At 70.8% G+C, this 57228-nt stretch carries 49 protein-coding genes, 1 tRNA gene, 3 pseudogenes and 1 riboswitch (1 of these 54 only partly in view); of the genes and pseudogenes, 25 read left to right on the top strand and 28 right to left on the bottom strand.

The features are described 5' to 3' along the window. From tmk to CR470_RS03515, 4 genes are all read left to right on the top strand, one after another. Positions 1–1817 (top strand): dTMP kinase (gene tmk / locus CR470_RS03500; protein WP_107489440.1); only part of this gene is annotated, 1817 nt, incomplete at its 5' end. Between the two features lie 152 nt (positions 1818–1969). Continuing rightward, positions 1970–3175, top strand: coding sequence for a DNA polymerase III subunit delta' (locus tag CR470_RS03505; protein ID WP_097866106.1), 1206 nt, complete (start codon positions 1970–1972; stop codon positions 3173–3175). A 79-nt stretch (positions 3176–3254) separates the two neighbouring features. Then, on the top strand, positions 3255–4784 hold the full coding sequence (locus CR470_RS03510) for an alpha/beta hydrolase (protein WP_097866107.1): 1530 nt from the start codon (positions 3255–3257) through the stop codon (positions 4782–4784). Between the two features lie 124 nt (positions 4785–4908). After that, positions 4909–4985: transfer RNA gene (locus CR470_RS03515), tRNA-Thr, on the top strand. A gap of 41 nt (positions 4986–5026) precedes the next feature. On the opposite strand, the gene CR470_RS41245 is transcribed toward CR470_RS03515, so the two are convergent. The 4 genes from CR470_RS41245 to CR470_RS03535 form a co-directional block, all read right to left on the bottom strand. Further along, on the bottom strand, positions 5027–5413 hold the full coding sequence (locus CR470_RS41245; RefSeq protein ID WP_097866108.1) for a GNAT family N-acetyltransferase: 387 nt from the start codon (positions 5411–5413) through the stop codon (positions 5027–5029). Beyond that, positions 5340–7022 carry a sensor histidine kinase gene (locus CR470_RS03525; protein WP_097866109.1) on the bottom strand — a complete coding sequence of 561 codons (1683 nt, stop codon included), beginning with the start codon at positions 7020–7022 and terminating at the stop codon, positions 5340–5342. Before CR470_RS03525 ends, CR470_RS41245 begins: the two co-directional genes overlap by 74 nt. 120 nt (positions 7023–7142) lie before the next feature. Then, positions 7143–7949 carry an ABC transporter permease gene (locus CR470_RS03530; RefSeq protein ID WP_097866110.1) on the bottom strand — a complete coding sequence of 269 codons (807 nt, stop codon included), beginning with the start codon at positions 7947–7949 and terminating at the stop codon, positions 7143–7145. Beyond that, the gene (locus CR470_RS03535) at positions 7946–8911 is read right to left on the bottom strand and encodes an ATP-binding cassette domain-containing protein (RefSeq protein WP_097866111.1); all 966 of its coding nucleotides are present in this window, start codon (positions 8909–8911) and stop codon (positions 7946–7948) included. Before CR470_RS03535 ends, CR470_RS03530 begins: the two co-directional genes overlap by 4 nt. Before the next feature lie 287 nt (positions 8912–9198). On the opposite strand from CR470_RS03535, the gene CR470_RS03540 reads away from it, so the two are divergent. Further along, positions 9199–9843, top strand: coding sequence for a response regulator (locus CR470_RS03540; protein ID WP_097866112.1), 645 nt, complete (start codon positions 9199–9201; stop codon positions 9841–9843). A 269-nt stretch (positions 9844–10112) separates the two neighbouring features. Here the strand turns inward: CR470_RS03540 and CR470_RS03545 are convergent, their stop codons facing one another. Together CR470_RS03545 and CR470_RS03550 are read right to left on the bottom strand one after the other, a co-directional pair. After that, entirely contained in the window at positions 10113–12320 is a 2208-nt protein-coding gene (locus tag CR470_RS03545; RefSeq protein ID WP_097866154.1) for a trypsin-like serine protease, read from the bottom strand. A gap of 135 nt (positions 12321–12455) precedes the next feature. Continuing rightward, entirely contained in the window at positions 12456–12965 is a 510-nt protein-coding gene (locus CR470_RS03550; RefSeq protein ID WP_257138394.1) for a hypothetical protein, read from the bottom strand. A 210-nt stretch (positions 12966–13175) separates the two neighbouring features. Here CR470_RS03550 and CR470_RS03555 point away from each other — a divergent pair, with 210 nt between their 5' ends. Both CR470_RS03555 and CR470_RS03560 read left to right on the top strand, forming a co-directional pair. Continuing rightward, positions 13176–16967, top strand: coding sequence for an ALF repeat-containing protein (locus tag CR470_RS03555; protein WP_257138395.1), 3792 nt, complete (start codon positions 13176–13178; stop codon positions 16965–16967). 28 nt (positions 16968–16995) lie between these two features. Then, on the top strand, positions 16996–17253 hold the full coding sequence (locus tag CR470_RS03560; RefSeq protein WP_097866113.1) for a hypothetical protein: 258 nt from the start codon (positions 16996–16998) through the stop codon (positions 17251–17253). An 80-nt stretch (positions 17254–17333) separates the two neighbouring features. Here the strand turns inward: CR470_RS03560 and CR470_RS03565 are convergent, their stop codons facing one another. Beyond that, complete coding sequence (locus CR470_RS03565; RefSeq protein ID WP_097866157.1) at positions 17334–17984, bottom strand: response regulator; 651 nt, start codon at positions 17982–17984, stop codon at positions 17334–17336. 234 nt (positions 17985–18218) lie between these two features. Here CR470_RS03565 and CR470_RS03570 point away from each other — a divergent pair, with 234 nt between their 5' ends. Next, on the top strand, positions 18219–20381 hold the full coding sequence (locus CR470_RS03570) for a serine/threonine-protein kinase (protein ID WP_097866114.1): 2163 nt from the start codon (positions 18219–18221) through the stop codon (positions 20379–20381). A gap of 10 nt (positions 20382–20391) precedes the next feature. Here the strand turns inward: CR470_RS03570 and CR470_RS03575 are convergent, their stop codons facing one another. The 3 genes from CR470_RS03575 to CR470_RS03585 are packed head-to-tail and all read right to left on the bottom strand — an operon-like array spanning position 20392 to position 22757. Beyond that, the gene (locus tag CR470_RS03575) at positions 20392–20796 is read right to left on the bottom strand and encodes a GntR family transcriptional regulator (RefSeq protein WP_097866115.1); all 405 of its coding nucleotides are present in this window, start codon (positions 20794–20796) and stop codon (positions 20392–20394) included. A gap of 45 nt (positions 20797–20841) precedes the next feature. Further along, a complete protein-coding gene (locus tag CR470_RS03580) occupies positions 20842–21816 on the bottom strand; it encodes an ABC transporter permease (protein WP_097866116.1) in 975 nt (324 codons plus the stop codon). Further along, the gene (locus CR470_RS03585) at positions 21813–22757 is read right to left on the bottom strand and encodes an ABC transporter ATP-binding protein (protein ID WP_097866117.1); all 945 of its coding nucleotides are present in this window, start codon (positions 22755–22757) and stop codon (positions 21813–21815) included. The genes CR470_RS03580 and CR470_RS03585 overlap by 4 nt, the downstream gene beginning before the upstream one ends. A gap of 167 nt (positions 22758–22924) precedes the next feature. On the opposite strand from CR470_RS03585, the gene otsB reads away from it, so the two are divergent. Continuing rightward, positions 22925–23776 carry a trehalose-phosphatase gene (gene otsB, locus CR470_RS03590; RefSeq protein WP_097866118.1) on the top strand — a complete coding sequence of 284 codons (852 nt, stop codon included), beginning with the start codon at positions 22925–22927 and terminating at the stop codon, positions 23774–23776. Positions 23777–23821: 45 nt separating this feature from the next. Here otsB and CR470_RS03595 read toward each other — a convergent pair whose 3' ends face one another. Continuing rightward, positions 23822–25231 (bottom strand): alpha,alpha-trehalose-phosphate synthase (UDP-forming), encoded by a 1410-nt coding sequence (locus CR470_RS03595; RefSeq protein WP_097866119.1) that lies wholly within the window; start codon positions 25229–25231, stop codon positions 23822–23824. A 69-nt stretch (positions 25232–25300) separates the two neighbouring features. After that, positions 25301–26251, bottom strand: a complete 951-nt coding sequence (locus CR470_RS03600; RefSeq protein ID WP_097866120.1) for a glucosyl-3-phosphoglycerate synthase — start codon at positions 26249–26251, stop codon at positions 25301–25303. 155 nt (positions 26252–26406) lie between these two features. After that, positions 26407–26534: riboswitch (SAM riboswitch) on the top strand. 19 nt (positions 26535–26553) lie between these two features. Here CR470_RS03600 and thrC point away from each other — a divergent pair. From thrC to CR470_RS03630, 5 genes are all read left to right on the top strand, one after another. Continuing rightward, positions 26554–27858: a threonine synthase gene (thrC, locus tag CR470_RS03605; protein WP_097866121.1), complete on the top strand. Its 1305-nt coding sequence runs from the start codon at positions 26554–26556 to the stop codon at positions 27856–27858. Between the two features lie 28 nt (positions 27859–27886). Then, entirely contained in the window at positions 27887–28165 is a 279-nt protein-coding gene (locus CR470_RS03610) for a MoaD/ThiS family protein (protein WP_003967347.1), read from the top strand. Between the two features lie 444 nt (positions 28166–28609). Then, positions 28610–28816, top strand: coding sequence for a cold-shock protein (locus CR470_RS03615; RefSeq protein ID WP_003967346.1), 207 nt, complete (start codon positions 28610–28612; stop codon positions 28814–28816). A gap of 400 nt (positions 28817–29216) precedes the next feature. Next, the gene (gene groL, locus CR470_RS03620) at positions 29217–30839 is read left to right on the top strand and encodes a chaperonin GroEL (RefSeq protein ID WP_097866122.1); all 1623 of its coding nucleotides are present in this window, start codon (positions 29217–29219) and stop codon (positions 30837–30839) included. Positions 30840–31125: 286 nt separating this feature from the next. After that, the gene (locus tag CR470_RS03630; protein WP_097866123.1) at positions 31126–33060 is read left to right on the top strand and encodes an ABC transporter ATP-binding protein; all 1935 of its coding nucleotides are present in this window, start codon (positions 31126–31128) and stop codon (positions 33058–33060) included. Between the two features lie 16 nt (positions 33061–33076). On the opposite strand, the gene CR470_RS03635 is transcribed toward CR470_RS03630, so the two are convergent. Together CR470_RS03635 and CR470_RS03640 are read right to left on the bottom strand one after the other, a co-directional pair. Next, complete coding sequence (locus tag CR470_RS03635) at positions 33077–33664, bottom strand: Uma2 family endonuclease (protein ID WP_097866124.1); 588 nt, start codon at positions 33662–33664, stop codon at positions 33077–33079. A 55-nt stretch (positions 33665–33719) separates the two neighbouring features. Then, positions 33720–34538: a hypothetical protein gene (locus CR470_RS03640; protein WP_179892121.1), complete on the bottom strand. Its 819-nt coding sequence runs from the start codon at positions 34536–34538 to the stop codon at positions 33720–33722. A 358-nt stretch (positions 34539–34896) separates the two neighbouring features. Here CR470_RS03640 and CR470_RS03645 point away from each other — a divergent pair, with 358 nt between their 5' ends. Both CR470_RS03645 and CR470_RS03650 read left to right on the top strand, forming a co-directional pair. After that, complete coding sequence (locus tag CR470_RS03645; RefSeq protein WP_097866126.1) at positions 34897–35709, top strand: hypothetical protein; 813 nt, start codon at positions 34897–34899, stop codon at positions 35707–35709. A gap of 100 nt (positions 35710–35809) precedes the next feature. Then, entirely contained in the window at positions 35810–36310 is a 501-nt protein-coding gene (locus CR470_RS03650) for a SigE family RNA polymerase sigma factor (RefSeq protein ID WP_097866127.1), read from the top strand. A 234-nt stretch (positions 36311–36544) separates the two neighbouring features. On the opposite strand, the gene CR470_RS39345 is transcribed toward CR470_RS03650, so the two are convergent. Continuing rightward, on the bottom strand, positions 36545–36769 hold the full coding sequence (locus CR470_RS39345; RefSeq protein WP_179892118.1) for a hypothetical protein: 225 nt from the start codon (positions 36767–36769) through the stop codon (positions 36545–36547). A 233-nt stretch (positions 36770–37002) separates the two neighbouring features. On the opposite strand from CR470_RS39345, the gene CR470_RS03660 reads away from it, so the two are divergent. After that, positions 37003–38277 (top strand): mannosyltransferase family protein, encoded by a 1275-nt coding sequence (locus tag CR470_RS03660; protein WP_179892119.1) that lies wholly within the window; start codon positions 37003–37005, stop codon positions 38275–38277. Between the two features lie 13 nt (positions 38278–38290). Beyond that, positions 38291–38434: pseudogene (locus CR470_RS03665) on the top strand (winged helix-turn-helix transcriptional regulator); the annotation flags it as partial. 49 nt (positions 38435–38483) lie between these two features. Here the strand turns inward: CR470_RS03665 and CR470_RS03670 are convergent. Continuing rightward, positions 38484–38903 (bottom strand): cupin domain-containing protein, encoded by a 420-nt coding sequence (locus CR470_RS03670; protein WP_257138396.1) that lies wholly within the window; start codon positions 38901–38903, stop codon positions 38484–38486. Positions 38904–38959: 56 nt separating this feature from the next. Here CR470_RS03670 and CR470_RS03675 point away from each other — a divergent pair. After that, a pseudogene (locus CR470_RS03675) lies at positions 38960–39205 on the top strand (helix-turn-helix domain-containing protein); the annotation flags it as partial. Positions 39206–39473: 268 nt separating this feature from the next. On the opposite strand, the gene CR470_RS03680 reads toward CR470_RS03675, so the two are convergent. After that, positions 39474–40148: a TetR/AcrR family transcriptional regulator gene (locus CR470_RS03680; protein ID WP_097866130.1), complete on the bottom strand. Its 675-nt coding sequence runs from the start codon at positions 40146–40148 to the stop codon at positions 39474–39476. 124 nt (positions 40149–40272) lie between these two features. Between CR470_RS03680 and CR470_RS03685 the strand changes: the two genes are divergently transcribed. Then, positions 40273–41220 carry an NAD(P)-dependent alcohol dehydrogenase gene (locus CR470_RS03685; protein ID WP_097866159.1) on the top strand — a complete coding sequence of 316 codons (948 nt, stop codon included), beginning with the start codon at positions 40273–40275 and terminating at the stop codon, positions 41218–41220. A gap of 81 nt (positions 41221–41301) precedes the next feature. Here the strand turns inward: CR470_RS03685 and CR470_RS03690 are convergent, their stop codons facing one another. Next, positions 41302–41985 (bottom strand): DUF4232 domain-containing protein, encoded by a 684-nt coding sequence (locus CR470_RS03690; RefSeq protein WP_097866131.1) that lies wholly within the window; start codon positions 41983–41985, stop codon positions 41302–41304. Between the two features lie 267 nt (positions 41986–42252). On the opposite strand from CR470_RS03690, the gene CR470_RS03695 reads away from it, so the two are divergent. After that, positions 42253–44094, top strand: coding sequence for a serine/threonine-protein kinase (locus CR470_RS03695; protein ID WP_097866132.1), 1842 nt, complete (start codon positions 42253–42255; stop codon positions 44092–44094). Positions 44095–44316: 222 nt separating this feature from the next. On the opposite strand, the gene CR470_RS03700 is transcribed toward CR470_RS03695, so the two are convergent. From CR470_RS03700 to CR470_RS03720, 6 genes are all read right to left on the bottom strand, one after another. Beyond that, positions 44317–44907, bottom strand: coding sequence for a DUF417 domain-containing protein (locus tag CR470_RS03700; protein WP_097866133.1), 591 nt, complete (start codon positions 44905–44907; stop codon positions 44317–44319). Between the two features lie 176 nt (positions 44908–45083). Next, the gene (locus CR470_RS40280; protein WP_257138397.1) at positions 45084–45209 is read right to left on the bottom strand and encodes a hypothetical protein; all 126 of its coding nucleotides are present in this window, start codon (positions 45207–45209) and stop codon (positions 45084–45086) included. A 771-nt stretch (positions 45210–45980) separates the two neighbouring features. Then, positions 45981–47405 carry a GH1 family beta-glucosidase gene (locus CR470_RS03705; protein WP_097866134.1) on the bottom strand — a complete coding sequence of 475 codons (1425 nt, stop codon included), beginning with the start codon at positions 47403–47405 and terminating at the stop codon, positions 45981–45983. A 143-nt stretch (positions 47406–47548) separates the two neighbouring features. Further along, a complete protein-coding gene (locus tag CR470_RS03710) occupies positions 47549–48469 on the bottom strand; it encodes a carbohydrate ABC transporter permease (protein ID WP_097866135.1) in 921 nt (306 codons plus the stop codon). Further along, positions 48466–49443 (bottom strand): carbohydrate ABC transporter permease, encoded by a 978-nt coding sequence (locus CR470_RS03715; protein WP_097866136.1) that lies wholly within the window; start codon positions 49441–49443, stop codon positions 48466–48468. Before CR470_RS03715 ends, CR470_RS03710 begins: the two co-directional genes overlap by 4 nt. 153 nt (positions 49444–49596) lie before the next feature. Then, positions 49597–50901: an ABC transporter substrate-binding protein gene (locus CR470_RS03720; RefSeq protein WP_097866137.1), complete on the bottom strand. Its 1305-nt coding sequence runs from the start codon at positions 50899–50901 to the stop codon at positions 49597–49599. Between the two features lie 233 nt (positions 50902–51134). Here CR470_RS03720 and CR470_RS03725 point away from each other — a divergent pair, with 233 nt between their 5' ends. Next, on the top strand, positions 51135–53942 hold the full coding sequence (locus tag CR470_RS03725; protein WP_097866138.1) for a glycosyl hydrolase: 2808 nt from the start codon (positions 51135–51137) through the stop codon (positions 53940–53942). A 214-nt stretch (positions 53943–54156) separates the two neighbouring features. On the opposite strand, the gene CR470_RS03730 is transcribed toward CR470_RS03725, so the two are convergent. After that, the gene (locus CR470_RS03730; RefSeq protein ID WP_097866139.1) at positions 54157–55200 is read right to left on the bottom strand and encodes a LacI family DNA-binding transcriptional regulator; all 1044 of its coding nucleotides are present in this window, start codon (positions 55198–55200) and stop codon (positions 54157–54159) included. 270 nt (positions 55201–55470) lie between these two features. On the opposite strand from CR470_RS03730, the gene CR470_RS03735 reads away from it, so the two are divergent. Further along, entirely contained in the window at positions 55471–55713 is a 243-nt protein-coding gene (locus CR470_RS03735) for a hypothetical protein (protein WP_097866160.1), read from the top strand. Then, positions 55703–55936, top strand: coding sequence for a hypothetical protein (locus CR470_RS03740; protein WP_097866140.1), 234 nt, complete (start codon positions 55703–55705; stop codon positions 55934–55936). The genes CR470_RS03735 and CR470_RS03740 overlap by 11 nt, the downstream gene beginning before the upstream one ends. A 183-nt stretch (positions 55937–56119) precedes the next feature. Here CR470_RS03740 and CR470_RS03745 read toward each other — a convergent pair whose 3' ends face one another. Both CR470_RS03745 and CR470_RS03750 read right to left on the bottom strand, forming a co-directional pair. After that, positions 56120–56473 carry a PRC-barrel domain-containing protein gene (locus CR470_RS03745; RefSeq protein WP_097866141.1) on the bottom strand — a complete coding sequence of 118 codons (354 nt, stop codon included), beginning with the start codon at positions 56471–56473 and terminating at the stop codon, positions 56120–56122. A 235-nt stretch (positions 56474–56708) separates the two neighbouring features. Next, complete coding sequence (locus CR470_RS03750; protein WP_097866142.1) at positions 56709–56879, bottom strand: DUF5670 family protein; 171 nt, start codon at positions 56877–56879, stop codon at positions 56709–56711. A 99-nt stretch (positions 56880–56978) separates the two neighbouring features. Between CR470_RS03750 and CR470_RS03755 the strand changes: the two are divergent. Continuing rightward, positions 56979–57185: pseudogene (locus CR470_RS03755) on the top strand (Uma2 family endonuclease); the annotation flags it as partial. 39 nt (positions 57186–57224) lie between these two features. Here CR470_RS03755 and CR470_RS03760 read toward each other — a convergent pair. Continuing rightward, a protein-coding gene (locus CR470_RS03760) for an NADPH-dependent F420 reductase (protein ID WP_097866143.1) crosses the window boundary here: on the bottom strand, positions 57225–57228 show its 3' end. It continues 617 nt past the right edge of the window; the window shows 4 of its 621 coding nt (coding positions 618–621); the start codon falls outside the window, past its right edge — the gene reads right to left on this strand; its stop codon occupies positions 57225–57227.

Below are 57228 nucleotides of genomic sequence, written 5' to 3' on the forward strand. Positions count from 1 at the left end.
TGTATAAGAGACAGCCGCTGCGCCGGGACCTGCGCGAGGCGCTGCGCGGCGGCGACCCGGCCGTCGCGCCCGCCGCCACCGGCTTCTTCCTCGTCCTGGAGGGCGGCGACGGAGCGGGCAAGTCCACTCAGGTCGAGGCGCTCGCCGACTGGATCCGGTCCAAGGGCCACGAGGTCGTCGTGACCCGCGAGCCCGGGGCCACCCCCGTCGGCAAGCGGCTGCGGTCGATCCTGCTCGACGTGTCCTCCGCCGGTCTGTCCAACCGGGCCGAGGCCCTGCTGTACGCCGCCGACCGCGCCGAGCACGTCGACTCCGTCGTCCGCCCGGCGCTGGAGCGGGGCGCGATCGTCATCTCCGACCGCTACATCGACTCGTCCGTGGCCTACCAGGGCGCGGGCCGGGATCTGGCCCCGACCGAGATCGCCCGGATCTCGCGGTGGGCGACGAGCGGCCTCGTACCGCATCTGACGGTGCTGCTGGACGTCGACCCGGCGACAGCCCGGGAGCGGTTCACCGAGGCACCGGACCGGCTGGAGTCGGAACCGGTCGAGTTCCACGAGCGGGTGCGGTCCGGGTTCCTGACCCTGGCCGCCGCCGACCCGACGCGTTATCTGGTGGTGGACGCCGGCCAGGAGCCGGAGTCGATCACCACGGTCGTACGCCACCGGCTCGACCAGCTCCTGCCGCTCTCCGAGGCCGAGATCGAGGCCATCGAGGAGGCCCGCCGCCGGGCCATCGAGGAGGCCCGGCGCAAGGCGGAGGAAGAGGCCGCGCGCAAGGCCGAGGAGGAGCGCCTGGAGAAGGAGCGCCAGGAGCAGCTCGCCCGGCTGCGCGCCGAGGAGGAGGAGCGCAAGCAGCGCGAGCTGGAGGAGGCCCGCCGCCGCGAGGCCGAGCGCCAGGCGGAGGAGGCCCGGCAGCGAGCCGAGGAGGCCCGCCGCCGCGCCGAGGAGGACCGGCTCCGGCTGGAGGCCGAGGAGCGGGTCCGCGAGGCCGAGCAGGAACGTCTGCGCAAGCAGGCCGAGGAGGAGGCCCGGCTCCGCAAGGAGGCCGAGGCGCAGCGCCTGGAGAAGCAGCGCAAGGCCGAAGAGGCCCTGATGCGCGCCGAGGAGGCCCGCCGTCGGGCCGAGGCCGAGGCTGCCGCCCGTACGGAGGCGGCGCGGGCCGAGGCCGATCGGGCGGAGGCCCGGCGTGCGGAGGAGGCGCGGGCGTCCCGTGCCTCGCGTCCGGAGACCTCCTCGCCGTCGTCCTCGCGGTCGGAGGGCCCGACCGTTCCGGAGAACGAGCTCACGGTGCCCACGCCGATCGTGAACCCGAACGAGATCACGCAGCCGGTCCCGGCGGTCCGGCCGGGGGACGACCGTCCTTCCGGATCCGGTACGGGTACGGGCACGGGTGCACGTTCAGGATCCGCTCTCGGGGACGACGAGACGGCGATGCTGCCGCGCTTCTCGGACCAGCGGCCGGCGGACCAGCGGCCGGCGGACCGGCGGCAGGCCCGGGACGCGGACGAGACGGCCGTGCTGCCGCCGGTCTCCGCCGATCAGCCCTCCGACCGGGTGCCCCAGGGCTTCTTCCGGGACGAGAGCCCGGCGTCCTCGCCCGCGGAGAGCGAGAACGAGCGCACCCGGGAACTGCCGCAGGTCGAGGACCCGAACGCCGGAGAGACGCCCGACCGGCAGCAGGGCCGCCGCACGCGCCCCCGCCCCGACTGGGCGGAGGAGACCCCGCTGGACGATCTGCCGACCCTGGCGGACGAGCTGCTCGGGGGCCACGAGGACGACGGCCCCGCGGGCCGGGGACGTCGCCCGCGCGGCTGACGCCCCGCCCCACCGCCGATGGTGAAGTCCCGGCCCGTCCGTCCCTCCGGGGGCGGGCGGGCCGGACTGTCAGTGGCGTCCCCCACAATGGAGAGCGACGACGCACCGCGGTTCCGCGACACCGCACGACACCACCGGAAGGGCGGTGACCCATGACCGTATGGGACGACCTGGTCGGACAGATCCGCGTGCAGGAACAGCTCGCCGCCGCCGCCAAGGACGCCGATGCGCTGGTCACCGCGGTGTCCGACGGAAAGCCGCTGGACCAGGGCTCGAAGATGACGCACGCCTGGCTGTTCACCGGACCGCCCGGCTCCGGCCGGTCCACGGCGGCACGGGCCTTCGCCGCGGCGCTCCAGTGCACGAGCCCGGACCGGGCGCTCGGCGGCGTACCCGGCTGCGGGTTCTGCGACGGCTGCCACACCAGCCTGATCGGCACACACGCCGACGTCCAGGTCATCCGCACGGACCTGCTTTCCATCGGCGTGAAGGAGACCCGCGACCTGGTCCGGCGCGCCCAGCTCTCCCCGGCGGTCGGCCGGTGGCAGGTCATCGTGATGGAGGACGCCGACCGCCTCACCGAGGGCGCGGGCAACGTCCTGCTGAAGGCCGTCGAGGAGCCCGCGCCGCGCACGGTCTGGATGCTGTGCGCCCCCTCGCTCGAAGACGTCCTGCCCACGATCCGCTCCCGCTGCCGGCACCTCACCCTGAGCACCCCCCCGGTGGAGGCGGTGGCCGACGTCCTGATCCGCCGTGACGGCGTCGACCCCGAGCGGGCGCACTCCGCGGCCCGCGCCACCCAGGGGCACATCGGCCGGGCGCGCCGCCTCGCGACGGACGAGCGGGCGCGGGCTCGGCGGGCGGCGGTGCTGAAGGTCCCGCTGCGGGTCGCCGACGTCGGCGGCTGCCTGAAGGCGGCCCAGGAGCTGATCGACACGGCCACCGACGACGCCAAGCAGATGGCGGAGGAGGTCGACGTCAAGGAGACCGAGGACCTCAAGGCGGCGCTCGGCGGAGTGGCCGGGGGCCGGATGCCACGCGGGACGGCGGGCGCGATGAAGGAGCTGGAGGACAAGCAGAAGCGCCGCAAGACGCGTACGCAGCGCGACAGCCTCGATCTGGCGCTGACCGAGCTCACCGGGTTCTACCGCGATGTGCTGGCGCTCCAGCTCGGCTCCCGGATCGCCATCGCCAACGTCGACGTGCAGGACTCCCTCGACCGGATCGCGGAGTCCTCGACGCCCGCGCAGACCCTGCGCAGGATCGAGTCGGTGATTGCCTGCAGGGAGGCGATGGACCGCAATGTGGCGCCGCTGCTCGCGGTGGAGGCGATGACGATGGCGCTGCGGGCGGGCTGAGGGGTCCCGACGCGGGTCCCTGTTCACCCGAATGAGCAGGGAATCGGACGACTCGTCACCCGGCGGATACGCTCCCTGAATGGATACCAGGCGGCTGCTCCGCACCTTCGCCATCGGGATCGGCACTGCCGGCCTCCTCATCTCCGGCTGCAGTGGCAGCGGCTCCTCGCCGAGCGCCTCGGCCACCGGCACGGCGGCTCGCGAGGGGCTGTCGTCGTACTACGCGCAGAAGCTGAGCTGGCGCGACTGCGGGGTGGAGGGGTTCGAGTGCACGACGATGAAGGCGCCGAAGGACTACGACCAGCCGGATGACGGCGACATCGAACTCGCGGTCTCCCGCAAGAAGGCCACCGGGCCGGGCAAGCGGATCGGTTCCCTCCTGGTGAATCCGGGCGGCCCCGGCGGCTCCGCGATCGGCTATCTCCAGGGGTACGCGGCACTCGGCTATCCGGCCCAGGTGAGGGCCCGCTACGACATGGTGGCGATCGACCCGCGCGGCGTGGCCCGCAGCGAACCCGTCGAGTGCCTCACGGGACCGGAGATGGACGCCTACACCCAGGTCGACCAGACGCCCGACGACCAGGCGGAGGTCCGGAAACTGAGCGCGTCCTTCGAAAAGTTCGCGGCGGGCTGCGAGAAGCGGTCCGGCGAGATCCTCCCGTACGTCTCCACCGTCGACACGGCCCGCGACATGGACGTCCTGCGGGCCCTGCTCGGCGACGAGAAGCTGAGTTACGTCGGTGCGTCGTACGGGACCTTCCTGGGCGCCACCTACGCGGACCTCTTCCCGGAGCGGGCCGGCCGCCTCGTCCTGGACGGTGCGATGGACCCCTCCTTGAAGGCCATCGACATGAACCGCGACCAGACGGCGGGCTTCGAGGGGGCCTTCCAGTCCTTCGCCGCCGACTGCGTCGAGCAGCCGGACTGCCCGCTCGGCACCACGTCCACCGCCGACGCGGCGACCGCGCTGAAGCAGCTCTTCAAGGACCTGGACGCGAAGCCGGTCCCGACCGGCGACGACCGTGAGCTGGGCGAGTCCCTGGCCACCACCGGGGTGATCGCCGCCATGTACGACGAGGCTGCCTGGCCGCAGCTCCGCGAGGCGCTGACGGGCGCGCAGCGGAGCGACGGCTCCGGCCTCCTGTCCCTGGCCGACAGCTACTACGAGCGCGAGCCGAACGGGAAGTACGCGAACCTGATGTTCGCCAACGCCGCCGTGAACTGCCTCGACCTGCCGCCCGCCTTCGACGGCCCCGACGCGGTCGAGAAGGCGGTCCCGGACTTCGAGAAGGCCTCCCCGGTCTTCGGTCGAGGCTTCGCCTGGGCCTCCCTGAACTGCGCCCACTGGCCGACCGAGGCCACGGGCACCCCGCACCGCACCGAGGCGAAGGGCGCCGACCCGATCGTGGTCGTCGGCACCACCCGCGACCCGGCCACCCCGTACCAGTGGTCCCGGTCCCTCGCCGAGCAGCTCTCCTCCGGCACCCTGCTCACCTACGAGGGCGACGGCCACACCGCGTACGGCCGGGGCAGCGACTGCGTCGACACGGCGATCAACACGTACCTCCTGGAGGGCACCCCGCCCACCGACGGCAAGAAGTGCACCTGACCCCCTGCCCCTCTGACCTGCCCTGACCAGCGCAAACGCCTCCGGGGGCGCCGTGTACGGAGCACCCCCGGAAACTGTGTAGACTTGGCCCCGCTGCTGATCGCACCATGGTGTGACAGGGCGCGCCGCCTTAGCTCAGTTGGCCAGAGCAACGCACTCGTAATGCGTAGGTCTCGGGTTCGAATCCCGAAGGCGGCTCCATGGTGAACCCCAGGTCAGGACTTTGACCTGGGGTTTCCTCTTTAGGCTGCCCTTGGAATTCCGCCGGATCGGCACTCGCGGTCTGTGCATCGCATGTAGGGTCCAGCGGATAAGGGACCGTCACTCCAAGATCGTGGAATCCGATGCGTCGGTAGAAGGTCATGGCGCGGGTGATTGTCCTCGTGTACTCCGAGGGTGAGCCGGCCGCATTCGGTGTGCCGTCGTGCGAAGTCGGTTGCTGCCTCCACCAGTGCCCGTGCCGGGCCGTCCTGCCCGCGGTGAGCCGGAGTGACGTAGACCGGATGAAGGTGTGCGGTGTCGGGAACATGCTCAGGGGGCGCGGCCCCGGCGGCGTCAAGGGCGTCTTGCGGGCACGGTGTCCTTCGCTGACAGTGTGTTGCCGGACCAGCAGAGCCGGTAGAGGTCAACGTCGCCCAACAGGTCGCGGCCGGAACGGTAGTACTCGCAACGGGCGCCGGGCGGCCGGGATGTGGAACGTGCGTGGTCGGGTGGATAGGGGTAGGCGCGGGCCGGCAGCAGAGGCGCGAGCTCGGCGCGCGGCCGGCCCACGGACAGCTCGTCGAAGTGGGAGGGCGGGAGCACGCTCGTCGTGAGTTGCCAGGCCAGGTAGACGGCGGATGGCACGAAGAAGAGGGCTGCGACAACGGGTGCGACGACGGCGACGGCGGAGCGGCGACAAGCCTCGCCTCGTACGGAGGCGAGCCGTTTGGCGGACTCCGGTGGAACCGGACCCGGGGCTGTGTTCGGGCCCGGGTTGAGGGCGGCATCGGACGGCGACGCGGGTTCTTGGGTCCGGTCCGGCCTTCCGGGCACCGTCATCGGTCCCGGCATCCCGGTGCGGGCGGTTGCCTGGTGCGGGAGAACGGCGGAGACATGAAACCTGCCTTCGTCGGGCTCGGTCCGCAAGGAGCCGCCGAGGACGGCCACACGCTCGTGAAGTCCTATGAGCCCCCGGCCGACGCCACTTGCTGGGCCGACGCTCGCGTGCGCCGAGCCGCCGGCCGACGGGACTGCGTTCATGACGCTCACGCGGGTACGGTCGGACTCGTGGGTGATCCGCACGCTGATGGGACAGTCCGGCGCGTGTTTCATCGCGTTGGTGAGGGCCTCCTGAACAACCCGGTACATCCCACGCTTGATCAGGGGCGGCAGGGGAGGCGACGCCCCGCGCCGCTCCCAGCGCACCGGTACTCCAGAGGCGACCGCCCGCGAGAGGAGGTTCTCGACGGTGTCGTTGACCGGCAGGCCAGCACCTGTGTTCCTGCCAGGCGGGTCTTGCAGGACTGCGACGGTGTCCCTCATCTGTTCCACCGCGTCCGCGATCGTCCCGCGGAGGTCGACGAGGTCGGCGCGGTCGCGGTCGGTGAGGTCGGGCGAGAGTTCCAGTGCCCCGGCGCGTAGGGCGACCAGGCTCAGGGCGTGGCCGAGGGAGTCGTGCATGTCGGCCGCGATCTCGGCGCGTTCGGTCAGGCGCGCCCGTTCTGCGACCAGGTGCTGCCGCTCTTCCAGGCTGTGGGCCAGCTGCCAGCCCCCTCGCACGAGTTGACGCCGGCCTCGCCAGTGCCGTCCCGTTAGCCAGGGAAACAGCAGAGCTGCGGGCAGGACGGACATCGCGTAGAACCACCACACAGGTTGCGCACGCAGCACGGCGCAGGTCGCGAGATTGACGGCAGCGCACCCGGCGAGCACAAGGAGCGGGCGCCGTGCCGCGGCTACCCGGGAGCCGAGCAGACAGCTCAGCGCGGCCAGCGACAGGACATGGGCGTTGCCTGGTGTCGCGGGGTCGGCCAGGCCCACTACACACAGTCCGTTGACGAGCACGACGGCGGCTGCCGGGCGGTGGCGGGACCAGGGTACGGCCACGGCCAGGACGGCCAGAGGGAGGAACAGGTCCATAGCCCAGGAAGCTGTGGTCGCGTCATGGAACCCGTATCCGGTGGTGGCCGCGAGCGCGGCCCACAGAGCCGCGTCGGCAGCGCGCGCGGACCTGGCTGAGGCTGTACGAGCGTGCAGCATGGTGTGTTGGCCGCCCTTCCGCTGATTTCCCCCACCCGTCGGGGTCGATTCTGTGGGACGCGCCCGTACACCCGGCCAGGGGGATGTGCTCGGTACATCGCAGGGAGGTTCCGCCGTAGTTCAGGCGTCCCGCCGTCGCAGCACGAGGAGACCGGCCACCTGAGCGGCGCCGGCCCACACCAGCAGGATCAGCAGACTCACGGCGTCCGGGAACGGAGCCTTCCCGTCGCCCAGCATGAAATATCCACCCACGGTCTGCGGCATGTACTCGTTGATGGCCAGCAGCACCGGACCCCCCAGTCCGACCAGCATGCTGGGCAGCGCGGAAAGCACGAAGAAGATCACGGCCACGGCGCCGGCTGCCGTCCGCAGAGCGAACGACACTCCCACCGTCAGTACGCAGATCAGGGCGGAGTACACGCCCATGGCTACGGCTTGGTACGCCACCTTCGGCAGCTCGAATTCGGCGTGTCCCTGAAAGGGGCCCCAGGCCAGGGCGATGCCCAGCACAGCCCACACCGTCGCGGCGACGAGGCCCACCAGGGCGCTCAGCAGCGACTTGGCCAGCTGCACCCGGGCCCTGACCGGCACCCACAGCAGCGAGGTGCGCACGCTGCTTGTGGAGTACTCGCTCGTCACCATCGTCATGGCCAGAATTACCAGGGCGAACTGGGTAAGGATGACCGAGGACACTGAGGCGTTGCCCACCGGCTGGACCGGCTTGTCGTTGATCCGGGCGATCGACCCGTAGTAGAACGTGAAGACCGAGGTCACGACGAGGCCGGCCAGCAGGCAGACGTACGGCGTGCGAAGGGTCCACAGTTTCGTCCACTCCGAGGTGAAGGCACCGACGAAGCCACCGCCGGTGGGGCCGGAGGCCACCCGGCCACCGCGGTCGTCGCTCACGCCGGTCGATACTGCGCTCATGCTCCCGCTCCCTGCGTCTGCCCGGTGGGAGAACCGTTGAGCGTCGACGCGCCCGTTTCGTACTCCACGCTCTGCGCGGTGAGTTCCATGTAGACCTGTTCCAGCGAGGCGGCGACGGTCCGCAGTTCGTGCAGCCGCAGCCCCAGCCCGTGGGCCAGGTCGCCCACCTTCTCGGCACTGCGGCCCTTCACGACGAGCTCGTCGGCGGCGGGCGACTCCACACTCACGTCGCCGTCCTTCAGAAGATGGCTGATCAGTGTGGGCAGGTCTGCCACGTCGGGGGTGCGCACCCGTACTGACGACAGCGAGCTGCTGGCCAGCAACTCGGCCATCGGCGTGTCGGCCAAGAGCTTGCCCCGTCCGATGATGACCAGTTGGTCGGCGGTCAACTGCATTTCGCTCATCAGATGACTGGAGAGGAAGACCGTCCGGCCCTCGGCTGCCAGGGAGCGCACGAGCTCGCGCACCCAGCGGACACCGTCGGGGTCGAGGCCGTTGACGGGCTCGTCGAAGATGAGTACCTGCGGGTCACCGAGCAGCGCGCCCGCCACGCCCAGCCGCTGGTACATGCCGAGGGAGAACGCCCCGGCGGAGCGCCTCGCCACCTTTGCCAGGCCGACCATCTCCAGCACCTCGTCCACCCGGCTCACTGGAATGCCGTTGCTGCGCGCCTGCGCCACCAGGTGGTTGCGTGCGGAGCGAGCCGGGTGCAGCGCCTTGGCGTCCAGGAGCGCCCCGACCTCGCGGATCGGGTGGCGCATGGAGGAGTACGGCCTTCCACCGATGAGCGCTTCGCCCTCGGAGGGGTGGTCCAAGCCGAGGATCATGCGCATCGTGGTTGACTTCCCGGCGCCGTTGGGGCCGAGGAAGCCGGTCACCACACCACCCTTGACGTCCAGTGTCAGACCGTCCACGGCGACGGTCTCGCCGTAACGCTTGGTCAGTTCTCGAAGGGTGATCACAGAGCTCCTCGGTGCCGGTCGCGGAACACGGAAGTCGGCGGCGCCGCCCCACGACCGGCACGTGGTGCTCGGTTGCGAAGCGGGAACTGCCTCGATTCCTGTACGAGAGCGACGCTAGAAGTCCGTGGACCCGCCGCCCATCGGCCGAACGGCAGCGGCGTCCTGCCGTTCGTCAGGGGTGCACTCCTCTCACGGGCTGATCGGCGAAACCAACCGTTGGTACGGTGGCGGCTCGGCCTTAGGCTCGCCGGGTGGAAGAGACGACACCGGACTGTCGCCCGGTCCGGGTGCTGATAGCCGACGACGAAGCGATGGTCCGGGCGGGAGTGCGGGCCATCCTCGTCAGGGATCCGCACGTCGAGGTGGTCGCCGAGGCGAGCGACGGGCACGAGGCCATCGCGCTCACCCGCGGGCACCGGCCGGACGTGGTGCTGATGGACATCCAGATGCCTGGCCTGGACGGGCTGACAGCAGCGGCGAGGCTCCACCGGGAAGCAGCGACGGTGGGAGTGATCATGCTGACCACCTTCGGTCAGGACGAGTACGTCACGCGCGCCTTGGAGGAGGGTGCCGATGGCTTCCTGCTGAAGGCGGACGATCCGAGGGAACTACTCAACGGGGTACGGGCGGTGGGAGCCGGCGGGGCCTACCTGTCTCCGCGGGTCGCCGGCCGGATCATCGCAGGGATGCGCGCGCACCGAGCGGCACACCCCCACCGCTCACTGGCTCGGCTCACCGAACGTGAGCGCGAGGTTCTGGCCGGACTCGGGACGGGCCTGTCGAACGCGGAGATCGCGAGCCGACTGCATCTCGTCGAGGGCACGGTGAAGGCCCACGTCAGCGCGGTACTCGCGAAACTGGGCGTCCGCAACCGGGTGGAGGCGGCCATCGCCGCGTACGAGGCCGGCCTGGTCCCACCCAGGCGTCACTGACCAGGCTCAGCGTCCCCTGCACAGTCACCCTTCCTGGCGGCTACCGCGACTACCGCGGCTACTTGCGAGCACCATCTACGTCAGCGGACTGTCACTTTCAGTTGCATTAAGTCGCGCTCCGGGGGACAGCCGGTGGATCCCGAGTGCCCCCGCCCGCCTCGGTCGGCGCCGGGATCGTTGGCCGCGTACTACCAGTCCAGCACCACAAGGGGTGAGCCCCCGAAGGCCGGGAGTGCCTTCGGGGGCTCACCCCTTGCTGCGATGTGTGACTAGCGCGCCGAGTGGCCGAACTCCTCGCCGCCGGAGGGAATTCCGTCCTGGCCCGGCTGGTACGTGGTCACGGTGCCGTGCGTGCCGCCCGGGATGATGTGGCCCAGGGGCAGGGCGTACAGCGAGCCGGTGGAGACGGGGCCGTAGGGCAGACCGGCGTACAGGTGCCGCTCGGTGAGGTGGATGCTCCTGCCCAGTTCGGCGCCCGCGCTCGGGGGGCCGGGGATGCCGTCGCCGTCGCCGGCCTCGATCCACAGGTCGTTGGCGCCGGCCGCACCCATCAGGGAGAAGGTGTGGATGGCACCGGCGTCCGCGACGCCGGCAAGGTCCTCGCCGGGGGCGCCGACCGCGATCTTCAGCGTGTCGGCGGAGCCGACCGCCCGGGGAGCGGTGTTGACCGCGCTCAGGGACGTGCCCATCGCGTCGCCGGTCTCGATCGTGCCGGCGCGGTCGTCGTCGCCGGTGCCCTGGTTGAGGCTCCGCAGGTAGTCCCAGGTGCCGTTGGCGTTGAAGTGCACGAGCATGACGTTGCCCGCGCCGGCCTTCTGCGTCACGCTGCCGTCGACGGCCAGGGCCTCACCGGGGGCGCCGATCGCGAGGATCGAGTCGGTGGCGGTGGCCGCGCCGGACGGGCGGTAGGCGACGAGCGCGAGGGACGCGCCGACCTCGTCACCGGCTTCGGCGCCGCCGCCGATCTTCTCGTTGTCCTGGTCGATACCGGTCACCACGGTGGGGATGCCGTCGGCGTCCAGCTTGTGGCTGAAGACGGCCAGGTTGCCGGCGTCGGCGTCGGTGCCGATGGCCTCGCCCGGGGCGCCGACGGCGATGTAGTTGGCGTCACCCGTGACGGCGGTGCCGAAGGCGTCACCGGCCTCGGCCTCGCCCGGCACGTTCGACTTGTCCTGGTGGAGCGCGGCGCTGGTGTCACCGTGCACGTAGAACGCCGCACCGGCCCTGGAGAGCGAGCCGATGGCCTCGCCGGGCACGCCGATCAGGATCCACGGCTTGCCCGCGGCGGTGGTGCCCGCGGCCAGCGATGCGCCCATACGGTCGCCCGCCTCGGAACCCGATCCGGCGATGGCGCCGGTGCCCATGTTCTGCTCCAGGTGTCGGGCGGCCGGTCCGCTGCCCAGTCCGTTCCTGCTACCGAACAGGATGTCGACGAAGCCCGCGTCGACCGTGTCGCCGGTGTTCTCCTCGGGCGATCCGACGACGAGGTCGGTGTAGCCGTCCTCGTCGTAGTCGATGGTGGCCAGCGTCGCACCGAAGTGGTCCCCGCCCTCGGCGGCGCCGGGCACCCAGGAGAGGTCCTGGTCGATCTTGGCGATGCCCTTGCCGTCGCCGTAGACGACGGTGACGTCGCCGGCGCTGGTGTGGGTGTCCACGGTGGCCTGCGGGTCGCCGATGGCTGTGTCCTCGACGCCGTCACCGTTGAAGTCGGTGATACGGGGAGCGCCCACCGTCGAGTTCACCCAGGAGCCCAGGTCGTCCACGCGGGTGATCACACCGGCCGTGGAGGTTTGCGTCTCGACGGTGCCGAAGCAACCGCCCTGCATGGACCTGCTGCTCAGGCCGACGAGCTTGCCGGAGTTGAGGACCGGTCCGCCGGTGTCGCCGGCGCAGGCGGCCGTGCCGTCCTTGCCGGTCACGTTCGCGGAGGTGGCCGCGGCAGAGTCGACGGTGTAGCTGCCGGTGTGCAGCTTCAGCGGCGACCATTCGGTGCTCGTACGGCCGTATCCGGCGAAGGACAGCGTCTGGCCCGCGGCCGGGGCCGTGGTGCCGATCGCGACCGGCGTTACGTTGGTGACCGGCCGGTTCAGGCGTGCGAGCACCACCTCGCGGTCGGCGCCCGGCACCAGCTCGACGACGGTGCGGGCAGCGCCCCTCGTGCCGGTCAGATCCGACCGGCCGATGACGGCGGTGGTCTTCTTCGCCGGGACGCCGGCGGGGACCGCGAACGAGGTGGCCGGGTCGTCGGCGAAGCAACTGGCCGCCGTGAGCAGCCATTCGGTGTCCACGAGGGCCGCGGAGCAGCCGCGGTCGTACGCGCCGATGATGATCTGCGCGGTGGCCGCGTAGGTGGTGTCCGTGTCGGCGACCGGGGTCCCGCCCGCGACGGCGGATGCGGGCGCCGCGGACAGCGCGAGCGAGCCGGCGGCCAGGACGGCACCGAGCGCGGCGAGGCGGGGGCCTCTGATGGATGACATGAAGTGCATTTCCTTTGCAGGCGTCAGCCCGTGAAGCGGATGTCGACAAGAAATTCTGTGAGCCCTTGAAAGAAGCGGATTCCACCGAGAATCAAGGGCTCTGAGAACCACATATGCGTGAGCGTGGTCCGCTCGTCAGCCAGTGACGCGGATCTCGACGAGAACCGAGCGCTGCCCGTTGTTCAGGTCACCTTCGCCGACGCTTTCGAATCCGTCCTTGGGTACGTCGACCGTCAGAGTTTCCCCATTGGCGGTGAGGTCGGCGCTGATGGGGTGTTCACCGGTCTCCAGGGCGAAGACGCGAGGGAGTTCAAGGGTGAGGAATCCGGTTTTGGCGGTGGCCTGGAAACAGTATTGGCCGTCCCTGCCGACGGAGTCATCCTTCACGGTCATCACCTTGATCTGCTCGGCTGTCTGGCCGCAGTCGACGAGGATGATGTGCCCGTCACCACGCTTCAATGTGATGCCCTTTTCCGCGAGGACTCTGTCGGCGCCCGGATAGTTGAAGTCCTCGACGGCAACTGGCATCTCGTCTGCCGCGGCTCGTGGGTCAGCCGTGGTGCTTGCGAATGCGAACGTCGATGCCGCTGCGACCGCAGCGGAAACGATTCCTGTAACAAAAAGAACGCGCGTGCGGGATATCATCGAAAATCCTCCAGGGATTCATGGAGTAATCCATGTGGATGTGAGGGTCGGATGCCGAGTGCCACCGAACCTGTGGCGGTGCGCAGAGGTTTATCTCCGTACTCCGGCTTGAGTGCCGGATTCCCCCTCGTCGGCGGCAGCCGTACGATAGCAAGCTCCCATCGAGGAACCAACTACTCAACGAAGCGCGCTCTTCGTATGCTCGCGAGGTTGGAAATCAACTACCGGCAAAGCAAGTTGCTGATGGAAGAAATGGTTGTGTGTCACTTGAGACATAAAGTCAACCCGCTTTTTGGAGTACTCCAACAAAGCGGATCCGCATACCGGGTGAAACGGTCACTCGTGGCGGCGCGCGCTATATGCCTTTCCGTGCTGATTGCCCTTCTTGTAAGTCTCCTCGGGGGTACCGCAGTCGCGGTGGATGATCCCTCGCTGGACGACCAGCTGCTGAGCGGCCAGGCCGGCAGCCCCACGCCGTTGACCGAGCGAGCCCTGGTCGTGGACCTGTGGAAGACCGGCGGTGCCGGCATGAAGGCCGCGGCCGAGGCGGCCCTGACCGGTACTGACGCGGATGTCCAGAAACTTTTGGCCACAGCCCGCGAGATCGGGATCCAGGACAACCGCGTCACCGCGGCCCAGATAGCCACCATCGGTGGCAGCGAGGTCCTGGACGCGGCACGCGCGGCTCTCGCCGGTACTCCCGAAGAGCTTGAGCATTTCCTGGCGGCCGGCTGGGAAACTCCGCTTGAGCAGGACCAACGGGTCCTGGTCGCACAGGTGATGTCGGTGGGCGGCCCCAATGTCCAGGAGGCCGGGCGCAAGGCGCTGGACGGTACTCCCGAGGATGTGCAGGCTTTCCTGGCAAAGGATCAGTACACCTGGCGCCAGGAGGACAACCGCGTCCGGACGGTGCAGATCATCGGTGCCGGCGGTACCAACGTGAGGGCCGCCGGGCGGCTCGCGCTCGACGGCACTGCGGAGGATATTCAGGAGTTTCTTGACGTAGGCCAGTATGTGGCTCGCTCGCGGGACCAGGAGCGTTCCACCATTGAGCAGTTGGCGGCCCAGGCCAAAGAGGCCGGAAGGTTGGCGGCCAAGGAGACGTCCGTCGCCAAGGAACAGTCGGCCAAGGCAGTGAAGGCCGCCGAACTGGCCAAGGAGGCGTCGGAGAAGGCGGCGCGGGAGGCCGCGCTCGCGCAGCAGGACTCGGCGGATGCCGCTGCCGCCGCAGGCCGTGCCGCCAAGGCGGCCAAGCAGGCGGCGGCCGCAGCCCAGCGGGCCATTTCGTCGGCAAACGCGGCGAACAAGGCTGCCAAGATCGCGGCGAGCGCCGCATCTCAGGCGGCGGCCGCCGCCGCCGGCGCGGCGCGAGCCTCTGCCAACGCCCGCAACGCCGCAGCTGCCGCGGCCACCGACCGGAACCAGGCGTCCGCCGCGCGCGTGGCCGCAGACGACGCGCGCAAGGCTGCCGACGGCGCCGAGGTCGCGGCCGACGCCGCGGACGAGGCCTTCAAGGCCGCCGATGCGGCAGGAAATGCCGCAGTCGCTGCCCTGAGCGCAGGTGCCAACGCCAATCTCGCGGCGGATGCGGCTGTCACGGCCAGCAACTACGCGGACCAGTCGAGCGCGCAGGCCGCCGAAGCGCGCCGTGCCGCTGCTACCGCTAAGCGCCACGCGCGTGAGGCCAACCGGGCCGCGAACGCGGCGGCGCAGCTCGCTCGAAAGGCAGCGGCCGCAGCGGCTCAGGCTCGCGACGAGGCACGCTCCGCCGCAGCGCATGCGAAGGCGTCCGCAACAGCAGCTGATGCGGCGGCCGACCATGCAGGCGAGGCCGCGGAAGCGGCCGATCGGGCGACCAAGCACGCCAACGCCGCCACCGAAGCCGCCAACAACGCCAGCAAGGCGGTTGCCAAGGCGAAGGAGATCTACACGCTGGCCCGTGAGGTCGAGGCAGAGGAACTGCGCGGCCGTACCAACGCGGGCATCGAGCAGGCCCGGGACACCAAGCAGGACGAAGACCTTCGCAAGGACGAGCTTGCCCGGCATGTACAGGCTGCCAAGGACCGGGACACAGAGGCCGCCCGACTGGCAGCCGCAGCGTCCCAGCCGGGCGCGGACGAGGCGCAACTCGTCAAGGACGGCCGCAATCTGGCCATGCTCGCCGCCAAGGACGGTCAGTCCTGGAGCCGTGCCGCTGCGGAGGTGGCACTGGCCAGCAATAACGAATTCGTCATCGACTACCTCAAAACGGGGTGGAAGGCGGCGCGTGAGCAGGACGAGCGAGCGCAGGTGGAGCGACTCGCCGAGGACAGCATCAGCAAGTCGGTGCGGGACGCCGCCGAGACCGCGCTGACGGGTGACGCCGCCGACGTCGGCGCCTTCCTGACGACAGGTCAGTACGGGGCCGGCGCACAGGATTTCCGGGTGGAGATTGCCCGGGTGGCGTCCCAGGCGGGCCCTGTCCTCAAGGAAAAGGCACAGCAGGCCTTGGCGGCGGGCACTCCGGCCGCGTACCGGGAGTTCCTGCTCACCGGCCAGCATGCGGCGCGCACCGAGGATGAACGCGTCACCGCCGCTCAGTTGGCGGACGCCGCAACCAGCGGTCCCGAACTGAAGTCGGCCGCGCGGATCGCGCTGGAGGGTTCACCCACGGCGCTGCACGCCTTCGTTGCCCGCGGACAGTTCATGGCGCAGCGCAAGGACATGCTCCAAGCCACCCACCTCGCTCAGGTCCAGCAGTTGATCGCGGAGGCATCCGGGATCGCCGCCAAGGCTCACGAGGATGCGAACGAGGCCCAGAAGGCCGCAGCCCTTGCCCGTGACGCGGCGGAAGACGCAGCGGGCTACGCGCAGGCGGCTCAGGAGTCCGCGGCCAAGGCCAAGGGATACGCCGATGAGGCCGCGCAGCACGCCAAGGACGCGGAGGCGTCGGCGGCCCGGGCCGCCGAGTCGGCACGCACCGCGCGCTCCGCGGCGAACAGCGCCAACCAGGACGCGAAGGCCGCTGCGGCGTCCGCCGCCACCGCGACTGTTTCCGCGGAGTCGGCACAGGCCTCCGCGTCGCTTGCCTGGTCCGCGGCGAATGAGGCTCGTGCGTCAGCCATTGCTGCCGGTAAGGATGCCGATGCCGCACTCGCGGCGGCCAAGGACGCTTTCTCGGTGGCGATCAAGAAGATCAAGGCCGAGGAGGAGGAGCGTCGCAAGGCTGCCGTCGCGGAGAAGGAGAAGAACGAAGCGGGGGCGCAGGCGCGCGAGATGTATCGCTGCGGCTACGTCGGCTGCGACTTGAGCAGTACGAATCACCCGCGCTGGTGCCAGCACAACTGGGTGAAGTGCGAAATCCAGGCCATGATGCTCCAGTTCGGCTCGGCCATGCAGGAGGCGCACGACGTCGCATCGATCTTCGTCGACCTCGATGCGATGGAGCGGTGCGCGGACGATCCGGGCATCGGTAACTGCTGGCAGTTCCTGGGAGACGTCACCGTCAAGTCGAAATGGCGGTGGGTGGAGAAGTCCTACGGCGCCCTGCGGAAGCTGTTCAAGGTCGACCGGATCTGTAGAGCGGCGCAGGTGGTCGGGTTCTCCACCAGTCGTGCGACGACAGCGGCAGCGGCATCGTCGAGGAAGCTGGCGTGCGGTGAGTTCATCGGGCGTTATGACGGCGACGGAATGATCATTGCCGATGCCAGGGACGGAGTCCTCAACATCGCGGTGGAGCGCAACAAGAGCACCACGAAGGGCTACCAGATGTTCGACGACATGATGGCGCACTACGGTGCCGATTCCATCGATGTGATCGAGTCGAAGTGGAACCGCGGCATGCCGACGAACCTGAACAAGTTCAACGAGATGCTGAGGGCGGGCAAGAGCCTGGAAGAGGCCGCTGCGGCCACCTTCACCGGTAAGAATTCCGCCAGGTACGGCTTTGGCAAGATGGTACCGGTCACGCTGGAGGGCACGCCTGGTAACTACACCAATGTGGTCCTCCGCTTCACCCGCTGACCGGCCAAGGAAGACGAGAGGAAGAGCAGTGGACAAGCCGATCGAAGACCTTCGGGAAATGGCGGCGGAAGGCGCAGGGGTCATCGCCATGATCGAGTCCCTCCGGGGCGCCGAGGACTTCACCCTCACCCCACTGCGCCTGCTTCTGGCCCTGGAGGAGGCCTTCGGAATTCCCTGGACAGAGGCCCGGGACCTCCTCGTTTCACTCGACCCGGACCTGCACCCGGTCGGTCCTGCGGAGGACGTCGAAAGGCGCTTCGTCGCGCTGCTCGAGCGCCGCGCCTGACACGGGACCGGTACGGGCGGGATGCCTCCCGCCCGTACCGGTCTTTCTGAGCCCGTGGTTTCAGGGTGATCTCCGCGAGGTCACTTCTCCAGGCCGTTGCCCCAGACCCACGCGGCGATGCCGACCCGGTTGCGGACGCCCAGTTTGCGCTGGACGTTGGCGACATGCGTCTTGGCCGTACCGGCCGAGATGAACAACTCGGCTCCGATCTCCGCGTTGGTCATCCCCTTGGCGACCAGGCGGGCGATCTCCGTTTCCCTGGGCGTCAGCGCGTCCCTCGGCTGCGTGGCCCTGGGTCTGCCGGCGTCCCGGTGGTGCCGCAGCAGGCTGACGGTGAGGGAGGGGCTGATCAGCGTGTCGCCCGCCATCGCGGCGCGGACCGCCTCGACCAGAAGGGCCGGTCCCGAGCGCTTCAGCAGGAAGCCGCAGGCGCCGTTGCGCAGTGCGGTGTGGACGTACTCGTCGAGTCCGAACGTCGTCACCACCACCACGCGCATCGGGTTCCCGGCGTCCGGGCCGGCGAGCCGCCTGGTGACCTCCAGGCCGTCCAGGCGCGGCATGCGGATGTCGGCGAGCACCACGTCCGGGCACAGCTTCGTGGCGAGTTCGACGGCCTGCAGACCGTCGGACGCCTCGCCGATCACCTCCATGTCGGGCTGGGAATCCAGGATGAGGCGGAATCCGATGCGTACGGATTCCTGGTCGTCGGCGAGGAGTACGCGAACTGTCACGGTCGGCACGGTAGTTCGGCCCCGCCCCGTTCAGCCACCGGAAGCCCGTCACGGGCGGCGGGCGGCGCCCCGGGGCCGGTGGGTCCCTCTGGGCCCTGGCCTTCCCCGACCGTGCTCCGGCCGGGATCCGCATGAAGCGCCGGCACCCGGGGCTCCTATCCTTGGCGGGCGCGCACGGCTCCGGCCGGGCGCGAACGACCGCAGGGGACAAGGCCATCGGGGGATCAGGTCAGCATGGGCGAGGGCGCGGGCAAGGACAGCGGGCGTTACACGGCGATGGAGGGCATACGTCCCCTCGCGGCCGGTGACCCGGCCCGGATCGGGCCGTACCCCCTGCTCGGCCGGCTCGGTGCGGGCGGGATGGGCCGGGTGTATCTGGCCCGTTCGGCGGGCGGGCGCACCGTGGCGGTGAAGGTCGTGCACGAGGAGCACATCGCGAACGGGGAGTTCCGGGCCCGCTTCCGGCGGGAGATCGAGTCGGCCCGCCGGGTCGGCGGGCGCTACACCGCCCCCGTGCTCGACGCCGACGCGGATGCCGAGCCGCCGTGGGTGGCCACCGGCTATGTGCCCGGCCCCTCGCTCGAACAGGCCGTCCGGGAGCACGGTCCGCTGCCCGCCGAGTCGGTGCACGCCCTGGCCGAAGGGCTGTTGCGGGCGCTGCGCGGCATCCATGCCGCAGGGATCGTTCACCGGGACCTGAAGCCGTCCAACGTCCTGCTCACCGTCGACGGCCCCCGCGTCATCGACTTCGGCATCGCCCGTGCGCTCCAGGTCTCCGTGGAGTCCCTGCTGACCAGTACCGGCATGGTCATCGGCTCGCCCGGCTTCATGGCGCCCGAGCAGATCCTCGGTGAGAAGACCGGGCCCGGCGCGGACGTCTTCTCCCTCGGCTGTGTACTGATGTTCGCGGCCACCGGACGCCTGCCGTTCGGGGCCGGTGTGAGCAACCAGCACGCGGTGATGTTCCGGATCGTCCAGTCCCCGCCGGACCTCGCCGCGGTGACGGACGCCCCCTTGCGCGAGCTGATCGAACGCTGCCTGACCAAGAGCGCCGCCGAACGGCCGGAAGTGGGCGCGCTGTTGGAGGGACTGGCGTCCTCCCCGTCCTCGGCCGCGCTGCACGGTGCCTGGCTGCCCCCGGTGCTCCTGGCCCGGCTGGCGCAGCAGTCGGCGCTGCTGCTCGACGCGGAGGTGCCGGAGGCCGCGGGGACGAGCGAGGCTGTGGAGGCCGGGAAAGCCGGGAAAGCCGGGAGAGCCGGGGGCGCCGGTGAGGCCGTGGAGGTCGGGGAGGGGCCGGACGGCCTGGACGTACGGGGTGACGTAAAGGCCGCAGACGTACCGGAGGCCGTGGATGTGCCAGAGGCCGCGGATGCGCCGGATGCCGCGGACGTGCCGGGGGCCGCAGACGTACCGGAAGCCGCAGACATACCGGGGGGCGCGGAGTCCCCGGCCGCTCCCGCTCCCGTTCCCGCTTCTCGGGACCTCGGCACGGTCGATCTGCGGCCTGCTCCGGCGAAGGGCCACGAGCCGGGCCCGACGGCCGACCCGACGCCTGCTCTCCGGCCCGGCCCGGCCGGAGACCGGGCTCCGGAGCGCCGTCGGCGAACGTGGATCATCGCGGCCGTCGTCGTCGCCGTGCTGGCGGCGGGCGGCACGACGGCCTTCCTCAGCCGCGACCCGGGCGGCGCCACCGACGCCCGGGGCGGAGAGCCCGCCGCGCCGCCCGCCGCCAGTGACGCCCCCTCCGGTCCCGCGGCCTCGCCCTCCGGGAAGGGCGACGAGGCGGACGACGAGGACGGAGCGAAGGACGGCGCGAAGGAGGACGGCGCGAAGGAGGACGGTGGGGTGGGGAAAGGGAAGGGCCAGGGCGACGCGGACGGCGGGCAGGGAGTCGGCGGCGACGGCTCCGCTTCCGGTGGGGGGTCGTCCGGGGACGAGGGAGCGGCGGCCTCCGGCGGAGACGGTGCGCAGGGCGGGGCCGGTTCGTCGGGGTCGGGCGGCTCCGGGGGCGCCGCGAAACCGCCCGCCCCGGACCCGGACCCCGCGGCCCCGGACGGCCGGGTGCCGCAGCACTTCGTCGGTACGTGGACCATCGCCTCCCAGTACGACGCCCTCCAGCCCCACACCGTGGTCGTCCGGCGGGTGTCGCCGGGGCAGAGCGCGGTCACCCTCATCGCCGACGTACAGGGCTCCGGGCACTGCGAGTACACCGCGAAGCTGACGTCCGTGGCGGACGGCGGACAGCGGATCAACGTCGGTACCGCCGTGGTGGACAAGGCCCGCTCCACCGGAATGTGCCGCGACACCGACCCCTCGTTCTTCGCCGTCGCGGGGTCCGGCATCCAGCACGACGTCGGTCCCGCCCATGGCAACGGCTACCGCTACAACCGCGCCTGAGCGGCTCCGGTCAGTCCGGCGCCTCGCCCGGGTACGCGCTCTCGAACGCCGCGTGGAACAGGGCCGTGACGTCCTGCCCGGTGAGGCCTTCGGCGCGGGCCCGGTCCAGCCAGTCGGCGAGGGCGGAGCGCAGCGGTGAGCCGGGGCCGGACTGGGGCTGCGCCAGGGAGCGGGTGATGAACGTGCCCGCTCCCTGGCGCACCTCGGCGAGACCCATGCGTTCCAGTTCGCGGTAGGCCTTCAGGGTCGTGTTCGGGTTGACCTTGGTGGTCGCGGCGACCTGGGCGGCGGTCGGCAGCCGGTCACCCTCCTCCAGCGCCCCCATGCGCAGCGCCTGCTCGACCTGCCGGACGATCTGGAGATAGGTCGCCACTCCACTGCGCCGGTCGATGCGGAACACGACCACGGTCTTCACCTTCCGCTCGATGACGACATTTTATGTAGGAGGAGCGGATGGTGCTCACAGCGGGCGGCGGGTGACCCGCCACAGGGTGAAGGCCGTGAGGAGGGCCGTTCCGGCGAGCAGGAGGCCTGCCGCGGTCCACTGCATCGTCGCCATCTGGCTGTAGTCGAGGTACTCGATCACGTCGTTGACGATGCCGTGTTCCTTGATGCACGCGTTCTGCGCCTTCTCGGTCGCCTCGGCGCAGATGCCCCAGTTGTACAGCGTCCCGTCGGCGCTGCCGACCCAGCGGTCCAGCTCGTACGCCTCGGCGTAGCGGGCCGGGAGTTCGGTGTCCATCGGGTAGGTGAAGAGGTGCGAGTCGCCGAGGCGTACGCGGATCTCGTCCCAGACGAACATGGTGGTGATCGCCGTGAAGAGGAACGTGACCACCATGGCCGGGAGCACCCGGCGGATCAGGACGCCGATGGTGATGCCCGCGGCGGTGAGGAAGAGGAGGAACGCGGGCAGGACGGGCCCGGTGTTGTCGAAGATCACGCCGTCGATCCACTCGCTGAGGAAGACCGAGCGGTACGGCTTCCACCACCAGGTGAACAGCGCCGAGAGCACCACGCCGGAGACCAGCGCGAGGGTGTAGGCCAGGCCCAGTTTGGCGATCAGCCACTGGCGGCGGGTCGCCGACTGGGTGGTGACGAGCTGCGCGGTGCCGTTCTCCTGGTCGCCCGCGATCAGCGGGGCGCCGATGAAGACGGCGAGGATCAGGGGGAGGCCGCCGAGGATGGAGGTGATGTAGTTGTAGCCGCGGTTGTTCTCCAGTGGCTGGCCCGCGTCCTTCTCCGGCCAGCCCTTCGCGTCGAGCAGCTGGACCAGCTCGTTGCGCTCGTACACGATCCAGATCGCCGTCAGCAGCGTGAGGCCGATGACGCAGGTCAGCGCGATCCGGTGCTGGCGTACGACGAGCCACGGCATTCCGCGCAACAGGCGGCGTCCGGAGCCGGGTTCGGCGGGCTTCTCGGTGAGGGTGGTGCTCATGCGGCCTGGGTCCCTTCGGCCTCGACGCGGGCGCCCTGGGTGTAGAGCGAGGGTGCGTCCGGGGAGCGGAGATGGGCGAGGAGGACTTCCTCCAGGGAGGGTTCGGCGCTCTCCCAGTCGGCCGGCAGCGGAGCCTTCGGCCGGATCATCGCCTGGAACTGCCGCCCCTGGAGGCGGGTTTCGACGACGGTGTGGTCGGCCAGCTCGGCCGGCAGCGAGCCGTCCCGGGTCACCCCGGTGACCAGCGCGTGGGCCGGGACCAGCGCGTCGGCGTCACCGGCCATCCGGATCCGGCCCTCGGAGACCACCAGCAGGTAGTCGCACATGTCCTCCAGCTCGGTCAGCATGTGCGAGGACATCACCACCGTGGTGCCGCGCTCGACGGCCTCCGCCATCAGCAGCGTGCTCATCTCGTCGCGGGCCAGCGGGTCGAGGTCCGACATCGGCTCGTCCAGGAGCAGCAGGTCCGGCCGCTTGCCGAAGGCGAGCGCGAAGGCCACGCGGGTGCGCTGGCCGCCGGAGAGCGTGCCGATCCTCGCGTGCAGCGGGACGTTGCCCGAGCGGACGATGCGCGTCGCCGCCGCCGCGTCCCAGCCGGGATTCAGCTCGGCGCCCATGCGCAGCGTGTCGGCCACGGTGAACCGCTTGAACAGCGGCTTCTCCTGGCCGAGGAACGCGAACGCGGGCATCACGGCGGGGTCGTCGACCGGTACGCCGAAGATCCGCAGTTCGCCGGTCGTCGGCTGCACCTGCCGGGTCGCCAGGTTGAGCAGGGTGCTCTTGCCCGCGCCGTTCGGGCCGACCAGACCGCAGATGCGGCCGGCCGGGATCCGGAAGGAGCAGTCGCGCAGCGCCCAGCCGCGCCGGTAGTGCTTGCCCAGGCCGCGGGCTTCCAGTGCCCAGCTGCCGGACGTCGCGTTCAACGTGCCCGTGTCCGCCATGCGCCTCACCTCAATTCCATTAGTCAATTAATGGAATCATGGAGTTGTGGGGGAGTGACTGTCAAGCCGGTCAGGCCGGTGGGCCGTGGTGCGCGGGGCGGGGCCGGAGGAGGGGCGACGGCCCGCAACGCTCGTGATCAACCCCGTCCAGGGCATAGGCTCGCCCCATGGGCAGCCACTCCGCACATCTGCCGCACCCGACCACCCCGGCCGGCCGGGAAGGGCTCGACGCCGTTCTCGCCCGGCCCGACCGCGCGGTCGTGGCCCTCGACTTCGACGGCACGCTCGCCGACATCGTCCCGGACCCCGAGCAGGCCCGCGCCCACCCCGGCACGGTGACCGCGCTCGCCGCGCTCGCGCCGAAGGTCGCCGCCATCGCCGTGATCACCGGCCGCCCGGCGGGCGTCGCGGTGCGCTACGGAGGCTTCGCGGGCGTCCCCGGCCTGGAGCACCTCGTCGTGCTCGGGCACTACGGCGCCGAACGCTGGGACGCCGTCACCGGCACCGTGAACACCCCCGCCCCGCACCCGGGCGTGGCCGCAGCACGGGCCGAACTCCCCGGCGTACTGCACGCGTTCGATGCCTGGCACGGCACCTGGATCGAGGAGAAGGGGCAGGCCGTCGCCGTCCACACCCGGCGCGCCCAGGACCCGCAGGCCTCCTTCGAGACGCTGCGCGGGCCCCTCGGCGAGCTGGCGGCGAAGCACGGGCTGATCGTCGAACCGGGCCGCCTGGTCCTGGAGTTGCGCCCGCCCGGCATGGACAAGGGAGTCGCGCTCGCCACGTTCGTCACGGAGCTGGACGCCGAGTCCGTCATCTACGCGGGCGACGACCTCGGGGACCTCGCCGCGTTCGCCGCGGTGGAGAAGCTGCGGTCCGAGGGCCCGGACGGCATCCCCGGCCTCCTGGTGTGCAGCGGCAGCACCGAGGTGCCCGAACTGGCCGAGCGCGCGGACCTGTCGGTGCCGGGACCGGCCGCGGTGGTGGACTTCCTGGCGGCCCTGGCCGAGCGGTTGTAGCGGGACGGCCGGCGCGCCGGGCCGCGCGGCCCGGCGCGCGAGCCCTCACCCCTGGCGCAGCGCCTCCAGCTGGTCCAGGAACCACTGCTGGGGCGGCAGCGCCGTCGCCGCCTCGGCCAGCCGCTTCGTGCGGCCGGACCGCTCGTCCGCGCTCATCGTCAGCGCCTCGTGCAGCGCCTCCGCCGTGCCCGTCACGTCGTACGGGTTCACCACGATCGCGTCCGCGCCCAGTTCCTCGTACGCCCCCGCCTCCCGCGACAGCACCAGCGCGCAGCCGTGGTCGGAGACGACGGGGACCTCCTTGGCGACCAGGTTCATGCCGTCGCGGATCGGGTTGACCAGAGCCACGTCCGCCAGCCGGTACGCGGCCAGCGAGCGGGCGAAGTCGTCCTTGACGTGGAGGACGACCGGCGTCCAACTCTCGGTGCCGTACGCCCCGTTGATCTCCGTGGCCAGGGTCTGCACCGCCGCCGTGTAGTCCCGGTAGACCGCGAGGTCCTGCCGGGAGGGGTAGGCGAAGGCGATGTGCACGACGCGCTCGCGCCACTCGGGGTGGGCGTCGAGCAGGGCCCGGTACGCGTGCAGGCCGCGCACGATGTTCTTGGACAGCTCGGTGCGGTCCACCCGGACGATGGTCTTCCGGCCCTCGCCCACCTGCTCGCGCAGCACCGCCATCCGCTCGTCCACGTCCGCCTCGTGCGAGCGCCGGCGCAGGAAGTCCGCGTCGGCCCCGAGGCCGTGCACCCCGATCCTGGTCCGGCCCGTCCCGCCCAGGATCTCCGTGCAGCAGCCGATGAACGCGTCCGCCCAGCGCCGGGTCAGGAACGCGGCCCGGTCCGCGCCGAGGACGCCGCGCAGCAACTGCTCCGCGATGTCGTCGGGCAGCAGCCGGAAGTAGTCGACGGGCGCCCACGGGGTGTGCGAGAAGTGGCCGATCCTGAGGTCCGGGCGCAGCTCACGGAGCATGCCGGGGACCAGAGCCAGGTGGTAGTCCTGGACGAGGACCGACGCCCCGGGGCCCGCCTCCTCGGCGAGCGCCCGGGCGAAGGCCCGGTTGTACGTCTCGTACGAGGCCCACTGACGGCGGAACTCCGCGTCGAAGACCGGCTCGACGGGCGTCTGGTAGAGCAGGTGGTGGACGAACCACAGCACCGAGTTGGCGATGCCGTTGTACGCGTCGGCGTGCACCTCCGCGTCGATGTCGAGCATCCGCACGCCCGCCTCGCCGACCCCGCGCCGCACCGCCTCGCGGTCCCCGTCGCCGAGGGCCGCGCAGACCCACAGCTTGTCGTCGACGGCGCTCAGCCCGGAGACCAGTCCGCCGCCGCCGCGCTTGGCGTCGAGCGTCCCGTCCTCGCCGAGCGTGTACGAGACGGGGCCGCGGTTGGACGCGACGAGGACCTGGGCGGTGGAGGCGGCGGCTGCGGGTTCGGGTTCGGCGTGCTCGGAGACCATGTAGCGGAACCTAGCCCGTTCGGGAAGCCCCCAAACGCCTCCCGGTCCTCCCGCCGCCCTCGCACGCCCTCACGCCGCGTGGCGCTCCGCGTACTCCGCGATCTCCCGCATCGGCGGCCGCTCCTCCGTGTCCACCGCGTGGGTGCGGGGCACGAAGCCGCCCTCACCGCGCTCGAACTGGGTCAGCACGGGCCGCACCAGATGGCCCCGGGAGAGCCGCAGCTGCGCCGTGCGATAGATCGCCGCCGCCATCCGGCCCAGCGCCTGCCCGTCCTGGTGGCGGTGGATGCGCACGCCGACGTCGACCTGGCCCAGGGCGTCCAGGCCCACCGTGTGCAGCGCGTCCACCAGCAGCCCCAGCTCCACTCCGTAACCGACCGGGAACGGCAGCCGCTCCAGCAAGGACCGCCGCACCGCGTACTCGCCGCCCAGCGGCTGCACGAACCCGGCCAGCTGCGGCCAGTGCAGATTGAGCAGCGGGCGCGCCACCAGTTCGGTGACCCGGCCGCCCTGACCCGCGCTGTCGCCGAGCGGGCGGTCGTACATCGCCTTGACGAACTGGACGGACGGGTCGGTGAGGAGCGGTCCGACCGTCCCCGAGACGAAGTCCGCGGAGAAGTCCCTGAGGTCGGCGTCCACGAAGCAGACGATCTCACCGCTGGTCACCAGGAGTGAGCGCCACAGCACCTCGCCCTTGCCGGGCAGGGCCGGTATCCGGGGCAGGATCGCGTCCCGGTGGACCACCCGGGCGCCCGCCGCCCGGGCCACGGCGGCGGTGGCGTCGGTGGAGCCGGAGTCGATCACCACGAGTTCGTCGACGAGCCGGACCTTCTCCATCAGCTCCCGGCGGATCGTCGCCACGATCGCGCCGACCGTGGCCTCCTCGTTCAGGGCGGGCAGCACCACGCTCACCGACGTGCCGCGCGGATCGGCCTCCCGGGCGTCGGTGAGCCGGTTCAACGGGCGGTCGCCGGACGACCAGGAACGCCTGGTCAGCCAGCGTTCCACCTCTTCGAGCACGGTCGGCACTCCCTGTGTGTGTGATCCATCTCGCGGTTCGGACGACTATCTCAACGGTCCGGTGCTTCGGTTACAGTCTTGAACAACGCGTATGGCCGTCGCATGTCGGGGTCGGACCGCACATAAACGCCTGGATCGAAGATCCAGCGCCATAGAGCTCATCCAGAGGGACTGAGGGAACGGCCCGTTGAAGTCCCGGCAACCCTCCCGCCGACCGCGAGGTCACGGTGGGGAAGGTGCCAATTCCGTCTTGCGGCGAAATGCGTCGCGAGGAAGATGAGGAGAAAGGGACCTCCGCCATCATGGCTGTTCAGACCGTTGCAGGTAGCACCGTTTCCACTTCCGCCCCGGCCGTCGATCTCGGTCCCGCCGCGGCGCTTTCCTGCCGCGAGTGCGGCGAGCGTTTCGAGCTCGGCCCCCTCTTCGCCTGTGCGTCCTGTTTCGGGCCGCTGGAAGTGGCCTACGACCTGCCCACCGGCTCCCCGGAGGAGCTGCGGAAGCGCATCGAGGCCGGCCCGGACAACATCTGGCGCTACGCCCCGCTGCTGCCGGTGCCCGCCGACGTCGCGGAGAAGCCCAACATCAACCCCGGCTTCACCAAGCTCGTCAAGGCCGACAACCTCGCCCGTGAGCTGGGTGTCACCGGCGGCCTGTACGTGAAGGACGACTCCGGCAACCCGACGCACTCCTTCAAGGACCGCGTCGTCGCCATCGCCGTCGAGGCCGCCCGCGCCTTCGGCTTCACCACCCTCTCCTGCTCCTCCACGGGCAACCTGGCCGGAGCCGTCGGCGCCGCCGCCGCCCGGGCCGGACTGCGCTCCTGCGTGTTCATCCCGCACGACCTGGAGCAGGGCAAGGTCGTCATGGCCGCGGTGTACGGCGGTGAGCTGGTCGGCATCGAGGGCAACTACGACGACGTCAACCGCTTCTGCTCCGAGCTCATCGGCGACCCGCTCGGCGAGGGCTGGGGCTTCGTCAACGTCAACCTGCGCCCGTACTACGGCGAGGGTTCCAAGACCCTGGCGTACGAGATCTGCGAGCAGCTCGGCTGGCGGCTGCCCGACCAGATCGTCATCCCGATCGCGTCCGGCTCCCAGCTCACGAAGATCGACAAGGGCCTCCAGGAGCTGATCAAGCTCGGCCTCGTCGAGGACAGGCCGTACAAGATCTTCGGTGCCCAGGCCGAGGGCTGCTCCCCGGTCTCCGCCGCCTTCAAGGCCGGTCACGACGTCGTACGGCCCCAGAAGCCGAACACCATCGCCAAGTCGCTGGCCATCGGCAACCCGGCGGACGGCCCGTACGTCCTGGACATCGCCCGCCGCACCGGCGGCGCGGTGGAGGACGTGACCGACGAGCAGGTCGTCGACGCGATCAAGCTGCTGGCGCGCACCGAGGGCATCTTCGGCGAGACGGCGGGCGGCGTGACGCTCGGCGTGACGAAGAAGCTGATCGAGGCGGGCGTCATCGATCCGGCGCTCACCACCGTCGTCCTGAACACCGGCGACGGGCTCAAGACGCTGGACGCGGTCTCCGCGACCTCGCAGGCCACGGCGACCATCAAGCCGAGCCTGGACGCGTTCCGCGCCGCGGGCCTCGTCGCCGGCTGATCACCCGAGACTTCAGGAAGGCACCACCATGAGCGTCAAGGTCCGCATCCCCACCATCCTCCGCACGTACACGGGCGGCCAGGCCGAGGTCCCGGCGGAGGGCGCCAAGCTCTCCGAGGTCATCGAGTCCCTGGAGAAGGACCACCCGGGCATCGCGGCCCGGGTCCTGGACGACCAGGGCAAGCTGCGCCGCTTCGTGAACGTGTACGTCAACGACGACGACGTGCGCTTCGAGGGCGGCCTGGACGCGGCCACGCCGGACGGCGCGGGCGTCTCGATCATCCCCGCGGTCGCCGGCGGCTGCTGAACCGCCCGGGCCGCTTCCCGGCGGCCCCCATCGCACCTCTGTGTGACCACCATTGCCCCCTCCGCGAGAGAAGCGGAGGGGGCAATTCTGCATGGTTGAGCACGGTACAGTTGGGGAAGCATGGTCCGCTGCTCGTGCCGCCCGCATATGAGAATGCGCCTGGCCCCGATAAGAAGCAGCCAAAGTACGTGAACCTCTTGTGGCATAAGTGCCCTTTGTCTGGCCCGACTTGCCCGTAAATCTCAGCAAACCCGCATATTCGCGCGTTCTTCCGTGCCCAGAATTCTCGTCCGATTGACCTGTTGCAGAGGGCAGTTGGGCGGATACATTCGGCCGCGGTCGACGCGCTGCGGCGCCGCGCACCCTCTCCTGTCGGAGGGTGAGTTACGACCCGGGCCCGCGAAGTGCGGTCCCGTGCAAGGGCCAGTAATAGGGGAGTTAGGCATGGCTCAGGGCACCGTCAAGTGGTTCAACGCGGAGAAGGGGTACGGCTTCATCGCGGTCGACGGTGGTGCGGATGTTTTCGTCCACTACAGCGCGATCCAGATGGACGGGTACCGCACCCTCGAAGAGGGTCAGCGAGTTGAATTCGAGATCTCGCAGGGCCAGAAGGGGCCCCAGGCCGACATGGTCAAGCTCGCCGTCGGCTGAGCTCGGCGCGGTCGTCCGACGACACTACTCACGCACGCAGGGCCCGGCTCCCGGATCAGGGGGCCGGGCCCTACGTGCGTCCCGGCGGCCCCGATGACCTCGGCGGGGAGGCCGGCCGCCGGCCCTGCTCGACGGGCGTCGTCGGCCGCGTTCGACGGGCGCCGCCGTTCACATCGGACGGGCGCCGTTGTCCACATCCGGAGAGGGACGCTTGCACTCGCAGGGGTCGAGTGCTAATCATTGGCGTTAGCACTCTCCAGGTGAGAGTGACAGAAACTTGGACCGGGCCGGTGAGGCCCGCAGGCGTGGTGGGGCAAGGAACCACCACGCAGGCAGGCCGTCCGTCGCGGGCGCCTCTCGGTCCGGAGAAATCCACCCCTGTCCGGGAGGACCACTTCACATGGCCAAGATCATCGCGTTCGACGAGGAGGCACGGCGCGGTCTCGAGCGCGGGATGAACCAGCTCGCCGACGCCGTCAAGGTCACCCTCGGCCCCAAGGGCCGTAACGTCGTCCTCGAGAAGAAGTGGGGCGCGCCCACGATCACCAACGATGGTGTTTCCATCGCCAAGGAGATCGAGCTCGAGGACCCGTACGAGAAGATCGGTGCGGAGCTGGTCAAGGAGGTCGCCAAGAAGACGGACGACGTCGCCGGCGACGGTACGACCACCGCCACCGTTCTGGCTCAGGCTCTCGTCCGCGAGGGTCTGCGCAACGTCGCCGCAGGCGCCAACCCGATGGCTCTCAAGCGGGGCATCGAGAAGGCCGTCGAGGCCGTCTCCGCCGCTCTGCTGGAGCAGGCCAAGGACGTGGAGACCAAGGAGCAGATCGCTTCGACCGCCTCCATCTCCGCCGCCGACACCGAGATCGGCGCCAAGATCGCCGAGGCGATGGACAAGGTCGGCAAGGAAGGCGTCATCACCGTCGAGGAGTCCCAGACCTTCGGTCTGGAGCTTGAGCTCACCGAGGGTATGCGCTTCGACAAGGGCTACATCTCGGCCTACTTCGCGACCGACATGGAGCGTATGGAGGCGTCGCTCGACGACCCGTACATCCTGATCGTCAACTCGAAGATCGCCAGCGTCAAGGACCTGATCCCGCTGCTGGAGAAGGTCATGCAGTCGGGCAAGCCCCTGCTGATCATCGCTGAGGACGTCGAGGGCGAGGCGCTCTCCACCCTGGTCGTCAACAAGATCAAGGGCACGTTCAAGTCCGTCGCCGTCAAGGCTCCGGGCTTCGGCGACCGCCGCAAGGCCATGCTCGCGGACATCGCCATCCTCACCGGTGGCACCGTGATCTCCGAGGAGGTCGGTCTCAAGCTGGAGAACGCCGGCCTGGACCTGCTCGGCCGTGCCCGCAAGGTCGTCATCACCAAGGACGAGACCACGATCGTCGACGGTGCCGGGGACAGCGAGCAGGTTCAGGGTCGCGTCAAGCAGATCCGTGCCGAGATCGAGAACTCCGACTCGGACTACGACCGCGAGAAGCTCCAGGAGCGTCTGGCGAAGCTGGCCGGCGGCGTGGCCGTCATCAAGGCCGGCGCCGCCACCGAGGTGGAGCTCAAGGAGCGCAAGCACCGCATCGAGGACGCGGTGCGCAACGCCAAGGCCGCCGTCGAGGAGGGCATCGTCGCCGGTGGTGGCGTGGCTCTGCTCCAGGCCTCGGCCGTCTTCGAGAAGCTCGACCTCACGGGCGACGAGGCGACCGGCGCCAACGCCGTGAAGCTCGCGCTGGAGGCCCCGCTCAAGCAGATCGCCGTCAACGGTGGTCTTGAGGGTGGCGTCGTCGTGGAGAAGGTGCGCAACCTGCCGATCGGTCACGGCCTCAACGCCGCGTCCGGTGAGTACGTCGACATGATCGCCGAGGGCATCATCGACCCGGCGAAGGTCACGCGCTCCGCTCTGCAGAACGCCGCGTCCATCGCCGCGCTCTTCCTCACCACCGAGGCCGTCATCGCCGACAAGCCCGAGAAGGCCGGCGCGGCCGCTCCGGGCGGCATGCCGGGCGGTGACATGGACTTCTGATCCGCCGCGGAGTCCCGGGACCTCCCGGGTGCCTCCGGCTGATCGAAGTTCGCGTACGTCCCACAGGGGCGGTACCTCCTTCACGGAGGTGCCGCCCCTGTGGCGTTTCCCGACGGGCCGGCGCGCCCCGCCCCGCGCCCGGTCCGACCGGTGCGCGGGAGTGCGGGCGGCTCCGCCGTTCTCCCCGCATGCTTGGGTGCGGGCGGGGGCCGCACGGTCGGCGAGCAGGCGGAACCGGCGGATCTGCGTCCCTTGATGATGGTGACGGCAGACGGAGGGGGTCCGGGTGAGCACGGTGGCGGGGACGACGCAAGCGGGCGAGGGCGAGGACAGAGGGCCTGAGGGGGAGGGCGCGCTGCGGGAGCCCGTTGAGCAGGCGACCAGGGGGACCGTGGAACAGCGGGCCAGGGGGGCCGTGGAGCAGCGGGCCGGGGAGACCGTGGAGCGGGAGTCCGCCGGAAATTCCACCGAGGGCGAGCCGGGTGCGGGCCCCTCCCCTCTCCGCCTCCTCCTCTCCCGGGTCCGTCCGCACCGGGGCGTTCTCGTCCGCGCGGGCCTGCTCTCGCTCGCCGGGTCCGCGGCGGGTCTCGCGATGCCGTTGATGGCGAAGCACGCGGTCGACGCGTTCGCCGCCGACCGCTCGCCCGCGGGGCCACTCGTCGCGCTGACCGCGCTTGTGCTGGTCGGAGCCTGCCTCTCCGCGTACGGGCGCTATCTCATGTCCCGTACGGGAGAAGGCGTCGTCCTGCGGGCACGCGACCAACTCGTGGGCCGCATCATGCGGTTGAAGGTCCCGGCGGTGGACCGGCTGACCCCGGGCGACCTCCAGTCACGCGTGACCAGCGACACGACCCTCCTGCGGACGGTCCTCTCCAGTGGCCTGGTCGAGTCGTTCAACAGTGTGTTGATGCTGCTGGGGACGATCGGCTTCATGGCGTACATGGACCTGACGCTGCTCGGCGTGACGCTGGTGGTGATCGTCGGCATCGGAGCCGTGACCTCCCTGCTGATGCCGCGCATCCAGCGGGCCCAGCTCCGCGCCCAGGAGTCCGTGGGCGCGATGGGCGCGGCACTGGACCGGGTGCTCCAGGCGTTCCGCACGGTCAAGGCGAGCGGGGCGGAGGAGCGGGAGACGGCGGCCGTCGCGGCGGCCGCCCGGCACGCGCACGACCGGGGTGTCTCGGTGGCGCGATGGTCGTCGGTCTCCGACGTCACGATGGCGATGTCGATCCAGCTGGCGTTCCTGGCGGTGCTGGGCGTGGGCGGCGCACGGGTCGCCTCCGGCTCGCTGGAGATCTCGTCGCTGATCGCGTTCCTGCTCTACCTCTTCTATCTGATGGGCCCGATCGGCGGTCTGGTCGAGGGCTGGACGGGTCTGCAGAGCGGGCTCGCGGCGGTGCGCAGGATCGACGAGGTCGAGTCGCTGCCGGGCGAACCGGCCGCCTTGCCCGGAGCCGTACGGCAGGAGATCCCCGGGACTCCCCTCGGCGTCACGTTCCGGGACGTGACGTTCGGGTACGGGGACGAGCGGGCGCCCGCGCACCGGGGCGTGACGTTCGAGGTTCCGACCGGCGGTCTGGTCGCCCTGGTGGGCCCGTCCGGGGCGGGCAAGTCGACGGTGTTCAGCCTGCTGGAACGCTTCTACGACCACGACTCCGGCACCATCACCGTGGACGGCCGGGACATTCGCGACTGGCCGCTGGCCGAGCTGCGGGGCTCGCTGGCGTACGTGGAACAGGACGCGCCGGTCCTGGCCGGGACGCTGCGGGAGAACCTCGTCTTCGCCGCCCCGGACGCCGAGGAGAAGGCCCTGACGGAGGCGGTGTCCCGTACCCGCCTGGACACCCTGGTCGACCGGCTGCCGGAGGGACTGGACACGGCGGTGGGCCACCGGGGCGTCACCCTCTCCGGCGGCGAGCGCCAGCGGATAGCCATCGCCCGGGCCTTGTTGCGCCGCCCTCGCCTGCTGCTGCTCGACGAGGTGACCTCGCAGCTGGACGCGGTCAACGAGCAGGCGCTGCGCGACGTGATCCTCGAACTGGCGGAGCAGACCACGGTGCTGGTCATCGCGCACCGCCTCTCCACCGTCCGGCACGCGGACCGCATCGTGGTCCTGGAGGACGGCCGGGTCCGCACGGCGGGCACGCACGAGGAGCTGATCGCCGGGGACGACCTGTACCGCGAGCTGGCGACGACCCAGCTCGCGGCGGACGCGCGGTGAGGGACGGGGCGGAGGCTCAGCGGGCGTAGTCCTTGAGCTCCTCGGTGTCCAGGGTGATGTCGACGGGGCCGGGGAGGGGGACGGCCTCGCCGTGGTCGTACGAGTGCTGCTGCCGGTAGCGGCACTTGTCGGGCTCGCTGTGGACGACGAGGGTGCCCGATTCGCGGTCGATCAAGAGGGACACCGGGATGTTCGACGCCGCGTACCCGTCACGCTTCTCCGTGCGATCACGGCTGTCGGTGTCGTGGTCGTGCGACGTCACCTCGACGGTCATGAGGATGCGGTCCGGGCTCGACCACTGGCCATCACCCGCGAACCGGCCCGCGCGGGCCAGAGTGCCGTCCGGGCGGGCGCGGCCGTTGCGGTATCCGCCGATCCGCAGTCCGCGTTCGCGGTACAGCCGCAGTTCCGGCTGCTGTCGCATGCACTGCATCGCGATCCACATGATGATCTCGTCGTGGTCCCCGTCCGGCACGGGCTTGAACTCCAGCTTTCCGTTGATGAGTTCAAGCGTCACGGTCTCGGGGGACGTGCGGGCGAGCTGCTCGAAGTCCTCGACGGACAGCTGGGCGTGCGGGACGTGATCGGCGGTGCTGGGGGTCATGGCGTCGACTCTCCCCTCCATCGTGCCCTGTCCGGTCTGGGGGTGAGCTGCACGCTCATCGGTATGTCCTCTCGGACCGGGGGATCAGGCCCGCCCGGACCGCGTTCATCCGGTCCCGTACACCGGGCGGCTGCACGGCTCCCGGCGGGCCGACCGGCGGTTGCGGGGACGGCCCCCGGCACGGCCGGCAGAGGCCGCCGAGCAGCGCTTCGGGGCTGCCGGGGACCCCGCACTCACCGCACTCCAGGGTGCGCAGGACCGTACGGGGGCCGGGCAGGACCCGCTCGGGCGGCAGCTTGTCGCGCAGTCGCCGTTCGACGAGGCGGGCGGCGCAGTGGACGGGCGACGGCAGCCCGCCGGTGAGCGCGTGCAGCAGCTCCGCCTCCGTCGCTCCCCGCGCGAACCACTCGCTGACCTGCGGTTCCAGGTGTACGCAGTCGGCGGCGGACAGGGTCAGCGCGGGGGCGGTCCGGCCGAGCGCCGCCAGCAGGATGAACGCCCGCGAACGGGTCGGCCGCCGGGGCTCGTCCGGCGGGGCGTCACCCCGGGTGTAGGCGTTCCACCAGTCGTCCTCGCGTGCGGTGCGGGAGAAGAAGGTCCGGGTCACCCAGAGCATGACCTTGTCCGTGATCACGCACTCGCTGCCGCGCCGCAGGTGGCCCGCGTCCTGGAGCCGGTTGAGGGTCGTGCGCAGGGCGCACTGGCCGTACGGCAGGTGCTTGGCCAGGGTCTTCACGGATACGTCGGAGCCGTCGGGCAGCCGGTCGATGTAGGCGGCGACGGCGGCGTCGCGGGGGAGGAGGTGGGCGAAGTCCCGGTCGGTTCGGGGGCGTTCGCCGGGGGCGGAGCGCTTGCCGTAGCCGGGGTTGGCCAGGGGGTGGGGGCCAGGACGGAGGTTCGCGGAGAGGCTCGCGGGCGGGGTCTCGCGCGGGGCGCGGTGGGCATCACTAAACTGGCTGGCAGCCATGGGGATCGCTTCTTTCGACGGTTCGATCTTCGGTGGTCAGACCCCTGTCGGTGTTGGAGCACCGGTGGGGGTCGACTTTTTTTGGTCCAGGTCCTCCGCACGCTAGAGCCTGGCGACCGTGCGTCGCAACTCGATCACAAAGTGTCAAATTCGCAGCCAGATGGGGTGGGTGGGTGGGACAACTGACCCCTCCACCCCATCCTTGTTAAGAGCGCTCGGATCTCACGGCTTGAGCTTCGGGAGGTCGAGGCGGAACGGGGGCGGTATGAAGGACTCAGAGCACCGTCAGGACGCGAGCGCGGGTGCGGGTGCGGAGCTGACGGCCCGGTTCGCCGCGGAGGTCGACTGGACGAAGGTGATCGACCCCGCCATCCCCAAGCCGGAGGGGCAGTACGGGCCGGACCTGCTGGAGCGGCTCTGGTCCCCCGATCTGCGAACGGCCCATAACGCCCACGCCGCCCTTCACTTCACGTGCTCCGGCGACGGCGGTTCGGTGCGGCCCGCGGCACCCGAGGTGCTTCCGTTCCTCGTCGAGGCCGTCCGGGACCCGGCCGTGAAGGTGCGTCCGCAGATCCTGGAGACGCTCGCCGTTCTCGCCCGCGCCGGGAACGAAGCCCGCGCCGCGGCACCCGGGCCGGGGCCCGGCGGATGGTGGCGCACCGCACCCGCCGCCTGGCCAGCCGCCTGGGAGCGGGCGGTCGACGCGCTGCTGCCGCTCCTCGCCGAGGATGTGGAAGGCGACGAAGACATCCGGGCCGGCGTGGCCGCCGTACTCGCACGGGCCACCCACCGGGCGGACGACCTCGTCGACCGCTTCCTGGCCCGGTTCGAGGGTGAGCCCGACCTGTCGGTGGCGGAGCAACTCGTGCTGGCCGTGGGCGAGCTGGCTTCTCACGCGGTGGAGCGGCGGGAGGACGCCGTCGCGTGGCTGCGGCAGCGGACGGCCGACCCCGGGAAGGGCGAGGAGCCCGACATGGACGACGACATCGACGCGTGGCTCGCCTGGATGGAACAGCACGGGCACGATGTCCGGTCGGCCGCGATCGTCGCGCTGCGCCGTGCCGTTCGACCGCTGTGACGCTGTGACGACCGTCACCTCCGATTTCTCCTGGGTAGTGTCGACCGGATGACCTGCGGCGGGCGTATACCCGGTGAAGCGAAAGATCCGGGAGCAACCTTTGACCGTCGAGGAGTTCGAAGAGTTCTACGCACAGGCGGTCGCACGTCTCACGGGCCAGCTGTACGTGATGACCGGCGACCTCCAGGAGGCGCAGGACGTCGTGCAGGAAGCGTTCGTCAAGGCGTGGGTCCGGCGCGGCCGGCTGGATCGTGATGGGCAGCCCGAGGCGTGGATCCGTACGGTCGCCTGGCGGCTGGCGGTGAGCCGTTGGCGGTTCCGGCGGCGTTCGGCCGAGGCCTGGGGCCGGGGGAGCGGCGCGCTCGGGCACGTGGAGCCGCCGGGCCCGGGCCACGTGGTCCTGGTCGGCGCGCTCCGGGAACTGCCCCCGCAGCAGCGGCGGACGCTGACCCTGCACTACCTGTGTGACCTCACGGTCGAGCAGATCGCCGGGGAGACCGGGCTTTCCACCAGCACGATCAAGACGCATCTGGTCCGCGGACGGGCGGCGCTCGCCCACCGTCTGCACGACCCCCGCATCGAGGAGGCTCCTGATGTCTGACCCGCGGGATCCGTTGCGGTCCCTGTTCCGGGAGGCCGGTGAGTTCGGGCAGACCCGCTCCGACGCGGACGCGGCGTCGAGCATCACGCAACGCGGAATGCGCGCGCAGCGACGCCGGATGGCCGTGGTCGCGGTGGGCGTGTGCCTGGCCGTCGGCGGAGGTGGCGCGGTCGCGGTGAGCCTGCTGCCGGTGCGGCCGGGGCCGGTCGCCCCGGCCACGGTGCCGTCGCCCAGCTACCCGTCGCCCGTACCGTCGGACCGGCTGTCGACGCGGCCGCCGTCACTGCCGCCGACGCCGAACACCACGCTGCCGGGAGGCACGGGGAGCTCGGGGACGGAGGCGCCGTCGGGTCGGTACACCGGGCTGGGCGGACCACCCACGGGTACGAGTACGAGCAGAGGTGCGAGTACGAGCAGCGGGGCGAGTGCGAGCACGACGCGACTGCCGCCGGCCTCCATGCCGCCTACCCCCAAGCTGCCGACGTCCACGCCGTCGGCGACGACCGATGGGGCGACGTCGATGTCCTGACACCGACGGGCGGTGCCCGCCCCGCCCGCCCCGCCCGCTTACGTTCCCTCCCCGTCTCCTCCCCGTCGCCCCTCCCTCCTTCCCCTTCCGTTCCCCGGCCGTCTCACCGGGCGATCCCGTACGCCTCGCCGTATCCGCGGGGCGCGGCCGAAAGGTGCCTCAGTTGTCCACGCTCTCCCCCGGGCTGCGGCCTCCTGCCGACCGGCCCGTACCCCCCGAGCCCCGGACGCCCTCGCGCCCCGAGCCCCGGATCGCGGCGGGGTCCGAGCCCCGGGCGGGGCGGCTCCGCAGGGCGGCGGCCCGCCTGACCCCTGCCGACCGGGCGGTGCTGTGGCTCTACCTCCTGACCCGGATATCCCTGTGGATCACGGCCCACTTCGCCCGCCGGCTGTTTCCGGCCCGCTCCGGCACGCGGGAGGCGGCGCCCGTCCTCGCGCCCTTCCAGCAGTGGGACGCGAACCACTACCTCCATATAGCGCGCGACGGCTACTTCCCCGCCGGTGCGGGCCCGTGGACGAGCGGCTGGGACAACCGGGAGGCCTTCTTCCCGGGCTACCCCTTCCTTCTCCGTGCCGTGCACACGGTGGTACCGGACTGGACGGCGGCCGGGCTGCTGATCTCGTTCGTCGCGGGGGCGGTGGCCGTACTGGCCCTGGCCCGTATCGCGCGGGCGTATCTGCCGGAGGACGCGGCGGGCCGCCGTACGGCCGTTCTCTTCCTGCTCTCGCCCTGCGCGGTGTTCCTGGGCGCCGGTTACACGGAGGCGCTGTTCCTCGCGTTCGCCCTGCCCGCCTGGCTCGCCGCCGTGCGGCATCGCTGGGTGCTCGCCGCCGTACTGACGACGCTGGCGACGACGGTGCGCGTCAGCGGCCTCTTCCTCGCCGCCGCCATCGCCCTGCTCTTCGTGCTGGCCGCCCGGGAGAGGCGGGACCGGCGGGGGTGGCGAGCGGCGGGCTGGACGTTGCTCCCGGCGCTGCCCCCGGCCGCGTACAGCTGGTACCTGCATGCGCACACCGGCGACTGGATGGCCTGGAAGCACGCGCAGGAACGCGGGTGGTACCGGACGTTCCACACCCCGTGGGAGGCGTGGACGAACACCTGGAACGGGGCGTTCGGCCACACGCAGACGACCGGCTACGCGTTCATGTTCCAGGCGGAGCTGGTGGCGATGCTGGTGGGGCTCGCGCTGGTGGCCGTACTCCTGTATCGCCGCCGCTGGCCCGAGGCGCTGTACGTGGCCCTCAGCCTCTGGGCCCTGGGCACCTCGTACTGGTACACGTCGATCCCGCGCGCGACGCTGCTGTGGTGGCCCCTGTGGATCGGCCTGGCGGCGCTGAGCCTGCGGCGGCCGTGGTTCAGGACGGCGTACCTGAGTGTGGCCGCACCGGTGACGACGCTCGTCGCGCTGGCGTTCCTGACGGGGAGGTGGGCGGGGTGAGTACGTCCCGCCCGGGCTCGTGCATCGAGAGGTGTACGAGCAGGCCCCGCCCAAGGTGGAGTATTCGCTGACCGACTTCGGCCGCTCACTCGTCGCCGCGCCCATGCCGCTCGGCTGGGGCGAGGAGCACCTGGAGCGCCTCGAAGACCTGCCGTGACCGGTCACGGCAAGCACTCGGGCGCTCAGGCGCTCAGCCACTCAGGCGCTCAGCCCTCGGGATAGAAGACGAAGAGCGTGCAGCCCGACGACGTCTGCGGGATGTGCGAGGAGCCTGCGGGAGCGTGGATGAACGAGCCTGCGGGGTAGTCCCGTTGGCCGTCGTTGAAGACACCGGAAACCACGAAGACCTCTTCCGGCCCCGGCTCGTGGACGTCGACACCCTCCCAGCACGTGTGCGGATCCATCTCCAGGACGTGTGCCTGCGCGCCGTTCTCGCCACTCCACAGGGGGCGCAGCCGAATGCCGGGGAAGAGTTCACGTGTGGGGGCGTCGTGCACGGCGGACCACACATAGCCGGGCAGCTGCCCGCCCGCCCGCCCGCACCGAGTAGTCTGTGCCGTCTGTGCCGTCTGTGCCGTCTGTGCCGTCTGTGCCGTCTGTGCCGTCTGTGCCGTCTGTGGCCTCATGGGGCAAGCCTCGTCGGCCGTCGGAGTCCCGCCCAGTGTCTCGATCGACGTTATCCGGCTGCTCCGCTCGAACCCTGGCCCGCCGCTTCACCGAGCAGCTCGGCACCAGCCCGGGGTGGTGGCTCCTCGCCCAGCGGATCGTCGCGGCCCGACAGCTGTTGGAGTCCTCCGATCTCCCGGTGGACACCGTCGCCCGCCGCGTCGGGCTCTCCTCGGCCACCAACCTCCGCAGGCGCTTCCTCGGCACCCTGGGCACGACGCCGGGCGCCTATCGCCGGGCGTTTCGGGCAGAGCCCAGATAACAGCCCCGCTGAACGCCACCGGCTGGTCGCTGTCGTGTAACCGCACCGGTGACGAGACTCGTCGCGCTGACGTTCCTGACGGGGAGGTGGGCGGGGCGGATCGCCTTCGGAGGAGGAGGCAGGCTGGGAGCGTCTGCCCATGCCGCCGCTCCTCCCTCCCGAAAGGGTCAGCCCAACAGGCGATGCTCGGTCAATTCCGGTGTCAAGTAGGCTGATCGGCCGGTTCGGGCCAGACGTGGAGGACTGGGTGCCGTCAGGGGACGGATGTTCACCCCGGCGCTTGATGGAGCCGGTCCAACTCCAGCCCCGCGACCGGTGGGAGCGGGTGGTTCAAGGGCGTCGCCCGGAAGGACTCCAGCAGGTAGCCGACCAGCCGGCGGGAGGCTGCGGCGGCTTCCGGGCCTGTCCCGTTCACCACGCCGCTGTTGGCCAGCAGTACCAGCACCACGTCGGAGACGTCGAAGTCCGGGCGCAGCGCTCCCGCCTCCTGTGCCCGCCGTACCAGCAGCGCGAGCCCTTCCTCCGCCCGGTCGTGCTCCCCGGCGTAAGCCGTCCCGCCCGGGAAACGGGACAGGAACGCGTGGGTGAAGCCCCGGTCGGCGGCCTGCATCGCGGATACCTTCAGGAAAACCGTGCAGAAGCCGCGCCACGGGTCCGGGTCCTCCAGCGCCTCGTCCAGTACGCCCACGCATTCGGCGCGCTGCTCGGCGAACGCTTCGGTGATCAGCGAGGCGCGGGTGGGGAAGCGCCGGTAGAGGGTGGCGACGCCGACCCCCGCCCGCCGCGCGATCGCGCTGATCGGCACGTCGATGCCGTGCAGCGCGAACGCCTCGCGGGCGGCCCGCAGGATGCGCTCCCGGTTCTCCCGGGCGTCCGCCCGGAGGGCGTCGGTGGCAGGGCCCGAACCGGTCGGCGGCGGGTTGTGAGAAGGCTGAGCCGGCATGTCTCTCACTTTAGGGTAAATGGAGGGGGTCTTCCGTTTAGCCGCCTACCGTGGAGTGCGAGGAAGGCGAAGAGGACGTACTGCACACCGACGGAACAGGACAGGAATCTCCACCGTGAACGACATGCGCGCTGCGCTCTACGACAGCTACGGTCCGCCCGAGGTCCTCTACGAGGGCCGGGTGCGGGTGCCGGTACGCGGGCCGGGCGACGTGCTGGTCCGGGTCCACGCGGCGAGCGTCAACGGCGGCGAGCTGCACGGCCGCGCCGGGAAGGTCCGCCTGGTCACCGGCCGCCGCTTCCCGCAGCGGACCGGCCTCGACTTCGCGGGCGAGGTCGCCGAAGTGGACGCCTCGGACACCGGGCTGCGAGCGGGAGACCGGGTCTGGGGCCTCCTGGGGCGCACCTTCGGCAGCGCGGCCGAGTACGTCTCGGTCCGCCCGCGCCAGATCGCGTACGCCCCCGAGAACGTCACCCTGACCGAGTCCGTCTCGCTCTTGGCCGGCGGCACCACTTCCCTCACCGCCCTTCGCGACAAGGCCCGTCTGCGGGCGGGCGAACGCCTCCTCGTGCGCGGGGCCTCCGGCGGCGTCGGCAGCGTCGCCGTCCAGCTCGGCAAGGCCCTCGGCGCGCACGTCACCGGTCTCGCGAGCGCGAAGAACCTCGGCTTCGTCCGTGACCTGGGCGCGGACGAGGCGCTGGACCACCGGGCGACACCTCTGGCCGGCCTGGACCGTTACGACGTCATCCTGGACACGGTAGGCACCGAACACCGAGCGCTGCAGAAACGGTTGACGGCCGACGGTCGGTTGGTGTCCATCGCGTTCGACATCGATCGTCCGGTCCGGAGCATCGGCTACATCGTGGGCTCGGCCGTTCAAGGAGGCCGACGGGTCCGCTTCTTCAGCGGCAACCCGAAGCACGACCTGCTCGCCGAGCTGGCCGCCTACGTGGAACGCGGAGACCTGCGACCCGTCGTCGACACGGTCCACCCGCTGGCGGAGATCGCCGCCGCCCACCGCGCCCTGGAGGCGGGCGGGGTGCGGGGCAAGCACGTGATTCATGTGGTGTGACGCGGCGTTCGGCGGGCGCCTGTCGAGTGCGCGTGTGTCGGGTGCGCGCGTGTCGGGTGCGCGCATGGCGCGTCCGGTCCGTCAGATGATGCTGGGGGCCGTCTCGTTGCGCTTGGTCGACCAGTTCGAGACGAGCGGCTTGTCCACCGTGGCCGTGTCCGGGAGCTCGACCTGGGCGGGGTCGGGGTCTTCCTCGGTGGTGGCGATGATGACGTGCTCGAACTGCTTGCCGCCTTCGCCCTCCGTGGACTTGACGTTGATACCGGCGTACGCGACGGACGAGCCGGAGAGCTTGATGGGGTCTTCGCCGCCCTGGCCCACGGGTGAGGCGACGCCGTCCGCGCCGGATCCGAAGGAGACGCTGGGGGTGTTGACGTTCAGGTAGCAGGTGATGCCGGACTTGGCCTTGGCGGTGATCAGGTAGTGGCTGAACGGCTGGGCTTCCCACGTCACGGTGAGGTCCAGGTCGTTGGTGCCGCAGGACTGGCCGTAGCCGCTCTTGTCGCCGGTGCTGGATTCGCCCGTGTCGTCGGTGCCGCCGCTGGACTCGGAGCCACTCGCCGGCGTGCTGTCGTCGCCGGTGGCGCTCTCCCCGGAAGGGGACTCACCCTTTTCGCCCTCGGCGGGGGAGGAGGCGGCGGTGGGGGCGGCCGCGCCGTTCTCCGCGGGGTCCTCGGGCCCGCAGGCGGTGGTGGCGGCGAGAGCCGTCACGGCAGCGGCGGCCAGGACGAGACGGGCGGAACGGGTGGCGAGACGCGTGCGCATCGTGAGCTCCAGCGGTGTGTCGTTTGCGGTGCTTCCTGCTGACCACCACGACGTTAGGGCGGGATCGTTCTTGAATGATCTTGTGAATGTCCGGGTCCTGTCCCGGCGATTCGGTTCCATAAGACGGCGTTGGATTCGGGCCGCATACGTGGCGGCGGGGCTGCTCGGGACCGGAATGGACAGAGGCAACGAGTGTGTGCAGTAAGCGAGTTCGGCGGTAATCGGAACCACGGAGACGTGATCAATCCGTGCCGTACTGTTCCGCCCATGACTGCGGGATCCGAGGGAAGTGTGATCGACGAGCGCTTCGAACTGCTGGAGCGGCTCGGCGGCGGCGGAATGGGGCTGGTGTGGCGGGCGCGCGACGTCGTCCTGCACCGGGACGTGGCGCTGAAGGAGGTGCGCCCGCCGGATCCGGAGTTGCTGCGGTTGCGTCCCGACGCGGCGGAGATGCTGCGCAGGCGTGTGCTGCGCGAGGCCGTCTCACTGGCCCGGATCAGCCACCCCAACGTGGTGACGATCCACCACATCGTGAGCTCGGCCGAGGTGGCGCACCCCTGGCTGGTGATGGAGCTGATCTCCGGCGGCTCGCTCCAGGACCGGCTGGAGCGCGGGCCGTGCACGCCCACCGAGACGGCGCGGTTGGGCCGGGGCGTGCTGGCCGGGCTGCGGGCCGCGCACGGCGCGGGCATTCTGCACCGTGACGTGAAGCCCGGCAACGTACTGGTGCGTGCCGACGGCACGCCCCTGCTCACCGACTTCGGCATCGCCGCCGTGCGTGAGGCCACCAGCCTCACCAACACCGGCGAACTCATCGGCTCACCCGACTACATGGCCCCGGAACGCCTGCGCGGCCATGACGACGATCCGTCCTCGGACCTGTGGTCCCTGGCGATGATGCTGTACGTCGCGGTCGAGGGGCACCACCCGATGCACCGCTCGTCCACCCTCGCCACGCTGGCCGCGATCCTGGAGGAGGACGTACCGCCGCCCCGGCGGGCGGGCTCCCTCGGCCCCGTGCTGCGGTCCGTCCTCGTCAAGGACGTCGCCTCCCGGCCCGACGCGGAGTCCCTCGACCAACTCCTCGCGCAGGCCGCCGGTGTTCGTGTCACGACGGTCGTCGACGGCATCGTCGCCGCGTCACCCGTACTGGTCGGCCCCGCCGAGACGGCCGCCGAGGCCCCGGCCGCGGTTCCGTACACGCCCACGGAGCCGGCGGCCCCTGCCGCCCCTTCCCCCGCCTCCGGCCCTGCCTCTGGGCCGCCCGCGAGCGACGACCCCGGTCCCGACGCCGCCGGGCCGGTGCATGACGGCCCCGAGCCGCCTGCCGCGCTGGAGCCCGGCACCGGCCCGCCACCGGACGGCGGGACCGATGGCGCGGGGGGTTCCGGTGCGGAGACGAGCCAGCCCCCCGTGCACGGTACGGGTGCCGCCGGACGGTCCCGTCGACGCGTCGTGCTCCCGGCGGCCCTGTTGGGCGCTCTGGTGATCGGGCTGCTGGCCAGGGAGTACGCACCGGCCTTCGGCGGTGACGACAAGCCGTCCGCCGGGGCCTCGTCCACGCCCTCCGGCGTCCGCACACCCACGGCCGGTCCTTCCGCCTCCCCGTCCTCCAGCCCCACTCCCTCGCCCACTCCCTCGCCCAAAGAGGACACCGATCTGCTCACCCCCGCCGGCGCCCGGAGAGTCCTCAAGAAGATGGAGGCGCTGACAGGGGGGACCAAGGTGCTCCCCATGTTCGACCTGCGCCCGGACCGGGCTTCGGGCCATGCGCCTCTGGACAAAGAGATAGTGCCGGGCAAAAAGGTGTTCGACAATTTCTCGTACGAGCACGGCCAGGGCACTCTTCAGGGCAATGTGGGCATTCTGAAAGGCCATCACCTGCTGGACCTCGACCGGGTCGACTGGGATGCCCTGCCCCGCCTCCTCCGCATCGCCCATACCGAACTGGGTGTGCTGGAGCCCAACCCCGATGACACCTACGTGATCTTCGATTGGTACGACGGGCAGGCGGCGATATTGATCTATGCCAACGGTGCTTACCGGACCGGTGGGATGCTCATCTCTGACTTCGACGGAGGGATCATCCGACGCGTCAAGGCGGACTGACACGGCGGAGACCACGACGACCGGGGGCGGCCCGCCCGGGGCCGGTCGATCAGGAAACCCCACCGTGCGGGTGCGCGTGGCACGGTGGGGCGGTGGTCCTCTTTCCCGAGTACAGGGGCGGGGGCGAGGGCCGACTTGATGGTTGATCCCTGCGGAATCCGGAGACAAGAGCCCGCTCCGTCCGTCGTTCAGGACGGCGGCGGGCCTGTGCGCGTGCCGGTCCTACCGCTGTTCGCGGTCGGGCCCGTCCGGCCGCCGTGACGACCTGGACCTGCTTCCCCACGCGTCGGCCGCCACGACCAGGCACACGGCCACCAGGACCACGTTCTTGACGACGTACTGCCCTTCCATGGTCGGCGCGGGGGAGTGGGGCTGCCACATCGCGTCGGGGAGGAGGAAGAGGGTCGAGAAGACCCCGCCCATGTGGAGGAAGAACGCGACGAGGGCGGGACGCAGCAGGCGGCCACCGGTGATCAGGCCGATCCCGATGGCCGTCTCCAGTGCCGCGAGGGAGAGCAGCAGCACCGTCTCCGGTACGAGACCCAGGGTCATCTTCGTGGCCGCGTCCACGGCCATCTGCTCCGCGGGGCTGGCCGAGGGGAACAGCTTCAGGACGCCGAAGCCGAGGAAGACGATCCCGACCGTCAGCCTCAGCAGGGCCAGGGCGTGTGTGTTGACGTGGTCGGCCAGCCGTCGAAGGGCGCGTGCGCCGGCTGCCGTCGGACGCTCGCGTCCGAACTCCGCTTTGTGGGCGGGATGTGCAGGTGCGCTGCCGGGCGGGGGGAGGCTCGGCTCGGCGATGTGGCTCCTCATGTGCGATCTCCCGCTGTGTCCGTGGGGGTGGGAAAGCGTGCATGGGCGGCCCGCGCGGGTGCGCGGGCGCCTGTGGGGCGTGTGCGGGAAGCGTCGGCTCTGTCGCTTCGGCGCACGGGGTGACGGGGCCTCTCGTTCGGGCCCGTCGCCCCGGGGGGCTGTTGTCAGCCTGTTTGTCAGCCGTTGGCGGCGATCCGGGCGTGCGGCACGCCGACGGTGATGCGGTGGCTGCCGCCTGTGGCGCCCGGCGCCCGGCCGTACTCCGTCCCCAGCACTGCGGCCGGCGTTCTCTGGCTGCTCATGGGTTCTCCTCGGCTGGCGGATCAGGAGGATCTGGACGGTGTGGATGGGAGGGGAGAACGCGCCTGGCCGGGTACGTGGGCGAGGCAGGGGCGGCGTGTGAACACCACCGCCGACTGCCTCTCACTGCTTGGTCTAGACCATACGGATGGGGGTCTGGAGGTCAAGAGGCTTACGGAGCGGGCTCTGTTGGAGGCCACGCGTTCGCGCCAAGTTGCATCAGGGGTGCCGGTGGTGGGCGCGCGAGCGCTCGGCGTCCGGGGATCGGCCGGGCGGGCGGCCGGGGCCGACCGTGCCGACGGGCCGCCGCCCGGCTCACCGGCCCGGACAGACTCCGGCCCACCCCTCGGCTGAGCAGCCTCGTTCCGTCGGCTCCGGGCCCCGGCGCGTTCCGGGGGCGCGTTGCGGGCCGTACTCCCACGGCCTCTTCGCGCCATGCGGGCGCTCCGTCACCGGTCGGGCCCGTTGCTCGTCGGCGCGCGGGACTTCACCGGTGATTCATCCGGCCGAAATTAGCCCCGCTGATTCCGGGAGAAAACTCTCATGGCCCGTACCGTGCGGCCGGGCACCCAGCCGGGTATGTCCCGGACACGCGTCGGGGCTCGGGGCGCGTGCCGCCCCGAGCCCCTGTGTAACCCGCTATCGGTAGCCCGTAGCCCGTAGCCCGTAGCCCGTAGCCCGTAGCCCGTAGCCCGTAGCCCGTAACCGGTCATCCGTGACGTGCGACCGGTAGCCGGTACCGGTAACCGGCCATCAGCCGCCCCGCCCCCGGTTCAGCGCTCCAGCCCACCCCGCGCGATCACCTCCGCGTACCACCGCGCGCTGTCCTTCGCCGTGCGGCGCTGGGACGCGAAGTCGACGTGCACGATGCCGAACCGCTTGCTGTAGCCGTACGCCCACTCGAAGTTGTCCAGCAGCGACCACAGGAAGTACCCGCGTACGTCCACCCCGTCCGTGATCGCCCGGTGCACGGCCGTCAGGTGGGCGTCCAGGTACGCCACCCGCTCCGGGTCGTGGACCGCGCCCTCCGGGTCGGCGTAGTCGTCGTACGCCGCCCCGTTCTCCGTCACCAGCAGCGGAACGGCGGGGAGTTCGTCGCGGAGGCGGGTCAGCAGCTCGTACAGACCGTTCGCGTCGACCGGCCAGTCCATCGCGGTGCGCGGGCCGGCCGCCGGGGTGAACGCCACATGCCGCTCCGCGCCCGCCCACGGGGACGGGGACTCCGACGCGCCCGCCGAAACCACGCTGGGGGAGTAGTAGTTGATGCCCAGCGAGTCGATCGGCGTCGACGTCACCTCCAGGTCGCCGTCCCGGACGAACGACCAGTCCGTCACCTCCGCCGTGTCCTCGACCAGGTCCTGCGGCAGCCGGCCGTGGAAGACCGGGTCCAGGAAGATCCGGTTCGCCACCGCGTCGATCCGGCGCACCGCGTCCCGGTCCGCCTCCGTGTCCGCCAGCGGGCGCAGCGCGTGCAGGTTCAGGGTGAGGGAGATCTCGGCGGTGTCCGGCAGAAGGCCGCGCAGGACGCGGGCGCCCGCGCCGTGCGCCAGGTTCAGGTGGTGGGCGGCGCGCAGGGCCGCGAGGTCGCTGGTCCGGCCGGGGGCGTGGACCCCGTTCCCGTACCCGAGGAACGCGGCGCACCAGGGCTCGTTGAGCGTCGTCCAGGTCTCCACCCGGTCGCCCAGCGCCCCGGCCACCAGGCCCGCGTACTCCGCGAACCGGTGTGCCGTGTCCCGCTCCGGCCACCCGCCCGCGTCCTCCAGCTCCTGCGGCAGGTCCCAGTGGTAGAGCGTGGCGACCGGTCTGATCCCGGCCGCCAGCAGCTCGTCCACCAGGCGGCGGTAGAAGTCCAGGCCGCGCTCCACGGCCGGGCCCCGGCCGGTCGGCTGGACCCGGGGCCAGGAGACGGAGAACCGGTAGTCGGTGACGCCCAGTTCCTTCATCAGGCGTACGTCGTCCGGCATCCGGTGCAGATGGTCGGCGGCGATGTCGCCGGTGTCGCCGTTGCGCACCTTGCCGGGCGTCCGGCTGAAGGTGTCCCAGATGGACGGCGTACGGCCGTCCTCGGTGGCTCCGCCCTCGATCTGATAGGCGGCGGTGGCGGTCCCCCAGCGGAACGCGGTGGGGAAGCGGAGTTCCGCCGCGGTCTCGGGGCGGGGCTCCGTGGAGGTCGCCGGACGGGCATCGACAGCGGTCATGAGACTGACACTCCAGAGGTGAGGGAGGGGCGGGGGCCCGTAGGAGGGGCGGGGCAGGGTCCCCAGGGCGGGGCAGGGAAGGGTGGTCCCCGCAGGGCGGTTCCCGCAGGGCGGTTCCCGGCAGGGCGGGGCGGCGTACGACGTCAGCCCTTGACCGCGCCCTGCATGATGCCGCCGACGATCTGCCGGCCCAGCAGGCCGAAGACCAGCAGCACGGGCAGCGTGCCGAGCAGCGTGCCGGCCATGATCACCGACTGGTCGTTGACGTAACCGCCGCCGAGCTGACGCAACGCGACCTGCACGGTCGGTTCCTGCGAGGACAGCGCGATGATGGGCCAGAAGAAGTCGTTCCACGCCGTCATGAACGTGAGCATCCCGAGCACCGCCATCCCCGGCCGCGCGATCGGGATCACGATCGACCAGAAGATCCGGGCCGTCGACGCCCCGTCCACCCGGGCCGCCTCGATCAGCTCGTCCGGCAGCGACTGCACCAGGTACTGGCGCATGAAGAACACCCCGAACGCCGAGACCAGACCCGGCAGGATCACCGCCTGGAGCTGGTTCACCCACTGGAGTTCGGCGATCAGCATGAAGAGCGGGATCACGCCGAGCTGCGGCGGGATCATCATCGTCCCGATCGTCAGCGTCAGCAGCGCGCCCCGGCCCCGGAACTTCAGCTTGGCGAAGGCGAATCCGGCCAGCGTGCAGCACAGGACCGTGCCGAGCGTGATCGAACCGGACACGATCAGCGAGTTCAGCAGGGCCTTGCCGATGTCGGCCTCTTCGAGTACCGCGTCGAAGTTCTTGATGAGGTTCGGTCCGGGCAGCAGGCTCGGCGGGACCTGCGCCAGGTCCGCGTTGGACCGGCTGGCCGCGACGATCGTCCAGTAGAAGGGGAAGGCGGAGATCAGCAGCGCGAAGCCGAGGATGAGGTAGGAGAGCCAGCCGCCCTTCATCGTCCGGCCCGCGCCCCCCTTGCCCACCCTGCGGGCCCGCCTGCCCGGCGGGTCCTGCGGCGGGCGGCCCTTGCCGGGCGCGGTCGGCGGTGCGGCGAGCGCGGTCATCGGCCGGCCTCCTTGCGTGAACGGCGGCGCGCGATCAGGGCGTTGACCCCGACGAGCACCACGATCAGGACGAACATCACCCAGGCGATGGCCGCGGCCCGGCCCAGGTGGAAGAAGCCCCAGCCCTGTTCGTACATGTACAGGCCGAGGGTCTGGTACTGGTGCGAGATGCCGCCGGAGATCGACCCCTCGAACAGCAGCGGCTCGCCGAAGAGCTGCGTCGCGCCGATCGTCGAGATGATCACCGTGAAGACGATCGTGGGGCGGAGTCCGGGCAGCGTCACGTGGATGAACTGCCGCCAGCGCGAAGCCCCGTCCATCTCCGCCGCCTCGTACAGCTCGTGCGGGATCGACTGCATGCCCGCCAGATAGATCAGCGCGTTGTATCCGGTCCAGCGCCAGATCACGATGCTGGAGACCGCGATCTGCGAGGCGACCGTGCCGGTCTGCCAGTCCACCGGGTCGAAGCCGACCAGCCCGATCACGTAGTTGATCAGCCCGAAGTCGCGGCCGAAGAGCTGTGCGAAGACGAGCGTGGCCGCGGCCACCGACGTCGCGTACGGGAGCAGGATCGCCGTCCGGATGAAGGTCCGGCCGCGCAGCTTGTAGTTGAGCAGGTGGGCGAGGCCGAGTGCCATCGCGAGCTGCGGGACCGTGGACAGCACGCCGATCGTGAACGTGTTGCGCAGCGAGATCCAGAAGTACTCGTCGGTGAACAGCGCCGTGTAGTTGGCGATGCCCCGCCACTCCATCTCGCCGCTCGTCTGGAGCTCGACCCGGTAGAGCGAGACGAACGCCGTGTAGAGGAGCGGGAAGAGCCCGAAGGCCAGGAACAGGGTGAAGAAGGGGGCGATGTAGGCGTACGGGGAGGCCTTGCGCCAGGTGCGCCGGAGGGCGGCGGCCCGGCCGTCGTCGGGGCCGGACCCGGTTCCGGACGGGCGGGGCCCGGCCTTCGCGGTGGCGGTGAGGGACACGGTGCGGCCCTTCGGGATCGGGAGCGGGCAGGGTGCGGAGGAGAGGCGCCGGGGGAGGGGTACGGGGGTGGGGCCGGACCGCCGCTGTGCGCGGGGCGGGCCGGCCCCGGGGAGGGAGGCGGGAGGAGGAGAGGGGGACAGTGGTGGGCGGCGTCAGCCGATCACGTTGTCCACGCCCTTCTTCGCCGTCTGCCACGCCTTGTCCGACGACGTCCCCTTGCGCTCGACCTCGCTCAGCGCGTTCGTGATCTGCTGCATCACGTTCTGGTCGTGCACACCCAGTACCTGGACCGGGGACTCCTTGGCCGCGTCACCGAAGATCTGGCCGATCGGGGCGCCCGAGAAGTACTCGTCCTTGGCGTCCGCGATCGTCTCGATGGCGCCCGTCGAGGACGGGAAGTTGCCCTGCTTCTGGAAGACCTTCGCCTGCTGCTCGGGAGCGGTCAGCCACTCGATCAGCTTGTACGCCTCCTCCTTGTGCTTGGCCGCACGCGGGATGGAGAGGTACGAGCCGCCCCAGTTGCCCGCGCCGCCGGGGAGCTTGGCGATGTCCCACTTGCCCTTGCCCGCGTCGCCGGCCTGGCCCTTGACGTAGCCGAGCATCCAGGCCGGGCACGGGATCGTCGCGAACGAACCGGCCGCGAACGCCTGGTTCCACTGCGGGGACCACTGGTCGAGCTTGGCGCTCAGGCCCGCCTCGGCCGCCTCCACGGAGGTGTCCCAGGCCTCCTTGACCGCCGGGTTCTTCTCGTAGATCAGCTCGCCGGAGGCGTCGTAGTACCGCTCCTTCTCCTGGCCGATCATGATCCCGTAGAGCGAGCCGACGCTGTCCAGCCAGGCGCTCTTGGCGGGGGCCTTCTTCTTGTACTGCTTGCCCAGCTCCAGGTAGCCGTCCCACGTGGCCCACTTCTTCGCGAGCTCCTCGCGGTCCGTGGGCAGCCCGGCCTGCTTGAAGAGGTCGGTGCGGTAGCACATCGCCTCGGGGCCGACGTCCGTGCCGAGGCCGAGGATCTTGCCGTCCTTCGTGGTCGCCGCCGACCACTTGGCCTCGGCGAACTCGCCCTTGAGCTTGTCGGCCCCGAACTCCTTCAGGTCCTGGAACTTGTCGGCCTGCTGCTGGGTGACCGACGCGATGCGGCCCACCTCGACCCCTTGCACGTCCGCGAGACCGCCGCCGCCCGCGAGGCGGGTCTGCAGCGACTTCCAGTAGTCCGCCTCGTCCTGGGTGTCGCTCTGCTTGATCGTCACGTCCGGGTTGAGCTTCTGGTACTCCTCGTACAGCCCGGCCTCCTTGAAGCCGAAGGACCCGAAGAGGTCCACGTTGAGTGTGACCTTTCCGCCCGCGCTGTCGGAGGAGTCCGACGAGTCGCTTGATCCACAGGCGGCGAGGAGGGCCCCGGCGAGGACGACCGCGCCGAGGCGGGCGGTGGCTCTCTTGGCGGCTCGGGCGATGGGCATGGGAAGCTCCCTTGGCTTCGGGATGAACCGAGCGCCTTGAGAGCGCTCTCAAAACCTGCGTCTGGAGCGTCCCCCACCACCCCCGCCCCGTCAAGACTCGAACGCATAACAGCTTGGGGTCGCACCCGGGAGCCGTCCAACTGCCGTCCGTGTGCGTTCTCTTGACACTTACGTTTCAGGAGTTTTACGTTCCTTGGCACTTGAGAGCGCTCTCGAAAGCGCTCTTCCCCCCCATGATCGAGGTGCTGCTCGTGCGAACCTCCCTCCCCAGACTCGCCTCCAGACCCGCCGCGGCGACGCTCCTCGCCATCGCCGTGGCCGCCGTGGGCCTGGGCCCCGCCGCATCGCCCGCTGCCGCCGCCACCATCCCCGCCGGCGCCGGCAGCTACTCCGACACCCGCCCCGCCGGAACCTCGGGCCCGACCACCAACACCGGCGCGCCCGTCACTCCCAAGGTCACCACCGCCGCGCGGGACAAGCCGGTCCCGACCAACGACTGGTGGTCCTCGCTCGCCTACCAGCGCTACGGCGACAACCCGTACAGCACCCCCATGTACGGCCACCCGCTCACCTACCAGGCCAAGGCCTCCGGCCTGGAGGTCGGCTATCCGACCACGCCGGCGATCGTCGGCGACGGCCGTCAGTACGAGTACGCCCACAAGGCCGACCTCACCGTCGGCCTCAGCGGCCTGAACTCGCCCGACACCAAGGCCGACGCCTGGTCCGACTGGACGGTGACGCCCTACTGGGCCGACGGTTCCCGCACCTTCCGGGCCACCATCGGCCACGGCATGCCCTTCGTGTACGCCAAGGGCTCCGGTGGCGACGCCCGCATCACCACCGCCTCCACGCCCACGGTCTTCTCCGACCAGGGCAACGTCCTCGGCATCACCGTCGCCGGGCACCACTACGCCCTCTTCGCCCCGACCGGCAGCGACTGGAACGTCTCCGGCACCGCGATCACCGCGGGACTCGGCGGGAAGGACTACTTCTCGCTCGCCGTGCTGCCCTCCACGGACGCGCTCGCGACCTACCGGAAGTACGCCTTCAGCTTCGTCACCGGCTCCCAGGTGGCCTGGCAGTCCACCGGCGGCAACGTGCGGGCGACCTACAGCCTGACGACCGAGGCCAAGGAGGGCACCGAACGCGGCACCCTCCAGGCCCTCTACCGCCACCAGTGGCTGCACACCACCGACGCGCTGACCCCGTACACGTACGTCTCACCGCGCGGCACGATGAAGGTGCGCGAGTCCGCCTCCTTCACCACCAGCCAGAAGAACAACGGCGTCGTGCCCGCGCTGCCCGCCTCCAGCGGGGTCGACAAGGCCCGGCTGGCCGGCTATCTCAACGAGGTCGCGAACGCCTCCGACCCGTTCTCGGGGGCCGCGGACACCTACTGGACCGGCAAGGCGCTCGGCCGCCTCGCCCAGCTGGTGCCCGTCGCCGACCAGATCGGCCAGACCGCCACCCGCGACAAGCTCCTCGGCCTGATGAAGGGCCGACTCCAGGAGTGGTTCACGGCGGGCGGGGCCAGTGAGTTCAGCTACGACAAGGACTGGAAGACCCTCACCGGCTACCCGGCCTCGTACGGCAGCGACACCGAGCTCAACGACCACCACTTCCACTACAGCTACTACGTCTACGCGGCGGCGATCATCGCCCAGTACGACCAGGCCTGGGCCGCGGACTCCGCGTGGGGCACGATGATCAAGCACCTGATCCGCGACACCGCCAACGCCAGCCGCACCGACTCCGCCTACCCGTTCCTGCGCGGCTTCGACGTGTACGCGGGCCACAGCTGGGCCTCCGGCCACCAGGGCTTCGCGGCGGGCAACAACCAGGAGTCCTCCTCCGAGTCCATCAACCTCAGCGCGGGACTCGTCCTCTGGGGCGCGGCCACCGGCGACACCAACCTCCGCGACCTGGGCAGCTTCCTGCTGACCACCGAGTCCGAGGCGATCACCCAGTACTGGTTCGACGCCTCGCAGCAGGTCTTCCCCGCCTCCTTCGGCCACGACACGGTCGGCATGGTCTGGGGCAGCGGCGGCGCGTACTCGACCTGGTGGACCGCCAACCCGGAGGAGATCCACGGCATCAACGTCCTTCCGGTGACCGGCGGTTCACTCCACCTGGCCCGCGAGAAGGCGGCCATCAAGCGGAACATCGCCGAGATGGAGCGGGAGAACGGCGGCCCCGCGCAGGAGTGGCGCGACCTGCTCTGGCAGTTCGAGTCGCTGTCGGACCCGGCGGCGGCGAAGGCCAAGTGGGACGGGGTGAACGGGAACTACGAGCCGGAGCAGGGTGAGTCCAAGGCGCACACCTACCACTGGATCAACACCCTGAACACGGTCGGCGCGCCCGACATGACGGTCAGCGGCGACCTGCCCACCTCCGCCGTCTTCTCGAAGGACGGCGTCCGCACCTACACCGCCCACAACCACGGCTCCACCGCCCGTACGGTCACCTTCTCCGACGGCAAGACCCTGTCCGTACCCGCCCGTTCGACGGCCACGAGCACGGGCCCCGGCGGCGGCGACCCCGGCCCGGACCCGGACCCGCCGACCGGCAACACCTTCCGCCTCAAGTCCGGCGGCGTCCTCACCACCGCCACCACCGACCCGGCGGGCACGGACACCATCGCCTCGGCCGACGGCGTCAACCGGGACGGCACCCCGTACCGGCCGACCGTCTACGAGGTGAAGAAGGTCAACGGCAAGGTCGCCTCCGGCGCGGCCACCGCGTTCCGCCTCCGGGTGGACGCGGGCACGAAGGTCGGGCTCGCCCCGCAGGTCCGGGTCAGCTACGACCTCACCGGCGACGGCACGTTCGACCGGGCCGAGACGTTCCGCTACTTCGCGACCGACCCGGTCAACGGGTGGGAGGAGTACACGCAGGCGTCCGGCACGCGGGCCGTCACCGGGAGCCTGGGCGAACTCAGGAACGGCACGGTCCGCCTGGAGATCTGGAACGCGCTCGGCAACGGCACGTCCCAGGTGCAGACCGGCACGGACGCGGCCGTCCTGAAGATCCCGTACGTGTAGATCGCGCGATCCCGTACGGATAAGTGGCGGGATCTGTACGTGTCGCGTGTAAGGACGTGACCGTACGGGCACGATGCGTGCGGCGGGTCTCCGGCTCCTCAGGGCGGAGGCTCGCCGCACTCCTGTGTGGGCGCTCCTGTGTGAGTACGGGCCGGCGGGGCCTGAGCCTCCCGGCCCTCAGCCCGCCTGCCCTCAGCCTCCCGGCCCTCGGCCCTCAGGCGGAGGCCCGTCGCACCAGTGTCGTCGGGGTGATCACCGAGTCGGGTGCCGGGCCGTCGCCCGTACGCTCCCGGTCCAGGCCGCGCAGCAGCAGGCGGGCCATCAGCCGGCCCTGCGCCTCGATGTCCTGGTTGACCGTGGTCAGCGGCGGATCGGTGGTCCCGGCCACCGAGTCCATGTCGTCGAACCCGACGATCGCCACCTGCTCCGGCACGGCCACTCCGCGCTCCCGCAGCACGCGCAACGCACCCGACGCCATCAGGTCGTTCGCCACGAACACCGCGTCCAGATCGGGCCGCCGCTCCAGCAGCTCCGCCATCGCCCGCGCCCCGCTCTCCACGGTGAACGCGCCCTGGGCGACGAGCGTCGGGTCCACGTCCGGCAGGACGTCCCGGTAGCCGTCCAGGCGGTCCATCGCCGAGGTCTGGTCGGGCGGTCCGCCGATGTGCGCGATCCGCTCCCGCCCGAGGTCCCTCAGATACCGCACGGCCACCCGCGCGCCGCCCCGGTTGTCCGCGTCCACATACGGGACGGCCTGGTCCCCGGGGTCGGCGGTCCAGCTGGGCCGGCCCCCGTACACCGTGGGAATCCCCGCCCGCCGGGTGATCGCGGGCAGCGGGTCGTCGGTGTGCAACGAGAACGCCAGCGCCCCGTCGACGTGCCCGCCGGACAGATACCGCGCGATCCGGTCGAAGTCGCCGGGCCCCTCCACCAGCAGCAGGACGAGTTGGGTGTCGTGGGCGGTCAACTCCTTGCTGATGCCCCGGATCTGCTGGGAGAAGAAGGGGTCGGAGAAGATCCGTATCTCCGGCTCCGCGATGACCACGGCCACCGCGCCCGTCCGCCGGGTCACCAGGGTCCTGGCCGCGTGGTTCGGGATGTAGCCCAGCTCGTCGACCGCCTTCCGCACCTTGTCCACGAGAGGCTTGCGGACTCCGTCGCCCCCGTTGACGACCCGCGAGGCGGTGGCCCGCGATACCCCCGCACGTGCCGCGACGGCTTCCAGGGTGGGCCGGGACCCGGGGGACTGCTCGGGCAAGACGTTCGCTCCTCGTCGAGGGGGGCGGCGGTACGCGGGCTGGTGCGTGCGGGCCGCGCGGGGTGCTGTGCGCGTGCTCGGTGTCGCCGCCGGATCGTCTACAGCCTAGCGCCGGGCACCGACAGCTCTGAGAGCGCTTCCAGACGAGCCGTGCGCGGGTAACCGTCGGTAGTGGCGACACGGTTGCCCGAACTGCGCCTCTTCCGGGCCCACTGCGCGTTGGACACGCTGGGTATGCATGGCCATCACTCAGAGTGGAAGGTGTGCGGCATGGAAGCGATGGAGCGGCGCAGGGCGGCGGCGGACCGCGTGCGGGTGGCGGAGGACGCTGTGGAGCAGCTGAGACAAGGGCTGGCGGAGGCCGGGGTGAAGCTGCCGTCGTTGCGGATCGATCCGGTCTCGTGTGCGGGTGACGAACCGACGCCCCTGGTCGACCTGGGCCGCTGCAACATCGACACCGCGTTGCGGCTGTCCGAGGTGCTGGCGGAGAAGGAGAGCGGTCATGACGGGTGAGGGGTGCGAGCCGGTGCCCGCGGCGGGCGGGTTCGTGGTGGACGCGCGGGACGGGCGGGTCGGCCGGGTGACGGGCCGGTCCGGACCGAACGTGCGGCTGCGGCCGCCCGGCGGCGGGCCGGAGTGGGACTGCCCGCCGGAGGCGGTGCGGCCGCCGTCACCGGGAGTGGTGTTGCGCGCCCGGGTGACGGAGATCAACAGGGAGGGACAGTTGCCGCGTTGAGGCCGGGCGGAGGGGTGTCGCCGCGCTGTTCCGGTGACCGGTAGCCGCCCTGGCCGGGCCCGGCGGTCCGGCGTCCGCAAGATCACGTTATTGGTGTCGCTTGCGCACAGGACACCACGTGAGGCGGCGGGGCCGGCCCCTCCTCGGGTCCGGGCCCGCCGCCGTCCGGGGGCGCACGCCGGGTCACATGATGCGGTACGCCAGGTAGTACGCGGACAGTTGCTCGTGGTAGCCCGGGTCATCGGCCTGCCGGTGACGGTCGAACTCCGGGGAGTCCTTGACCTGTTCCTTGATGAGGTCGACGTAGACCTTCCGCTCCTCGGTGTCGATGTGCTTCACCGTGCCCGCGGGCAGCAGGACGTCCTTGCCGAAGATCCAGACCCCGGTGTCGACGAGCAGATAGGCCGAACCCACCTCGTCGGAGTGCTTGTCGACCTTTCCGATGCTGCCGTCGGTCGCCTCGACCGAATAGCCGGTCAGATCGGCGCCCGCGGTGTGACCGCTCGACGGCTGATATCCCCACAGGGTGTCGCTCATTATGGCTCCTTTCGCGAAGGTCGCCCAGCTCATACGTGTGGCGGATCGGATATGCGGCATCGATATGTCGGCCGGACGATATTTCCGCTGAACTCCGTGTGCCCGGGGAGAGGCGGCGTACACCTGGGCGGTGCGGTCGTGTTCCGGGACGGAGAAACGGGGGCGGGACCGGGGCGCTTGCCCCGGTCCCGCCCCCGTTTCCGCCGGTCAGCGGCGGATCCTGGTCAGAAGTGGACTACCAGCGGTACCAGCGGCCCCGTCGGCCGCCGCTCGCGGTGGGACGGACGAAGAATCCTATGAGCCACAGCACCAGCACGATCACGGCTATCCACCAGAGAGCCTTGAGCGCGAAACCGGCACCGAAGAGAACCAGGGCGAGCAGAAGAACGAGAAGCAGGGGAACCATGATTATCAACCTCCGGAAATGCAGGTTCCCGCTTACGCTTTTCCTACACGCGGCGGATGTCTGTGCATTCTTCCCCGGCCGGACGGGGGGCCGGGCGGAATCGCGGCGGCCGATCCGGAGACCAGCGATCCGATGGACGCATCGGAGGCGTTGCTCGTCGTCGGGATCACCTCGCGGGGGAAAGCGCGGGAGGACCGCACCAAGAAGTACCGCGCGTACGCCCGCGCGGGAGTCCCGATGTATCTGCTGATCGACCGGTTCGACGTGCAGCTGATGACGGGGGAGTTTCCGGGGTCCGCCGGCTGAGGGCTGTCGGGACAGCCATCAGCCTCAGGGGGCGTCCGCCTAC

The organism is Streptomyces sp. rh34, assembly GCF_002551245.1.
Lineage (GTDB): Bacteria > Actinomycetota > Actinomycetes > Streptomycetales > Streptomycetaceae > Streptomyces.

Coding starts and splice junctions, on each gene's coding strand:
- CR470_RS03505 (WP_097866106.1), top strand. CDS start 1,970: ATGACCGTATGGGACGACCTGGTCGGACAGATCCGCGTGCAGGAACAG.
- CR470_RS03510 (WP_097866107.1), top strand. CDS start 3,255: ATGGATACCAGGCGGCTGCTCCGCACCTTCGCCATCGGGATCGGCACT.
- CR470_RS03525 (WP_097866109.1), bottom strand. CDS start 7,022: ATGCTGCACGCTCGTACAGCCTCAGCCAGGTCCGCGCGCGCTGCCGAC.
- CR470_RS03530 (WP_097866110.1), bottom strand. CDS start 7,949: ATGAGCGCAGTATCGACCGGCGTGAGCGACGACCGCGGTGGCCGGGTG.
- CR470_RS03545 (WP_097866154.1), bottom strand. CDS start 12,320: ATGTCATCCATCAGAGGCCCCCGCCTCGCCGCGCTCGGTGCCGTCCTG.
- CR470_RS03550 (WP_257138394.1), bottom strand. CDS start 12,965: ATGATATCCCGCACGCGCGTTCTTTTTGTTACAGGAATCGTTTCCGCT.
- CR470_RS03570 (WP_097866114.1), top strand. CDS start 18,219: ATGGGCGAGGGCGCGGGCAAGGACAGCGGGCGTTACACGGCGATGGAG.
- CR470_RS03580 (WP_097866116.1), bottom strand. CDS start 21,816: ATGAGCACCACCCTCACCGAGAAGCCCGCCGAACCCGGCTCCGGACGC.
- CR470_RS03585 (WP_097866117.1), bottom strand. CDS start 22,757: ATGGCGGACACGGGCACGTTGAACGCGACGTCCGGCAGCTGGGCACTG.
- otsB (WP_097866118.1), top strand. CDS start 22,925: ATGGGCAGCCACTCCGCACATCTGCCGCACCCGACCACCCCGGCCGGC.
- CR470_RS03595 (WP_097866119.1), bottom strand. CDS start 25,231: ATGGTCTCCGAGCACGCCGAACCCGAACCCGCAGCCGCCGCCTCCACC.
- thrC (WP_097866121.1), top strand. CDS start 26,554: ATGGCTGTTCAGACCGTTGCAGGTAGCACCGTTTCCACTTCCGCCCCG.
- CR470_RS03610 (WP_003967347.1), top strand. CDS start 27,887: ATGAGCGTCAAGGTCCGCATCCCCACCATCCTCCGCACGTACACGGGC.
- CR470_RS03615 (WP_003967346.1), top strand. CDS start 28,610: ATGGCTCAGGGCACCGTCAAGTGGTTCAACGCGGAGAAGGGGTACGGC.
- groL (WP_097866122.1), top strand. CDS start 29,217: ATGGCCAAGATCATCGCGTTCGACGAGGAGGCACGGCGCGGTCTCGAG.
- CR470_RS03635 (WP_097866124.1), bottom strand. CDS start 33,664: ATGACCCCCAGCACCGCCGATCACGTCCCGCACGCCCAGCTGTCCGTC.
- CR470_RS03645 (WP_097866126.1), top strand. CDS start 34,897: ATGAAGGACTCAGAGCACCGTCAGGACGCGAGCGCGGGTGCGGGTGCG.
- CR470_RS39345 (WP_179892118.1), bottom strand. CDS start 36,769: ATGGAGGCCGGCGGCAGTCGCGTCGTGCTCGCACTCGCCCCGCTGCTC.
- CR470_RS03670 (WP_257138396.1), bottom strand. CDS start 38,903: ATGAGGCCACAGACGGCACAGACGGCACAGACGGCACAGACGGCACAG.
- CR470_RS03680 (WP_097866130.1), bottom strand. CDS start 40,148: ATGCCGGCTCAGCCTTCTCACAACCCGCCGCCGACCGGTTCGGGCCCT.
- CR470_RS03685 (WP_097866159.1), top strand. CDS start 40,273: ATGCGCGCTGCGCTCTACGACAGCTACGGTCCGCCCGAGGTCCTCTAC.
- CR470_RS03690 (WP_097866131.1), bottom strand. CDS start 41,985: ATGCGCACGCGTCTCGCCACCCGTTCCGCCCGTCTCGTCCTGGCCGCC.
- CR470_RS03695 (WP_097866132.1), top strand. CDS start 42,253: ATGACTGCGGGATCCGAGGGAAGTGTGATCGACGAGCGCTTCGAACTG.
- CR470_RS03700 (WP_097866133.1), bottom strand. CDS start 44,907: ATGAGGAGCCACATCGCCGAGCCGAGCCTCCCCCCGCCCGGCAGCGCA.
- CR470_RS40280 (WP_257138397.1), bottom strand. CDS start 45,209: ATGAGCAGCCAGAGAACGCCGGCCGCAGTGCTGGGGACGGAGTACGGC.
- CR470_RS03705 (WP_097866134.1), bottom strand. CDS start 47,405: ATGACCGCTGTCGATGCCCGTCCGGCGACCTCCACGGAGCCCCGCCCC.
- CR470_RS03710 (WP_097866135.1), bottom strand. CDS start 48,469: ATGACCGCGCTCGCCGCACCGCCGACCGCGCCCGGCAAGGGCCGCCCG.
- CR470_RS03720 (WP_097866137.1), bottom strand. CDS start 50,901: ATGCCCATCGCCCGAGCCGCCAAGAGAGCCACCGCCCGCCTCGGCGCG.
- CR470_RS03725 (WP_097866138.1), top strand. CDS start 51,135: ATGATCGAGGTGCTGCTCGTGCGAACCTCCCTCCCCAGACTCGCCTCC.
- CR470_RS03735 (WP_097866160.1), top strand. CDS start 55,471: ATGGAAGCGATGGAGCGGCGCAGGGCGGCGGCGGACCGCGTGCGGGTG.
- CR470_RS03740 (WP_097866140.1), top strand. CDS start 55,703: ATGACGGGTGAGGGGTGCGAGCCGGTGCCCGCGGCGGGCGGGTTCGTG.
- CR470_RS03745 (WP_097866141.1), bottom strand. CDS start 56,473: ATGAGCGACACCCTGTGGGGATATCAGCCGTCGAGCGGTCACACCGCG.
- CR470_RS03750 (WP_097866142.1), bottom strand. CDS start 56,879: ATGGTTCCCCTGCTTCTCGTTCTTCTGCTCGCCCTGGTTCTCTTCGGT.